At 55.1% G+C, this 41,655-nt stretch carries 34 protein-coding genes and 1 pseudogene; 19 read left to right on the top strand and 16 right to left on the bottom strand.

Annotated features, from left to right (window positions below; genetic code table 11):
* Nucleotides 1-233, top strand: a pseudogene (locus tag TH5_RS21635) (aldehyde dehydrogenase (NADP(+))); the annotation flags it as partial.
* A gap of 482 nt (nucleotides 234-715) precedes the next feature.
* Here the strand turns inward: TH5_RS21635 and TH5_RS21640 are convergent.
* From TH5_RS21640 to TH5_RS21665, 6 genes are all read right to left on the bottom strand, one after another.
* Entirely contained in the window at nucleotides 716-1,555 is an 840-nt protein-coding gene (locus TH5_RS21640) for a fumarylacetoacetate hydrolase family protein (protein WP_167443621.1), read from the bottom strand.
* Between the two features lie 40 nt (nucleotides 1,556-1,595).
* A complete protein-coding gene (locus TH5_RS21645) occupies nucleotides 1,596-3,203 on the bottom strand; it encodes a GMC family oxidoreductase (protein ID WP_114123619.1) in 1,608 nt (535 codons plus the stop codon).
* Nucleotides 3,204-3,225: 22 nt separating this feature from the next.
* On the bottom strand, nucleotides 3,226-4,554 hold the full coding sequence (locus tag TH5_RS21650; RefSeq protein WP_114123645.1) for a TRAP transporter large permease: 1,329 nt from the start codon (nucleotides 4,552-4,554) through the stop codon (nucleotides 3,226-3,228).
* The gene (locus TH5_RS21655) at nucleotides 4,547-5,146 is read right to left on the bottom strand and encodes a TRAP transporter small permease subunit (protein WP_114123620.1); all 600 of its coding nucleotides are present in this window, start codon (nucleotides 5,144-5,146) and stop codon (nucleotides 4,547-4,549) included. Before TH5_RS21655 ends, TH5_RS21650 begins: the two co-directional genes overlap by 8 nt.
* Nucleotides 5,147-5,221: 75 nt before the next feature.
* Entirely contained in the window at nucleotides 5,222-6,238 is a 1,017-nt protein-coding gene (locus TH5_RS21660; RefSeq protein WP_114123621.1) for a TRAP transporter substrate-binding protein, read from the bottom strand.
* A gap of 86 nt (nucleotides 6,239-6,324) precedes the next feature.
* Entirely contained in the window at nucleotides 6,325-7,362 is a 1,038-nt protein-coding gene (locus TH5_RS21665) for a C-terminal binding protein (protein ID WP_244205000.1), read from the bottom strand.
* A 176-nt stretch (nucleotides 7,363-7,538) separates the two neighbouring features.
* On the opposite strand from TH5_RS21665, the gene TH5_RS21670 reads away from it, so the two are divergent.
* From TH5_RS21670 to TH5_RS21700, 7 genes are all read left to right on the top strand, one after another.
* Nucleotides 7,539-8,234 carry a GntR family transcriptional regulator gene (locus tag TH5_RS21670; protein ID WP_167443622.1) on the top strand — a complete coding sequence of 232 codons (696 nt, stop codon included), beginning with the start codon at nucleotides 7,539-7,541 and terminating at the stop codon, nucleotides 8,232-8,234.
* Nucleotides 8,235-8,518: 284 nt separating this feature from the next.
* On the top strand, nucleotides 8,519-9,049 hold the full coding sequence (locus tag TH5_RS21675) for a sigma-70 family RNA polymerase sigma factor (protein ID WP_114123623.1): 531 nt from the start codon (nucleotides 8,519-8,521) through the stop codon (nucleotides 9,047-9,049).
* Between the two features lie 156 nt (nucleotides 9,050-9,205).
* Complete coding sequence (locus tag TH5_RS21680; RefSeq protein WP_167443623.1) at nucleotides 9,206-10,249, top strand: FecR family protein; 1,044 nt, start codon at nucleotides 9,206-9,208, stop codon at nucleotides 10,247-10,249.
* 174 nt (nucleotides 10,250-10,423) lie between these two features.
* Nucleotides 10,424-12,721 carry a TonB-dependent receptor gene (locus tag TH5_RS21685; RefSeq protein WP_114123625.1) on the top strand — a complete coding sequence of 766 codons (2,298 nt, stop codon included), beginning with the start codon at nucleotides 10,424-10,426 and terminating at the stop codon, nucleotides 12,719-12,721.
* A 78-nt stretch (nucleotides 12,722-12,799) separates the two neighbouring features.
* Nucleotides 12,800-13,945, top strand: a complete 1,146-nt coding sequence (locus TH5_RS21690) for an ABC transporter substrate-binding protein (RefSeq protein WP_114123626.1) — start codon at nucleotides 12,800-12,802, stop codon at nucleotides 13,943-13,945.
* Nucleotides 13,932-14,981: a FecCD family ABC transporter permease gene (locus TH5_RS21695; protein ID WP_114123627.1), complete on the top strand. Its 1,050-nt coding sequence runs from the start codon at nucleotides 13,932-13,934 to the stop codon at nucleotides 14,979-14,981. The genes TH5_RS21690 and TH5_RS21695 overlap by 14 nt, the downstream gene beginning before the upstream one ends.
* Entirely contained in the window at nucleotides 14,978-15,775 is a 798-nt protein-coding gene (locus tag TH5_RS21700) for an ABC transporter ATP-binding protein (RefSeq protein WP_114123628.1), read from the top strand. Before TH5_RS21695 ends, TH5_RS21700 begins: the two co-directional genes overlap by 4 nt.
* A gap of 56 nt (nucleotides 15,776-15,831) precedes the next feature.
* Here the strand turns inward: TH5_RS21700 and TH5_RS21705 are convergent, their stop codons facing one another.
* Together TH5_RS21705 and TH5_RS21710 are read right to left on the bottom strand one after the other, a co-directional pair.
* Complete coding sequence (locus TH5_RS21705; protein ID WP_114123629.1) at nucleotides 15,832-17,577, bottom strand: ABC transporter ATP-binding protein; 1,746 nt, start codon at nucleotides 17,575-17,577, stop codon at nucleotides 15,832-15,834.
* A 192-nt stretch (nucleotides 17,578-17,769) separates the two neighbouring features.
* Nucleotides 17,770-18,684, bottom strand: coding sequence for a LysR family transcriptional regulator (locus TH5_RS21710; RefSeq protein WP_114123630.1), 915 nt, complete (start codon nucleotides 18,682-18,684; stop codon nucleotides 17,770-17,772).
* A gap of 581 nt (nucleotides 18,685-19,265) precedes the next feature.
* On the opposite strand from TH5_RS21710, the gene TH5_RS21715 reads away from it, so the two are divergent.
* Genes TH5_RS21715 through TH5_RS21735 form a run of 5 tightly spaced genes read left to right on the top strand, consistent with a single transcriptional unit; the run spans nucleotide 19,266 to nucleotide 25,882 of the window.
* Nucleotides 19,266-20,213 (top strand): tripartite tricarboxylate transporter substrate binding protein, encoded by a 948-nt coding sequence (locus tag TH5_RS21715; RefSeq protein ID WP_114123631.1) that lies wholly within the window; start codon nucleotides 19,266-19,268, stop codon nucleotides 20,211-20,213.
* Nucleotides 20,214-20,247: 34 nt separating this feature from the next.
* Nucleotides 20,248-22,317, top strand: a complete 2,070-nt coding sequence (locus TH5_RS21720; protein WP_114123632.1) for a tripartite tricarboxylate transporter permease — start codon at nucleotides 20,248-20,250, stop codon at nucleotides 22,315-22,317.
* A 51-nt stretch (nucleotides 22,318-22,368) separates the two neighbouring features.
* Entirely contained in the window at nucleotides 22,369-23,445 is a 1,077-nt protein-coding gene (locus TH5_RS21725; RefSeq protein ID WP_114123633.1) for a tartrate dehydrogenase, read from the top strand.
* A 13-nt stretch (nucleotides 23,446-23,458) separates the two neighbouring features.
* Complete coding sequence (locus TH5_RS21730; protein WP_244205001.1) at nucleotides 23,459-24,781, top strand: glycerate kinase type-2 family protein; 1,323 nt, start codon at nucleotides 23,459-23,461, stop codon at nucleotides 24,779-24,781.
* Between the two features lie 21 nt (nucleotides 24,782-24,802).
* A complete protein-coding gene (locus TH5_RS21735) occupies nucleotides 24,803-25,882 on the top strand; it encodes a tartrate dehydrogenase (RefSeq protein WP_114123648.1) in 1,080 nt (359 codons plus the stop codon).
* 51 nt (nucleotides 25,883-25,933) lie between these two features.
* Here TH5_RS21735 and TH5_RS21740 read toward each other — a convergent pair whose 3' ends face one another.
* The gene (locus tag TH5_RS21740) at nucleotides 25,934-26,848 is read right to left on the bottom strand and encodes a LysR family transcriptional regulator (RefSeq protein ID WP_114123634.1); all 915 of its coding nucleotides are present in this window, start codon (nucleotides 26,846-26,848) and stop codon (nucleotides 25,934-25,936) included.
* A 117-nt stretch (nucleotides 26,849-26,965) separates the two neighbouring features.
* Here TH5_RS21740 and TH5_RS21745 point away from each other — a divergent pair, with 117 nt between their 5' ends.
* Together TH5_RS21745 and TH5_RS21750 are read left to right on the top strand one after the other, a co-directional pair.
* Entirely contained in the window at nucleotides 26,966-28,132 is a 1,167-nt protein-coding gene (locus TH5_RS21745; protein ID WP_114123649.1) for a mandelate racemase/muconate lactonizing enzyme family protein, read from the top strand.
* 126 nt (nucleotides 28,133-28,258) lie between these two features.
* The gene (locus TH5_RS21750) at nucleotides 28,259-28,993 is read left to right on the top strand and encodes a thioesterase II family protein (RefSeq protein WP_167443624.1); all 735 of its coding nucleotides are present in this window, start codon (nucleotides 28,259-28,261) and stop codon (nucleotides 28,991-28,993) included.
* Between the two features lie 4 nt (nucleotides 28,994-28,997).
* On the opposite strand, the gene TH5_RS21755 is transcribed toward TH5_RS21750, so the two are convergent.
* Genes TH5_RS21755 through TH5_RS21765 form a run of 3 tightly spaced genes read right to left on the bottom strand, consistent with a single transcriptional unit; the run spans nucleotide 28,998 to nucleotide 33,519 of the window.
* Nucleotides 28,998-30,671, bottom strand: a complete 1,674-nt coding sequence (locus tag TH5_RS21755; protein WP_114123636.1) for a cyclic peptide export ABC transporter — start codon at nucleotides 30,669-30,671, stop codon at nucleotides 28,998-29,000.
* 2 nt (nucleotides 30,672-30,673) lie between these two features.
* The gene (locus TH5_RS21760; RefSeq protein ID WP_114123637.1) at nucleotides 30,674-32,407 is read right to left on the bottom strand and encodes a cyclic peptide export ABC transporter; all 1,734 of its coding nucleotides are present in this window, start codon (nucleotides 32,405-32,407) and stop codon (nucleotides 30,674-30,676) included.
* Nucleotides 32,320-33,519, bottom strand: a complete 1,200-nt coding sequence (locus TH5_RS21765; RefSeq protein ID WP_114123638.1) for a diaminopropionate ammonia-lyase — start codon at nucleotides 33,517-33,519, stop codon at nucleotides 32,320-32,322. The genes TH5_RS21760 and TH5_RS21765 overlap by 88 nt, the downstream gene beginning before the upstream one ends.
* Nucleotides 33,520-33,793: 274 nt before the next feature.
* Here TH5_RS21765 and TH5_RS21770 point away from each other — a divergent pair, with 274 nt between their 5' ends.
* On the top strand, nucleotides 33,794-35,059 hold the full coding sequence (locus tag TH5_RS21770; RefSeq protein WP_114123639.1) for a TAXI family TRAP transporter solute-binding subunit: 1,266 nt from the start codon (nucleotides 33,794-33,796) through the stop codon (nucleotides 35,057-35,059).
* A gap of 9 nt (nucleotides 35,060-35,068) precedes the next feature.
* Here the strand turns inward: TH5_RS21770 and TH5_RS21775 are convergent, their stop codons facing one another.
* Genes TH5_RS21775 through TH5_RS21790 form a run of 4 tightly spaced genes read right to left on the bottom strand, consistent with a single transcriptional unit; the run spans nucleotide 35,069 to nucleotide 39,535 of the window.
* Nucleotides 35,069-35,740, bottom strand: coding sequence for a GNAT family N-acetyltransferase (locus TH5_RS21775; protein ID WP_114123640.1), 672 nt, complete (start codon nucleotides 35,738-35,740; stop codon nucleotides 35,069-35,071).
* Nucleotides 35,737-36,753, bottom strand: coding sequence for an ABC transporter substrate-binding protein (locus tag TH5_RS21780; RefSeq protein WP_114123641.1), 1,017 nt, complete (start codon nucleotides 36,751-36,753; stop codon nucleotides 35,737-35,739). The genes TH5_RS21775 and TH5_RS21780 overlap by 4 nt, the downstream gene beginning before the upstream one ends.
* Nucleotides 36,750-38,756 carry an MFS transporter gene (locus tag TH5_RS21785; RefSeq protein ID WP_114123642.1) on the bottom strand — a complete coding sequence of 669 codons (2,007 nt, stop codon included), beginning with the start codon at nucleotides 38,754-38,756 and terminating at the stop codon, nucleotides 36,750-36,752. Before TH5_RS21785 ends, TH5_RS21780 begins: the two co-directional genes overlap by 4 nt.
* The gene (locus TH5_RS21790; protein ID WP_114123643.1) at nucleotides 38,753-39,535 is read right to left on the bottom strand and encodes a hypothetical protein; all 783 of its coding nucleotides are present in this window, start codon (nucleotides 39,533-39,535) and stop codon (nucleotides 38,753-38,755) included. Before TH5_RS21790 ends, TH5_RS21785 begins: the two co-directional genes overlap by 4 nt.
* Before the next feature lie 206 nt (nucleotides 39,536-39,741).
* On the opposite strand from TH5_RS21790, the gene TH5_RS21795 reads away from it, so the two are divergent.
* The 3 genes from TH5_RS21795 to TH5_RS21805 all read left to right on the top strand — a co-directional run.
* Complete coding sequence (locus TH5_RS21795) at nucleotides 39,742-40,248, top strand: YcjF family protein (RefSeq protein WP_062959061.1); 507 nt, start codon at nucleotides 39,742-39,744, stop codon at nucleotides 40,246-40,248.
* A 44-nt stretch (nucleotides 40,249-40,292) separates the two neighbouring features.
* Entirely contained in the window at nucleotides 40,293-40,490 is a 198-nt protein-coding gene (locus TH5_RS21800) for a hypothetical protein (RefSeq protein ID WP_062953552.1), read from the top strand.
* Between the two features lie 58 nt (nucleotides 40,491-40,548).
* A partial coding sequence (locus TH5_RS21805; protein WP_147250160.1) for a prohibitin family protein occupies nucleotides 40,549-41,655 on the top strand: 1,107 nt, incomplete at its 3' end.

Genomic DNA, 41,655 nt, shown 5'->3' on the forward strand with positions numbered 1-41,655 from the left:
CGGCAGATGCGCGTTCACTTATGCCGATCCTGGAACGCAAGGCGGGCCGTATTCTGGTCAACGGTTTCCCGACCGGGGTCGAGGTTTCCGACACCATGGTGCATGGCGGGCCATACCCGGCATCGACCAATTTCGGGGCGACGTCGGTTGGCACCATGTCGATCCGTCGCTTCCTGCGTCCGGTTTGCTATCAGAACATCCCCACAGATGTCCTGCCGGCTGATTTGGCCTGATCGTATCTCATCTTAGCTAGAGTTGCTCACTATTTGGTTGCGTGACTAGCAAAAGGATGTTGGCAGGTGGTGTGAGGAAAAATGCGTTTAGAGGTTTGTTCGAGTAAGAGAGCGTAGTTAATTGCATGCCCCTGCAACCACCTTTGTCAGAACTCTATGTTTTGCTAGATATGAGACAGATTTAGATCAAAACACCCCGTTCTGCTTTTGCTGAACGGGGTGTTTGAATTTAAAGACAATTTGCCAGACAACTTTTGATCAGTTCAATTGGACCAATGTGGCGTTATCGGAACCATCATGATCCAATAGATTATTCGCATTGGTCAACGCTCAGTTCATACCATTTCATGAAATCTCCACTGGACTGATCAAGCCAGTCCAGTGAATAAAAATTCACAAAGCTTAAGAATCCCCACTATCAGATCAAATGTCGATTGGCCTTGGTGTCTGCATCATTGTATGACGGAAATCATCACCGCACCTTAATTGATAACCGTCTGGCGCTGTGTGCCGAGCCCTTCGACCGAGAGTTCGACGACATCGCCAGCATTCAGGAAGCGCTGCGGCGTCAGGCCCATACCGACACCTTCTGGTGTGCCTGTTGCGATAATATCGCCTGGCATCAGACGCATGAAACCGGACATATAGGATATGATTTCGGCCACAGGGAAAATCATGTCGGCGGTAGAGCTGTTTTGGACAGTCTCGCCGTTAACAGAAAGCTTCAAGGTCAGGTTTTGAGGGGCGCCTGCCTCGTCGGGTGTTACCAGCCACGGACCAATCGGGCCGAAATTTGGTGCTGATTTTCCTTTTATCCATTGTCCGCCGCGCTCGATTTGATAGGCGCGTTCGCTGACATCGTTGATCGTGCAAAAACCGGCGACATAATCAAGCGCCTCGTCCTTGGTCACATAGCTGCATGGGCGGCCGATGATGATGCCGAGTTCAACTTCCCAGTCTGTTTTAACCGAGCCGCGTGGCAAGATAATGGGATCGTTTGGTCCGCAGATGCACGATGTAGATTTTGAAAACAGTACCGGTTCTTTGGGTTCGGGGTTGTTGGTTTCGCGGGCATGACGTGCATAGTTCAACCCCACCGCATAAAAGTTGCGCGCGGCACCAACGCACGGACCGATCCGTGTGCCGGGATCAACAATCGGCAAATCAGACAGGTCGCGAGCAGCCAGGGCCGCCAGTTGTTCGCAATTCACGGTTTCCGGCGTAAAATCGGTAATCAAACGACTAAGGTCACGGATGTTTCCTTCCTGATCAAGGTATCCGGGCTTTTCGCCACCAATCGGTCCGTAGCGGAGAAACTTCATAATCCAATCCTTTTCAAAGAATGTTCTGTCGAATGTGCTGTCAGGTTGAGCGCAAGATCATGTCAGCGGCTTTTTCCGCAATCATCACCACTGGCGTCGCGGTGTTTCCCGATACAATCCGCGGCATGATGGAAGCATCAATCACTCGCAAACCTTCCACACCGCGTACCCGCAATTGCGGGTCAACCACCGCACTGTCATCAACGCCCATGCGGCAGGTTCCGACGGGATGGAAAATGGTTGTGCCGATGTCCCCGGCGGCACGGGCCAGACTGGCATCGTCTGTTTTGTCCACACCGGGCAGATTTTCTGACGGGGCATACTTTTTCAAAGCAGGCATGGTCATTAAGTGCCGTGCCTGACGCAGTGCGCGCACAGCGACATTAACGTCACTGTCTGTGGTTAGATAGCGTGGTGAAATGTCGGGATGCGCGCACGGGCCCGCGTTCGATATGTGGGTGGAGCCCCGACTGTCCGGGCGCAGGTTGCAGACCGATACCGTCACAGCCGGATAGGGATGCAGCGGTTCTCCCAGCTTGTCGGTTGACAGCGGTTGAATGTGATATTCAAGGTCCGGCGTTGCTATCTCGGGACTGCTTTTGGTAAAAATTCCGAACTGACTGGGGGCCATGGACAAGGGGCCGGAGCGGTTCCACAAATAGCTTGCTGCCATGCCGATCTTTCCCGACCAGGAATTGGCGATCTGATTAAGCGTGCGGGCATTCTCAACGCGGAAAACCATCCTTAGCTGAAGATGATCCTGAAGGTTTTCCCCGACATCTTGCAAATCCCGATACACATCGATACCCGCATCTTTAAGGCGTTCGCCCTGACCAATACCCGATGCTTCAAGCAGTAAGGGCGAATGGATTGCACCGGCGGCAAGAAGAATCTCTGCCTTGGTCGAGGCATGAAGAACTACGCCGCCATGCAAGATTTTCACAGCCTTTGCACGGCCATCCTCGAACGTGATTTTTTGAACATGGGCATGGGTTAACAGGCGCACATTGGGGCGTTTGAGAGCCGGTTCAAGAAAAGCCCGTGCGGCACTCCAGCGGCGACCGCCATTCTGGTTGACCTCGAAATAGCCGGCACCTTCGTTATTTCCACCGTTAAAGTCATCAGTGGGGGGGATTCCCATTTCCTGGGCTGCGCGTTGGAAATCATCGAGCAAATCCCATTTAAGACGCTGGCGCGCGACTTTCCATTCGCCGCCTTGCCCGTGGATCTGACCATCACCACCGGGGCGATCCTGAGAACGGATGAAATAGGGAAGCACGTCATCCCAGCCCCAGCCGCTATTACCCATCTGCGCCCAGCCGTCATAGTCTGCAGCCTGACCGCGCATGTAAATCATGCCGTTGATCGAGCTGCATCCCCCCAGAACCTTGCCGCGCGGATAGGCCAGTTGGCGACCGTTCAAGCCTGCTTCGCTGGTGGTTTTCATCATCCAGTCGGTGCGCGGATTGCCCATGCAGTATAGATAGCCAACCGGAATATGGATCCATGGATAGGTGTCTTTGCCGCCCGCCTCGATGAGAAGAACACGGTTGGCGGGATTATCGCTGAGTCGGTTTGCAAGCACACATCCGGCCGTCCCGGCGCCAATGATGATATAGTCGTACTCGCCGTCTAAATTGCGTGTCATGTCGGTACCTGGAAATATTGTGCTAGTAAATTGCGATTGCCGGGAAGAGGACCAGCAGACCAACGGCCAGAACCTGCAGGCAAATGAATGGCACAAGTGATCTGAATATCTCGCCAAGGGTGATGTCGGGCGGGGTCACGCTTTTTAGGTAAAACGCGGCGGGCCCGAAAGGCGGCGTCAGGAAAGAGACCTGCATATTCATGGCAAACAGCACACCAAACCAGACCGGGTCGTAACCAAGATGAAGAATGATCGGCACGAAAATGGGCATCGTCAAAAGTGCGATACCAACCCAGTCCAGAAACATTCCGAGAATGAACAGAATCAGCATCATGAACAGGATAATCACCATCGGCTCCTCCGAAATGCCGGTGATCATCTGTGATATGAAGCGGATGCCGCCCATCAGGTTATAAACACCGACCAGTGCGCTTGCGCCGATGCCGATCCACATGATCATACCGACTGTTGCCAATGTATGCAGGGCCGCATCAAGCAACATGCCAAAGGAGAATTCCCGGCGCAAAATCGTAGACAGGATGACACCAGCAACGCCGATGGCAGAAGCCTCTGTGACCGAAGCGATGCCGCCATAAATTGATCCTAGTACGGAAAACACGACCAAAAACGGCAGAACAAGACCACGAAGCAGCGGCAAGTTATCGCGGAGTGAGACACGTTCGACAGGTGTCGGCGGGGCGGCGTTCGGATCAAGATAGGAGCGCAGCAGAATGTAGGCGATATAGAGCCCGGCCAGCATGAAGCCCGGCAGGAAAGCCGCGGTAAAAAGATCCCCGACCGAGACATTCGCGGTCAAACCGTAAATGATCAAGACGATCGAAGGAGGCACCATTGTGCCAAGTGATCCGCCAGCGCACACAACACCGATGGCCAAGCGCCGGTTATAGCCAAGGCGCAGCATCTGAGGCAGGGCGACAAGACCAAGCAACACGATTTCACCACCGATAATACCGCTCATTGCGGCAAGGATGACGGCGACGAAAATCGTTTGTACGGCGACCCCGCCGCGCAGGCGGCCACCCATAAGCTTCATTGCATCAAACAGGTCGCGGGCAATACCAGACCGGTCAAGTATGGCTGCCATCATTACGAACATCGGTACCGAGACAAACACAAAGGATGACACGAAACTGTATACGCGACTGGTGATCAAAGGCACCGAGCTTGGCCCAAACCAGCCCACCGCAAAGACAAGGGCAACAAGCAGGGTCACCATTGCAAGCGGAGCGCCGGTCAAAAGCAGCGCAACCAGAAGGGCGAACATCAGCAATGTTCCCCAGCCGATCCCCAGCGCCTTGAGGTTCAATCCAAGATCAAGAAGGTCAAACATCGTCATGCCCTTGCGGCGCTTTGCTGCCACGTGCGTAATTGAAAGTGAGGATGAGGAACTGGACACTCATGACAACGAGCACGCAGAACATGAATATTTTCAAGACTGCGGGCGCGGGTGAGTTCCAGGCACTGCCGGTGGTTTCGAGAAAGAAACTGCCATCGGGGCGAAACATTGCCTTTTTCACCATCAGCCACGAGGCCCATGCGAAAAACAGACTGACACCGAGGCAAGCAATTGAAATGACCACATCAAGCGCGCAGCGTGAAGATGATCTGACGACATCATAGATCAGGACAACGCGGATATGGGTGTTGCGTGCAACACAGTACAGGCCACCAAAGATAAAGGTGACGGCACTTAAAAATATCGATGTCTCGTGCGCCCACACGGTCGGACGGTTGAAAACGTAGCGCAGGAAAACCTCCATCACGAGGATTGCCATGGCTGCGATGATACAAATCGCAAAGGGACGTGCGGCAAGGGTGATGGCGCGTCCAAGCCAACCGGCTTGTGGCAGATATTCCAATTGGGGTGTGACGGATTGGGGGGTATCGGGCACGGCAGGGGTATGATCGGGGGGCACTGACATGGCGGACCAATCGTTTCAAGCGGAGTGATGATCGGGAAAGATCCGGGCGCATTAACTGCGCCCGGAGGCATCCAGTCAGTTCAACAGACCTTGGGATTTCAGATATTCGGTCAGCAAGTCATAGACCTTTTGTGCATTTTCAGAGCTTGCTGCGACTTTTGACCACTGGCCCATGGCGATGGCGCGGAATTTTGCGCGTTCTTCTGCTGGCCAGTTGTGCACGGTGATCGAAGGATCTGCTTTCGCTTCTGCCACTGCTTTCAGGTCATTGATTGAAAGTCTGGCAACTGCATCCTGGGCAAAGTCGCGTACAGAAACAGTCATGATTTCCTGCAGGTCTTCGGGCATCGAGTTCCATTTATCAAGGTTCATGGCAACCTCGACCAGAGGCATGGAATGGAAGCCCGGATAGACAGGATGAACCGCGACCTTATGAAGGCCCTGCTGGTGGTTGGTCGAAAATACCGTGGAATCCGCAGCATCAATCACGCCTTTATCGAGCGATGTGTAAACTTCAGAATAAGGCAGGTTTACCGGTACTGCGCCCGCCGCAGCAAAGACTTCCTGAATGAGGCCTTCCGGCGCGCGGACTTTCAGACCTTTAAGATCGGCAACGCCGTCAAGCGGGCGATCAGAAACAAAGCCTTCAAGGCCGGTTGTTGTCGCGCCGACAAAACGCAGGCCATAGGGCCCTTCAAGCTCGTTCATCAATTCGTACCCGCCACCGTAATTGATGAAGCGGAACATTTCATCGGGTGATGCCCATGCACCAATCGGGTTGGCGATCAGACCGAATGCCGGGTCCTTGCCGGAAAAATAGCTTACATCGGTAATGTGACCATCCAGAATACCGGAACCGACAGCTTCCTGAGTTTCGTTGTATTCCACGACCGAACCAACTGGCAGAAGTTCGATGGCAATGCGCCCGCCCGACATTTTATGAACGCGTTCGGTCCATTCTTTTTGAATGGCGAAGTTGGGGTTTCCGGCCGGATCAACCGACTGGAACGTAAGATCAAATTCCTGTGCAGTGGCGGTTGTGCCACTCAGCATCAAGACAGCAACAGCGACTTTTAGATATGTGCGTTTCATTATGTTTTCCTCCCTATTTGCAGCATGTTTTGGTGATCCCATGCCTTTGGACCATGTCGTAAGCCAGATACAGGCCTGCCTCGACGTCAGGCAGCGCCACTTAAACGTCTTTGCGCCGGTGCGTTAACAAGATTACGCAGCGATCCGTCGCACAGATATTGCATCGCGGTTTCGACCGAAAGGCGGCGGGCATCGGCCACGCTTTCCGGGCTCGACCATGCAGCATGAGGGGTTAAAAACAGACGTTCACCGACAATCGGATCCTTGCCATTGGCGTAGGCCAAGGCAATGGCGTCTTCGGGTGCAGGCGGTTCTGCGGGCAGGACGTCAATCCCAGCACCGGCAATCGTGCCGTTACGCAAGGCATCGAGCAAAGCATCAATGTCGATAATCGCGCCGCGTGCGGTGTTAATCAGAAGCGCATGGGGCTGCATCATCGCCAGTCGTTCTGCGTTGATCATTTTGTGACTTTCGGTCGTGAGCGGACAATGCAAACTGACCACATCACTTTGGGAAAGAAGTTCTTCAAGCCGGTCACAGCGGTCGACACCGACGGCAATTTCCGTGCCTCGGGACACGAGCGGATCGTAGGCCAGAACACGCATGCCAAATGCCTTTGCTCGCAAGGCGGCGGCAATGCCAATGCGGCCTAGCCCGACAACCCCGAATGTTTTCCCGCGAAGGCGGGCTAACAGCGGGGCGCGGGCATGGTCAAAACCGGCGCGTGGGGAGTCCATCAGGTTCCGGTGATAGGAATTGATGCCGCGACGCATGGTCAGCATCAAGGCGATGGCATGGTCGGCGACCTCGCTTGTGCCGTAATCCGGTGTGTTGCAGACAGGAATGCCCGCCTCGGCAGCGGCATCAAGATCAATGTGATCAAACCCCACACCGGCACGGACGATGATGCGGCAACGATCAAGCTTTGCGATCACCGCACGGGTGACCGGCATTTCATGCCACACCACCATCGCATCACACTTGCCTAGCACATCGGCCGGAATGTTTTCAGGCGAACGTTCCCGGTAAATATCCCAGTCGACCTGGTCGCCGGATGTGCGACGCTCGATCTGCGCATCGTCCGGATATTGGGCATCGGGTGTGAGTAGGCGAAAGCGAGACATATGGACCTCTTTGGGGTTCGTCGACATCGGATATCGTTGATTTGTCATTCTAGAATTCTAGAATTTTAATTCCTTGTCAATATTGTTTTTTTGGTGTTTGATGGGCGCACAAAATCATGGGATTGATGGCAAATGGTGCCATCACGGAACTGATCAGAATTTCGAAGGAGACTGCTGTGTCGCTCACTCAAGAAGCTTGTGAACGACTTCGCGATGCGATCGTGTCGGGCAAATTTGAATTTGGCGAACGACTGTCCGAGGAGCAGATTGCCCGTGCGCTTGGCATGAGCAAAGCGCCGGTACGTGCGGCATTCACCGACCTGCGCGATATGGGATTAGTCAGCATTGTACCCCAGGCCGGGACATATGTGTTCACGCCAACACCACAGGAAGTCAAAGAAATGAGCCACTTCCGTGCGATGCTGGAACGCGAGGCGCTTGGCAGTGCGCTGGCGCGCGACCCCGAAGGCCTTGTGCAGGGGCTTTCGGCGGCTATCGTGCAAATGAAGCACGCCATTGATGTTGATGAATTCACGCTTTATAGCCGCGCGGATAGTGCCTATCACCGGGTGATTCTACAACATGCAGGCAATCGTTATCTGGAAAAGGCCTATGACCTGACCGCCACCGCGCTCGAAGCCCTGCGTGCCCATTTGCAATCGGGCGAAGGGGATTTCTGGCAACGGTCCTTTGCCGAGCATACGCAAATGCGCGACATGATGGCAAACCGCCAGTTTGATGATGCCCAGGCGTTGCTGGAAGAACATATTCTGGTGATCAACCGGTCGATATCGCTGCCATCTGCAAACATTAATCAGCGCACCAAAAGCCGCCGTCGCACTGATGAAGAGTATGCAATATTGCTTTCGTAATCACTTTTATCATGTTCTTGGGTGATGAAAGCGATCCACTCCGATGTTTACAGGCATTGGTCGAATACATCTCATCCGGCTGAAAATTTGTTTCTCGTTGCACAAACAGTTTCTCGATCCGTGAAACGGATGGTGAAACACAGGACTTTCCCTTGATTTCGAACAATTCGCACCCGGTTTGTCGTTGATGCCGGGTGGTTGGATGTTTGACAGCATGAAAAATTCAAAGTAAATGCAAACAATTCGCAGTTGCTTTGCTGCGGAATGTGATCTGCTGGGGGCCCATGGTTGCAAGTTGGCGCGACGAGGAATTGCTCGCCCTGTTCGTGACCAGAAGGCGCGAACTGGTCAATTACGCGCGCGCAATCGTCGGCGACCGTGCTGCTGCCGAGGATGTCGTGCAGGATGCCTATTTCCGGCTGGAACGTGCGGGTGCGGTTAAAATGGATGACAGGCTTGATGAGCCGGTTGGCTATATTTTCCGCATCGTTCGCAACCTTGCCATAGATGGCCGTCGCAAGATGGTACGCGAAAGCAATCATGTCGGCATCGATGAAAACAGCATGACCGATGCCGTTCCCGAAGACCGGCCGGACCCCGAAGCTCAGGCCATCGCGCGAAGCGAACTCAGACTGCTTGAGCAGATACTGGCGGAGCTTCCGACCCGGTCGCGCATCGCCCTTGAAATGCACCGGTTTGGCGGCTGCAAATTTTCTGAAATCGCCGCAAGGCTTGATATTTCGGTCGGTACAGCACACACGCTGGTGACCGACGCGATAGAGCATTGCAAGACGCGTTTGGCCAGGGAGAGGTAAGCGTGCGCAAAAAATGCTGAAAAATTGAAAATTCAGCAGACTGCCATCGTTTATTCAGTAAGGAAGCAACGCAATGTGTCAGGACATGAAGAAACCCGCAAACCGGACCGCAAATGCGGCCGATGTCCTGCGAAGCACATGGAGAGATGCGAGGCGATGAGCGATATGACGACGCCAAGGTCGGCAAGCGAGTGGATCGCCTTGCTAAGCGACGATCCCGATAACCGGGATTTGCGAGTGCGCCATGACGCATGGCTCGAAAGCAGTGCGGAAAACCGTGCCGACTGGGACGAGACACTGCGTGTTTGGCAGATGCTTGATATGACTGTGCCGGTCCATGTTGCGGAATGGCAGGACAGGATAGAACAAGTACAACCCATTGTTTCGCGCAAAGATCGTGTCACTGTGATGCCGGGTGCGAATGCCGGTCCTATGGCCTCGGTACGCAGGCGGGGCGGTAGTTCATTCTGGCCGCGGCAGCTTTCGCTTGGTCTGTCGGGATGTGCGCTGGTCGCGTGCCTGCTGGTCTTTGCCTTGCCGGGCTGGATGATTGATCTGAATGCGGACTATCTAAGCCCGACCGGTGAAATGCGCGTGGTCGAGCTGCCGGATGGCAGCATGTTGCATCTGGCCCCAGATAGTGCGGTTGCGCTGGCTTTTGCCGGGGATAAACGACAGATTGAATTGTTGCGAGGTGAAGCGTTTTTCGACGTTGTGCCAATGACGGATCGACCGTTTCGTGTGATTTCCGGTGAAACCGAAACAACGGTTCTCGGGACTGCATTTGATGTCCGCCGTGGTGGATACGGTGTTGATGTCGCTGTCGAACACGGGCGGGTTCGTGTGGAACATAGCCGTGGGAGCCAGTCGGACAATGTATCCGAACTGGGTGCCGGTGACATGGTGCATGTTGACCCGGATGGTTCATTTGTTCGCCAGACAATAGCGCCCGAACTGGTGGCGGCATGGCGTGGCGGGAGACTGATTGCCAAGGATCAGTCGGTTGCCGAGATCATTGAAACTGTTGACCGCTATTTCGATGGCTGGATTTTGATCAGCGATGACGCACTCGCAAGAGAGCCGTTGACCGGGATTTATAACCTTGAAGACCCCAAGGCGGCCCTTGCCGCGATTGCAGATGCGCAAGGTGCTGTACTTCGCGAAATTTCGCCGTGGGTTCTTATGCTGTCACCCGAATAGCGCTTGTCTGAAATCGCCGGGACAACACGGCGAGAAATGATATTGCGAAAAAATCTCAACTTTTTTTGAATATTGCCATCTCTCCCTTCGTTGCTTGGTTAAAGGGTGAACTTAATTCGCATTTGCAAATCACCCATTCTGCAAAAATGTAAAACCAGGCGGAGACTGAACTTGATGACGGGGGTTAATTTGTCGATGGTTTCGGGGAAATGGCGTCGTACCTTTGCGATGTCGACAGCATTATCGGCATTCGCGGTTTCGGGGATCGCATTTTCGGCCGGTGCGATGGAAAATATGGCGCCGATCACGGCGGCCCAAGCCGCAACCGATGAACTGGCACAGGCCAGCCAGCAACACGATTTCGATATTGCCAAACAACCACTTGCCGATGCGCTTGCCCTTTTCGGGCAGCAGGCCGGTCTTCAGATTTCGGCCCATGGTGATCTGGTGCGTGATGTGCAAACCAATGGTGTCGTCGGTCTGATGAATACCGAGGCTGCGTTGCAACGTCTTCTGGCCGGAACCGGGCTTGTGTACCGGATTGCCGATGACGGATCGGTCACGATCACAAGTTCGGCGCAAAGCAGTGACGCATCCGAAACCATGGTCAGCCCGATCCTGATCGAAGCCGCGAGTGTGGCCGATGATCGTCCGGGGGCCGCAGATCGGGCAAACTCGGTCCGTGTTACGCGCGAAGATCTGGATCGCCGGAATCCGCAGGATGTCAAACAGGTTTTTACCGGTGAATCCGGTGTTTCGGTCGGTGGATCGATCCCCTTAAACCAGAAGCTTTATGTGAACGGGATAGAAGAAACCAACCTTGCTGTTTCTATCGATGGTGCACGGCAGAACAACAAGGTATTTCACCATAGTGGAACCAACCTGATTGACCCCAGCCTTCTGAAGGCGGCCCGGGTTGATCCGGGCGTGGCCCCGGCGGATGCCGGGCCGGGCGCGCTTGGTGGTGCGATCGTCTATGAAACCGTCGATGTCGTCGATGTTTTGGAACCGGGCCGTTCACTTGGCGGGTTTGTCAAAGGCAGCTACGACACCGACAGCGAGACCTTCAGCAACGATCTGTCATCCTATGGGCGTGCCGGTGGCTTTGAATTGCTGGGCTATTTCAAATGGGCCAAGGGTGACGATTACAAAGCAGGCAATGGCGAGCAGGTCCCTGGCACCGAAGCTGATATGCGTTCCGGCTTGATCAAGACCGCCTATGAAGCCCAAAGCGGTCACCGTTTCGAATTTTCCGGAGAACAGGTCCGTGACCGGGCGCAGCGTCCATATCGGGCCAACATGACGGATCTTACCAACCGGAACCAACCGGACGAACTTGGTTATGATATGCGTCGTCGCAACTTTGCCTTCAATTACGGGCAGGCCGGAGCAGAAGGATTATGGGACCCAAAGGCAGTTCTGGCCTATAGTGAGACATATCTGTATGCGCCGTTGACTGAAGAAAGCCGTGGCACGACCAGCAGCTTTTCGGGAAAATTTGAAAACGACTTCAATTTGACGGACCGCGATACGGTTACAACTGGTGTCGATTTTTATAATGACGTTGCCGAATACGATGGGCCAGATACGGATGCAGACGAAGAAGCAACCAATTTTGGTGCCTATGCGCAGGCACGCATCCAGCCGCTTGATCCTTTACGTCTGTCGTTCGGTGTGCGTGGCGATACACAGAAATTTACCGGTATTGACGGTACCGAGTTTGAAAATGATGGGCTGAGCGGTAACGTATCTGCGGCGGTTGACGTTACCGATTTCCTGACGGTCAATGCAGGTTATTCCAATGTCTGGGGTGGTATCGCACTGGCCGAAAACTTTATCCTGAATCCGGCTTGGGACTACAGCGATGGTATCAAGCCGGTTCGTTCGGAAAACTACACCACCGGATTTGAAGTTCATCACGAAGGGTTCAGCTTTAATGCCGGTATTTTCCGCAGTGTATTTGACAATGCCCGTGATCCGGGCTGGACACCCGGTCCGTCGGTGGTCGTCGATTTCGAAACACGCGGTTACAATCTTGGCGCAGGTTATAATTGGGGTCCAGGTTTTGTCCGGGTGTCTTATACCGACAGCGAAATCACCGTGAATGGCAATCCGGGTGATTCTGACGGTACCCAATATCTTGGTGCGCCGCTCGGCCGGATCATCGCGCTTGAAGCCGCCCACCGGATAGACACGATCAACCTGACCTTGGGTGGAACGCTTGATGCGGCGTTGAAAAATACCGATACCGCAGATGCTGGTGGATCAGCACAGGAAGCCTATGAGGTCGTCGGGCTTTATGCCGAATATCAACCCGAAGCAGCCGAGTATCTGACGCTTCGCATCGAAGCAAACAACATCTTTGATGAAGAATATGCAGATCGTGCAACCTATGGGCAGGACTTCACCAATGTTGTCCCGCTTTACGAACCGGGCCGGTCTTTCCTGTTGATGGCCAAGGCGCGCTTCTAGGGTTTTAAAAGATTTGAATGTATTGCCTGGGACCGGTTCGCCGGTCCCGGGTTTTTCTGTTAATGGAGGCAAAGTGGCATGCCGTATTGGTTGCGTACACTTTTTCTGATTGGTCTGGGGCTGGTTCCGGGTTTGATGGCAAGCCTTCCTGTGCTGGCTGGGACGATTGAAATAACCGACCTTGCCGGGCGACAGGTGCGCATTGAAACACCGGTCAAACGGTTGGTGATCAGTGAGGGGCGGTACATTCCGCTTCTGGCATTATTGCGGCCAACTAATCCCGTAGGCAGTCTGGTTGGCATGATGACGCCGCTTGGCTGGACACAGCCCGATCTTGAGCAGCAGCTTTTTGCCAGCTTCCCGGATGCAAAAAACATCCCCTTATTTGGCGGGCGCAGCGAGGATAGTGTTTCGGTCGAAAAGATTATCGATCTTGCGCCGCAATTGGCGATTTTCGGGCTGAATGACCACGGCCCGGGGGCAAAAAATGCCGAAATGATTGATCAACTGGCCGCCGCAGGTACGCAAATCATCTTTATCGATTTTCGGGCTGATCCATTGAACAACACCCTGCCTTCTATCGAAATTCTCGGTCGTGTACTGGGGGCAGAGGACCGGGCAGGCGACTATATTGCCTTTTACCAAAGCCGGTTTGAGACCATTCGCCAACGGGTAGCGGATGTTGACGTCCGTCCGACGGTATTTTTGCAGGCCCATCCCGGTCGTTTCGAATGTTGCTGGGGCATGGCAGAGGGCATGCTGGGCCCGTTTATCGGAGAGGCGGGCGGCCTTAACATCGCCGATGCCGTGGCCCCCGGACCAACGGCCCAGCATACGGCTGAGTTTCTGTTGACGGAAAATCCGGATGTCTGGATCGGGACAGCATCGGGTACGGTCAAGGAATATCGAGACGGGGCTTTGCCGGTTGCGCTGGGGGAAGGTATGACGGCCGAAATGGCAGCCGACAGTCTCGCACGCTATCTCGCCGCGCCGGAATTTGCGGCCCTTGATGCCGTTCGAAACGGTCGGGCCCACAGCATCTGGCACAATTTCTATAACTCGCCTTTTAACATCGTGGTGCTCGAAGCCTTTGCAACATGGATCCATCCCGACCGGTTTGCCGATCTTCATCCGGAAAAGACCATGCAATATATCTACGACACCTGGTTACCGTTCGACCTTCATGGTGTTTATAGCGCGACGGTACATCATGGCGCCCGCTGATCTTTCGCTTCATGACCGGTTCGGTGCGATCCATCGTCGCAGGTTGATGATCATATCCGCAATGGTTCTGGCGCTTTTTCTCAGCCTTGGTCTTGATCTGGCGGCGGGGCCGGCAGGGATTGATATCGGCGATATTGTCGGGGGTATTCTTGATCCGCAATCGCTGGCGCTTCGGTATCGGATCATTCTTTGGGAAGTCCGGTTGCCTGATGCACTGATTGCGCTTGCGGTTGGGGCGGCGTTGGGATTGGCTGGGATTGAAACCCAGACCATTCTTGATAATCCGCTTGCCAGCCCCTTTACGCTTGGTGTGTCTTCGGCGGCGGTTCTCGGGGCCAGCCTTGCAATCGTGCTTGTTCCGGTTCTGCCCTTCCTGCCCGAAGCCGCGATCTTGCCGGTGATGGCACTGCTTTTCGCGCTGGGATCGGGGATATTGATCCTGTTGATTGTGCGTTGGAGCGGCGGAGCACGCGAGACCGTTGTTCTGTTCGGGATTGCATTGGTGTTCCTTTGCAATGCCCTGACCGCCGGGTTGCAATATCTGGCCAGTGCCGAAGCGGTTCAGCAGATCGTATTCTGGACCATCGGTAATCTGACCCGTGCCGGATGGCTTGAGGTCGGGCTCGTGACAGCGTGCTTCATGATTATTCTTCCCTTTTCCCTGCGACAGGTCTGGATCATGACCCTTCTGCGCGGCGGGGAAGCTCATGCGCGCAGCATGGGGATTAATGTTGCCCGGCTTCGCATGTGGGTCATTCTGCGCATTTCTGTTCTAGCGGCCTTTGCTGTTTGCTTTGTCGGGGCGATCGGTTTTATCGGGTTGGTCGGGCCGCATATTGCCCGCCTGCTTCTGGGCGAGGATCATCGTTTGCTGGTCCCGGGATCGGCAATTTGCGGGGCATTGATCCTGTCGCTGGCGTCTTTCCTGTCCAAGGCGCTTGTGCCGGGCGTTATTATTCCGGTTGGCATTCTGACTGCTGTTGTTGGCGTGCCGGTCTTTCTGGGGCTTCTTGCCGGACGGAGGAAAACGATATGACGATCTTTTCCGCCACCGGTATTTCTGCATCCTATGGCCGGACCCGGATATTGCATGATGTTGATCTGCCCGAATTGCATGATGACGAGGTGTTGGGGCTTCTTGGCCCGAATGCATCGGGTAAATCGACCCTGATGCGGTGTCTGACTGGTGAGAAGACCCATCATGGCCGGATCGTTCTGGATGGCAGTGACCGGGACGAAATGGATGTCAGTGCGTGGCATCGTCGGGTGGCAACCATGCCGCAAACACCACCCAATCCCAGCGTCCTGATGCCAACCGAACTGATGTGGAGTACGGCGCGCGCCCTTGATCTTGATTTTTCGGATCGTGAACTGGCGGATCGGATCGAGGATATCTTTAACCGGCTTGGGCTGGATGAATTTGCCCTGTCGCCGCTGCATGTTCTGTCGGGTGGCAAGCGGCAACTGGTCGGGCTTGCGCTGGCACTGCTTCGGGACCCGGATGTTTTGCTGCTTGATGAACCAACATCGGCACTTGATCTGCATTGGCGAATGGTGGTGCTCGATCTTGTGCGCGAACGATTGACTGAGCGCGGCGGAGTTGTGATTGCCGCCCTGCATGATCTTGATCTGGCGGCACGTTATTGCGACCGGATTGTGTTGCTCGAAGCCGGCCAAATCGTTGCGTCCGGCACCCCTGGCGAGGTGTTGACCCCCGATAATCTGGCACGGGTCTATCATGTCGAAACATCGGTTTCGCGCGATGAACAAGGTCAGCCTGTGGTGCAGGTGATCCGGCCCATTCGTTCCGGCAAACAGGTTGCCCGATAACGGCAAACATAAAACGGCCCGGCTTTGTAATAGCCGGGCCGTTTTCTTTTTACGTCTCAGGCGCAGTCCGACTTGTTATCGGTTCTGATGCCAAGTGATTGTGCTTCGTGCAGGCGGCGATAGGCGCCACCGGCTGCAATCAGGGCATCGTGGGTGCCTTCCTCGGCAATGCCGTCCTGTGTGATTACGACGATCCGGTCGGCATTGCGGATGGTGGCCAGACGATGCGCAATCACCAGGGTCGTGCGGCCTTTGGCCAGTTCATCAAGCGATTGCTGAATGGCGCGTTCGGTTTCGGTATCGAGGGCTGATGTCGCCTCGTCGAGAATAAGGATTGGCGGGTTTTTTAGGAAAATACGGGCGATTGCGACACGCTGTTTTTGTCCACCCGAAAGTTTGACCCCGCGTTCGCCGATTACGGTATCAAGCCCGTCAGGCATGTCGGCGATCAGTTCCCGCAAACGGGCGCGATGGGCGGCGTCAATGATTTCATCCTCGGTGGCGTCAAGGCGGCCATAGGCAATATTGTCGCGCAATGTGCCAGCAAACAGGAAAACATCCTGCTGGACGATGCCGATCTGACGGCGAAGCGATTTCATTTTGATGTCGCGAATATCGATCCCGTCGATTGTGATTCTGCCCGCTGTCACATCATAAAATCTTGGCACCAGCGAACAAAGTGTTGTTTTGCCCGCCCCGGACGGGCCAACAAAGGCAACCGTTTCACCGGATTTGATCGAAAGATTGATGCCATTGAGTACAATGCGTTCCGGGCTGTATCCAAAGCCGACCTGGTCAAATGCAACATTGCCGGAGAGGTTTTCGATATCACGCGCACCATCGCGGTCGACAATATCGGGTTCGGTTGCCAGCAATGCCTGATAGTTTTTGAAGCCCGCGATGCCCTTGGGATAGGTTTCGACAACAGCGGCGATCTTTTCGAGCGGTTGATAGAACACATTGACCAGCAGCAGGAAGCCGACAAACCCGCCGACCGTCAGTCCGCCGGTTACAACGAAATAGGTCCCCGTCACCAGAATGACGACCTGGACAATCCGCATGCCGAGGTAATTGATCGCAAGGCTGATCGCCATGATGCCATAGGCCTGCAATTTCACATGGCGATAAAGTTCGTTATCCTTGTGAAACAGCGCGCGTTCGTGATCCTCGTTGGCAAAGGCACGCACAACACGAACGCCGCCGACATTTTCCTCGATCCGCGCATTGAAGGCGCCGACACGGCCAAACTGACTTTGCCAGTTGCGCGTCATTTCTCCGCCAAACCGGACGACCAGCCACATCACCAGTGGCGCAATTGTCATTGCAATTAGCGCCAGTTCGGTATGCACGGTAAACATCAGGATGAGCGCCCCGATAAAGGTCATGATCGCGACAAACAGGTCTTCGGGGCCGTGGTGGGCGACCTCGCCGATTTCTTCCAAATCCTTGGTGATACGTGCCACCAGATGGCCGGTTTTCTGGTTGTCGTAAAAGCGGAAGGAAAGCTTTTGCAAATGGTCGAATGCGCGTTTGCGCATTTCGGTTTCGATCGTTATACCCAGAACATGGCCCCAATAGGTGACGACGGCCATCAAGCCGGTATTGGCAAGATAGACCAGAAGCAGCCCGACGGCAGCCATTCCGATCAGCAGCCAGTCCTGTTTGGGCAACAGCACATCGACAAACCCGGCAACCGCAACCGGAAAGCCAAGGGACAAAATACCCGACAGGACAGCCGACCCGAAATCGAGCATGAAGAGCCGTTTATGGGGCAGATAGTAGGAAAAGAATTCTTTGAGCATGGGGCGGATCCGGTGGCAAAGGGTCGATCACAGCGTCAGAGCAGCTACGAACACATGAAATAGCGAAATTGATTACTATTAGCAATTGGTGCGATGCGAATTTCAACTGTTATCGTGCAGGGTTGCCGGATGATCGTGATATCGGGGCAGTTATTTTGATTGGGATGATCAAAGTCCGGGATGGGTAACATTTCAGGTTTGAACAAAGCCGACGGTTGACCCTTCGAGCAATTTCCGGTGCAGGAAGTCGATAAATATCCTGACTTTTGCAGAAAGATTGTGGCGTTCGGGGTAGACAGCATAGATGTCCGCATCAATTTGCGCGTATTGAGGGAGTACAAGTCGCAGCCTGTCAGCTTTGACATGCCGGGCGATATCCCATTCGGAACGCATCATGATGCCATGGCCGGCAAGGACCCAGTTTAGGGCGATTTCGCCGTCATTGCTGCTGAGCGTGCCATGAACCCTGATGGTTTCTGATTCCTGCCCGCGTTGTAGCTTCCACAAATCATAGCTTTCGTTGTATTGGCGCAGGATAATGCAGTTATGGGCTGATAGGTCCGAGAGGCGCTTGGGCGTACCATATCGATCAAGATAGTCGGGGGCCGCACATAAAAATCGTCTGTTGCGGAGCAGTTTGCGCGCTCGTAGCCGGGAATTGGGCATTCCCCCGAACCGGATTGTCAGATCAAGACCTTCTTCGACCATGTTCAGTGGGGTGTCACTCAGCACCAGCTGAACTTCCACTTCGGGATAGAGGTGGGAGAATTCGGATATTACCGGTGCTACATATTCACGCCCGAAGCCAAAAGTTGCATTGATGCGCAAGAGGCCGCTGGGCGTTTCGCGCGCATCCGAAACGCGTTGTTCCAGTTCTTCGATATCGCGCATGATCCTTATTGCACTTTGGAAATAGGCCTCGCCTTCGCTGGTCAGGCTGATCCGGCGTGTCGTCCGGTTCATCAACCGTACACCGAGCCTGTCCTCGAGCTTGGCAAGACGTTTGCTGACTGCCGGTGGGGACAGGTTCAGTTCAAGGGCAGCCGCGGACAGATTTCCTTTGCGCGCCAGCAGGACGAAAAATCCCAGATCGCTATCGGTTGTCATTATTAACCTCCGCGACATAATGAAATGAGAAATCAGAAATTATACTGATTGGATAAAAAATCTACACTTCATATGTCTACCGGGTAATTCATCGAACAACAAAATGGCTTGCGTCCTACCGTAAGCATTGCAACCGCCCGGTTCAGACATCAGAGAAAGTTACCGGAATGCTGACAGGAAGCTTCCTGTTTTGCCTTTCGGGTACCGGTTCAGAGAAAAGCCGGTGATCCAAACCATACGGGAGGAATACCAATGCGTGAGTTTGCTCTTGCGGTTTCTGCGTTTTTTGGGCCATCGGCAAATGATACTCAAGCCGGCAGAATACCATCTCGTAATGCCATTTTGGTATAACCAAAGGCCAGATTGGCATTAGTCACGTTTAATAAAAAATCTACACTTCATGTGTCTAGCGGGCAATTTATCGAACAACAAATCAGCTTGCGTCCTACAGCAAGTATGGCAACGCCCGGTTCAGATATCAGGGAAAATGACCGGAATGCTGACAGGGAACTTCCTGTTTTGCCTTTCGGGCACCGGTTCAGAGAAAAGTCGGTGATCCAAACCATACGGGAGGAATATCAATGCGTAAGTTTGCTATTGCGGCTGCGGTTGCTGCGTCATTCTTTGCCACCCCGGCCTTTGCAGAATATCCGGAAAAAACGATCAACTATATCATTGCGTTCAATGCGGGCGGCGAGTCCGACATTTCCGCGCGTTTTCAGCAACCTTTCTTTGAAAAACTGACCGGTCAGCAGGCCGTAATCCAGTATCTGGCCGGTGCTGGCGGTGCGCAGGCCTGGTCGCAGCTTAACGGTATGGAAGGCGACGGCTACACGATCATGGGCACCAACCTGCCGCACACGATCCTGCAGCCCATGGAAAAGGATGTCGGATACGAAACCGACGACCTGACTCATGTCTATTTCTTCCATTACACGCCGGATGCGATTTTTGTTCCGGCTGACAGCGAGTTCCAGGATCTTCAGCAACTGATCGAGCATGCCAAGGCCAATCCGGGAGTTGTGACATTCTCCGGTTCGGGTTCGAATTCCTCGAATCACATTGCGAAGGAACAGTTCGACGAACTGGCTGGCGTAACCACCACCTATGTTCCGTTCAGCGGTACCGGCCCGGCCGTGACGGCGATCCTGGGAAGCCAGACGACCGCTGGTTTCAACTATGTCACGTCTGGCGTGAACAATAGCGAGGGCATGCGCATGCTTGCTGTTGCTGCGGACGAACGTGTGAAGGCATTCCCGGATGTTCCGACTTTCAAGGAACTCGGTATTGATCTTGTGGGCGGTGCTTATCGCGGTATTGCTGTTCCTGCCTCGACCCCGGAAGATATTCGCCAGAAACTTTCCGATATTATCGGCGAGATCAACGCAGACCCGGCATTCATCAAACAGATGGAAGATGCCGGTTTCGTGCTGACCGATATTTCCTATGAGGACATGCCGGAATTCATGGCCGAGAAGAAGGCCGAATACCGTGCAATTGGCGAAAAGCTTGGTATTGCCAATCGCTAATCCGTAGCCGGAAGGGAAAGGAAGGTCCATCGCCATGGAATTGCTTGGCTATTTTCTCAGCGCGTTGACGCCGCTTAATATCCTGATGGCGCTTGGCGGCGTTGTTCTTGGTACCATTATTGGTGCCCTGCCGGGATTGTCGGCAACCATGGCGGTGGCCGTTCTGGTCCCGTTTACTTTCACAATGGACCCGGCGACCGGGTTGATTGCGCTCGGTGCGATCTATACCGGTGCCATCTATGGCGGTGCCTTCGCCGCGATTCTGGTCAATACACCGGGCACCCCGTCTGCGATTGCAACAACCTTTGACGGCTTCCCAATGGCCAAACGCGGCGATGGTAACCTTGCCATAACTCTTGCCACGCTTGCCTCGGTTTTCGGTGGTCTGGTTGGCGGGATATTCCTGCTGTTGCTGTCGCCGCCATTGGCAAAGGTGGCGCTGGCGTTCGGCCCGCCGGAATATTTCTGGCTGGCAATATTTGGCCTGACCCTGATTTCGGCATTATCGGTCGGTAATACGCTTAAAGGGCTTATCGGCGGCTGTATCGGTCTGATGTTGGCCATGGTTGGCGTGGCTGTTGTCGGGGGTGATATCCGCTTTACGATGGATACCCAGATGCTTTTGGGCGGGTTCGATATCGTTTCCGCACTGATCGGCCTGTATTGCATTCCGGTTCTGATTGATCTGGTGGCGACACCCGATCCGCATCTGAAAGTGGAGCAAGGGAACCGTGGCATTCGTTTGTTCGAAGCGTTCGGCATTGCCTGGAAAAGCAAGTTCAACGTCATTCGCAGTTCCGTTATCGGAACCATCATCGGTATCTTGCCGGGTGCCGGTGGATCGATAGCAGGGCTGGTTTCCTATTCCGAGGCGCGCCGTTCGTCGAAAACGCCGGAAGAATTCGGTAACGGTGCGCCAGACGGGATTATCGCGACTGAATCGGCAAACAACGCCACAGTGGGCGGCGGGTTTATTCCGACACTGGTGCTGGGTATCCCCGGTACGCCACCCGATGCGGTGATCCTTGGTGCATTGCTGGTACAGGGTATCAAGATCGGCCCGACCCTTTTCGCGCAGCAGGGCGAGATTGTTTACACCTTTATCTTTGGGCTGCTGATTGCAACCGCACTGATGTTGCCTGCGGGGCTTTTGATCGGGCGTTATGCCTATAAGTCGATTGCCTCGATCCCCAAGACCGTTCTGGTTCCGACCATTGCCTTCCTGACGGTCGTTGGCAGCTTTGCCATCCACAGCAACCTGCATGATGTTCAAATGATGCTGGTGCTGGGTGTGATTGGTTGGATTTTGAACCGGTACGGTTTTGCACCTTCGCCCATCGTGTTGGGCCTTGTGCTGGGACAGATTGCCGAACAGGGGTTTGTTCAGTCCTATCTGATCGGGAATGCGACCAGCAATATTGTCGGCATGTTCTTTGGCCGTCCGATCAGCCTTGCCATCGTTGCATTGGCTGCTTTCACGCTGCTTTATCCGGTACTGTTTGGCAACCGCAAGGAAAAAGCCCGCAAGCGTGCGGTTGCTGCGGCAAAGAATTATGCCGAAACGGACGGTGAGACGGCAAAAGCCGATGAAGCGACCCTGTCGGAGCCTGTGATCAATCCGATGGCACACCTGAAAGGTGTCATCGCAAAGCCACGCGATACCGCAGGTATGGGGATTGTTGTTTTGCTGGTGCTGATGGCTGTTTGGGCCATCACGCAGACATCGGAAATGTCCCCGTTGGGGTCAGTATTTCCGATAACTATCTGTGCCACGCTGATTGTGTTTTCGATTGTCCTTTTTGCCATGAACCTGTTGCGTAAACCCGCAGGTGCAAAGAGCGGCGATCAGACAAGTGAATCGGTTTCGCGGCGTATTGCCCTGATTGTTGTGATGGGCTTCTGGGTCCTGGCTATTCCGCTGACCGGTTTCTGGGTTGCGGCCATTTTGGCCTTCCTGTCGCTGGCCAGGGTGTCCTGTTACGAAGTCATGCCTGCCAAACGCATTATCGTCGAAACACTCGCGGGATTTGCAATCGTGACCGGCTTGTATTGGCTGATGGCGGATGTATTGCTGATCCGCATGCCATCGGGATTGCTGTTCTAGGGGCATACGAGCCTGAATTTTCAAAGTTAACTGCTAACCAAGAGACTGATCATGAAGACTTATCGTATTGCTGCCATCCCGGGTGACGGGATCGGTAAAGAGGTTGTTGCAGCTGGTATCAAAGTCCTTGACGTGCTGGCAAAGCGCGATGGCGGATTCAACATGACGTTCGATAACTTCGATTGGGGCTCGGACTATTACAAGAAACATGGTGTCATGATGCCTGCTGACGGGCGTGAGCAGATCCGGAACCATGATGCCATATATTTCGGTGCTGTCGGGGCACCGGATGTGCCGGACCATGTCACCCTTTGGGGGTTGCGACTTGCGATTTGTCAGCCGTTTGACCAATACGCCAATGTCCGTCCGACCCGCATTCTGCCGGGGATCGAAAGCCCGCTTCGCAATGTGAAACAAAGCGAGCTTGACTGGGTGATCGTCCGTGAAAATTCCGAAGGCGAATATGCAGGACAGGGGGGGCGTTCGCATGTCGGGTTGCCCGAAGAGGTCGCAACCGAAGTTTCGATTTTCACCCGGGCGGGTGTCACGCGTATCATGCGGTTCGCCTTCGATTTGGCACGGTCACGCAAGCGCAAGCAACTGACCGTGGTGACCAAATCAAATGCACAGCGCAATGGCATGGTCATGTGGGATGAAATCGCAGCCGAAGTTGCCGCAGAATATCCCGATGTCCAATGGGACAAGATGCTGGTCGATGCGATGACCATGCGCATGACCCTGCGCCCCGAAACGATTGATACCATCGTTGCGACCAACCTGCATGCCGATATTCTGTCGGACCTTGCGGCGGCACTGGCCGGGTCGCTTGGCATTGCCCCGACGGCAAACCTTAATCCCGAAGGAAAGTTTCCATCGATGTTTGAGCCGATCCATGGTTCGGCTTTCGATATTACCGGCAAAGGGATTGCCAATCCGGTGGCGACTTTCTGGAGTGCGGTCATGATGCTTGATCATCTGGGCGAGGCGGCGGCATCGGTGCGCCTGATGCGTGCCGTGGAACGCGTTACAGCCGATCCGCTGTTGCACACACCTGATCTTGGCGGCAAGGCGACGACACGTCAGGTGACCGATGCCGTGACTGCGGCCATTCATGGCGACAATCTTTGATCGGGGCATGACAATGGCGGAACGCACAATGTCCGATATTTTCACCGATGCCGGGGCACGTGCACTGCTTCGTGAAATGTTTGATGCGGCCATTCGTGCTGCGGATCCGGATCATTGCGTTCCGCATTTTTTGCCAGCTCCGCCGCAAGATGGGCGCACGATCGTGATTGGTGCAGGCAAGGCCGCTGCCAAAATGGCCCGTGCGGTTGAAGCTCATTGGAGCGGACCGCTTGAAGGTATTGTCGTGACCCGCTATGGCCACACCGTGCCGACGGAAAAAATCACCGTCATCGAAGCTAGCCATCCGGTTCCGGATGCTGCCGGTGTTGATGCGTCAAGGCGTATTCGGAAACTCGTTTCGGGGCTAAGCGAAAAGGATCTGGTGGTCTGCCTGATTTCGGGGGGCGGATCGGCCTTGTTGGTTGACCCGTTATCGCCGGTAACATTGCCGCAGAAGCAGGATATTTCACGTGCGCTTTTGAAATCTGGCGCAAATATCAGCGAAATGAACTGTGTACGTCGCCACCTTTCAGCAATCAAAGGGGGGCGGTTGGCTGCTGCCTGCTATCCCGCCCGTGTGGTGACGCTGGCGATTTCCGACGTGCCGGGGGATGATCCGCTGGATATTGCATCCGGCCCGACTGTCGCCGATCCGACAAGTTGTGCCGATGCCCTAGCGATCCTGAGCCGCTATGGTATCGATATTCCGAGGCATATTCGTGAACTTTTGCAATCGGGTGAAAGCGAAACCGTAAAGCCGGGAGATCCGCGTTTGGCAAGGGCCGAGGCAATACTGGTGGCGACCCCGCAAATGGCCCTGGAGGCCGCAGCACAGGTCGCGCGAGGATATGGTATTGCTGCCCATATTCTAGGGGACGCCATAGAGGGCGAAGCCCGAGATGTCGGGCGAGTGATCGGGGGAATTGCCCGTCAGGTGGTGCGTTACGGGCAACCGTTTACCGTTCCATGCGTGATGTTGTCGGGCGGAGAGACAACCGTGACGGTGCGCGGCAACGGTCGGGGCGGGCGGAATGTGGAATTCCTGCTATCGCTTGCGGCAGTGCTGAATGGTGAAGCATCTGTTCATGCTGTCGCAGGAGATACCGACGGTATTGACGGGATCGAAGAAATTGCCGGTGCCATTATCGCGCCAGATACCCTGTCGCGAGCGAAATCACTGGAGATCAGTGTCACAGAGGCTCTGGCGCAAAATGACGGGCATGGTTTTTTCGAACGACTTGGTGACAGTATCGTCACCGGCCCGACGCTGACCAACGTTAACGATTTCCGTGCGGTTCTTGTAACCGGTTTAACGGGTGAAACTGCTGACAGATAAACGATGACCAAGGAAATGCTTATGTCGAATAAAATACACAAAATTGCAGTCATTCCGGGCGATGGCATCGGGACCGAAGTCATGCCCGAAGGTGTGCGCGTCCTTGAAGCCGCAAGCAAGAAATTCGGGATCGATCTGCATTTCGATCATTTCGATTTTTCCTCCTGCGACTATTACCTCAAGCATGGCCAGATGATGCCAGACAATTGGAAAGAGCAGGTTGGCACTCATGACGCGATCTTTTTTGGGGCTGTTGGCTGGCCCGATACCGTGCCCGACCATATTTCGCTTTGGGGCTCGTTGATCCAGTTTCGCCGTGATTTCGATCAATATGTTAGTTTGCGCCCGGCGCGATTGATGCCCGGTGTTCCCTCGCCTCTGGCCGGGCGAAAGCCTGGAGATATCGATTTCTATGTCGTGCGCGAAAACACCGAAGGCGAGTATTCCTCGATCGGGGGAAAAATGTACCCCGACACGGATCGGGAAATTGTCGTGCAGGAAACGGTCATGTCGCGCATCGGGGTTGATCGTATCCTGAAATATGCCTTCGATCTGGCGCAGAAACGTCCGCGCAAACGACTGACATCGGCGACCAAATCGAACGGTATTTCAATTACCATGCCCTATTGGGATGAACGGGTTGTCGAAATGGCGAAAAACTATCCTGATATCAGTTGGGACAAATACCATATCGATATTCTGACCGCGCATTTTGTCCTGAACCCGGATCGTTTTGATGTGGTGGTGGCATCCAATCTGTTTGGCGACATCCTGTCGGATTTGGGGCCTGCCTGCACCGGGACCATCGGTATTGCGCCGTCAGGTAATATCAACCCGGAACGTAAATTCCCGTCGCTGTTCGAGCCGGTTCATGGTTCCGCCCCCGATATCGCGGGCAAGGGGATTGCCAATCCGATAGGTACAATCTGGGCCGGGGCGATGATGCTTGAACATCTTGGTCACAAGGATGCCCACGACGGGATCATGAGGGCTATCGAAGCAGTTCTGGTTGATGAAAATCTTCGGACCGGGGACCTTAAGGGTAAGGCCGATACTGTTACCTGCGGCAAGGCGATTGCGGATGCTGTCCTGACACTGTAATTCGCCTGACGCCGGTCCAATGACCTGCTTGCGCCTGGGGGTGCAGGCAGGTCATTCCTTTGACGCATTCAGTCCTTTTTCCAAGACATTTTCCCAGAACTTTTCGACCAGGGGCTTTTGCCGTGCTTTCGGGCGGAAAAGGCAAATATCAACCGGGATTTGCAAATCCGGCCCGCCAAACGTTACAAGGCTGCCATCCTCCAGTTCCGATGCGGCAAGCGTTCGGGGCAGCCAGGCGATCCCTGCACCTGCTTTGGCCATCGATAACAAGGTTGCGGCCAGATGTGATGTAAACCCGGCCTTTGATCCGAGTTTTGCATGTTTTGGGGCTTCTTCGGCAGCAACTATGCGACCAAGTCCCGATTGCGTGCTGTAAGCCAGCCAGGGAATGTTGGTATCGTGATCGGGTTGCCATTTGGCTGTGCCATCCGGGGCGGGGGTGGACATCGGGATCAGGATATCCTGCCCGATATTGATACGGACAAAGCCGGTGTCATCAAGCGCGCTTCCCATGGAGGGATGATAATGGCACAGCAGAAATTGCGCATCGCCGCGCAGCATGAATTGTTCGCACCGTTCCAGACTATCCGACACAAGGTTGAATGTTCCCATTGTCAGCATATCGTCAAACCTTCTGACCCAGCCGGGAAAGAAGGTAAAGGACAGCGCGTGGGTGGCGGCAAAAGTCAGTCCGGATTTTGTGCTTTGGCCGATTTCATGTGTGTCGCGACGCAACTGATGGGATTGCCGTGCCAATGCTTCGGCATGAATCCGAAAATATTCTCCTGCCGGAGTTAAGGTAACGACGTGGGTGGTTCTTGAAAATAGTGGCGTGCCAACCCAATCCTCAAGCGCACGTATGCGGCGACTGAAGGCGGGTTGTGTGATGTGACGCATTTCCGACGCCCGCGAAAAGTTCAGTGTTTCGGCGAGCGCCAGATAATCCTCAAGCCAGCGAAGTTCCATTTTGTAATGCCGTTTTGGTATAACCAAAGGCCAGATTGGCATTGGTTCTGCCCGGATGACAAGCCGTAATATGCCGCTATTCAGACAAAACCCAACATCAAAGGGATGAAAGCCGTCATGCGCATTATTGATATACGTGAAAAAACCGCGTCAATCGCGTCGCCGATTGCCAATGCCTATATCGATTTTTCCAAGATGACCTGTTCAGTCGTTGCGGTGGTGACCGATGTCATTCGCGACGGCAAGCCGGTAATCGGTTACGGATTTAATTCCAACGGCCGTTACGGGCAGGGCGCGCTGATGCGCGACCGTTTTATCAACCGTGTGCTCGAAGCTGATCCCGAAAGTCTGATCGACCGGGAAAATGACAATCTTGATCCGTTTGCGATCTGGAAAACGCTGATGACCAACGAAAAGCCGGGCGGTCATGGTGAACGTTCGGTTGCGGTGGGTACCATCGACATGGCGGTTTGGGATGCGGTGGCGAAGATTGCCGGTGTGCCGCTTTGGAAACTGCTGGCGGATCGCTATCGCGGTGGTGTTGCAGACAAGAAGGTCTGGGTCTATGCCGCAGGTGGTTATTACTATCCGGGCAAGGATCACAAACAGCTTCAGGATGAAATGAGAAGCTACCTCGATCGTGGTTACAAGGTCGTGAAAATGAAGATCGGTGCGGCATCCCTTGATGAAGACCTGCGCCGCATTGATGCTGTTCTGGATGTTGTCGGGGATGGTCAATATCTGGCTGTGGATGCCAATGGCCGGTTCGATCTGGAAACTGCGGTGGCCTATGCAAAAGCACTCAGACCCTATGGTTTGTTCTGGTACGAAGAAGCAGGTGATCCGCTGGATTATGCGCTTCAGGCGGAACTGGCCAACCACTACGAACGTCCCATGGCGACGGGTGAAAACCTGTTTTCCCATCAGGATGCACGCAATTTGTTACGCCATGGGGGGATGCGGCCGGATCGCGATTGGGTGCAGTTTGATTGTGCGCTTTCATACGGGCTTGTTGAATATTTTCGAACACTCGATGTCATGAAAGGCCTTGGCTGGTCATCTCGTCGGGTGGTGCCGCATGGCGGACATCAGATGTCATTGAATATTGCAGCCGGGCTGCATCTGGGCGGGAATGAAAGCTATCCCGATGTATTCCAGCCTTTCGGCGGTTTTGCCGATGGTATTGCGGTCGAAGATGGGTATGTCGGGTTGCCCGAAATTCCCGGTGTTGGTTTTGAAGAAAAATCCGCGCTGATCAAGGTTATGCGGGAAGTTGCTGCTTAGGGTTGAAAGCTCTCTTGAGGTAATTTGCCGGATTTTCTGGAAGTTGCACATTATTCATTCGCCCCGTAACCTGCATCGGTCGGGAAGCCGGCATCTGTTTGAGATGGCTGAATATCGGGAAATATTGTGCGAAACGTTTGGGTCAATGATCATGCAACCGCGGGTGCCCGGTTGCGGTTGTTCTGTTTTCCGTTTGCCGGGGGCGGGGCGTTGGCGTATCGGCCGTGGTTAACCCGGTTTCCCGGTGACATTGATGTGGTGCCGGTCAATCTGCCGGGACGCGAACAGCGGTTTGGCGATCCGGTGATTGATGATCTTTCGGCGATGGTTGCGGCGGTGGCCGATGGGTTAAAGCCGGTTATGGATCGGCCATTTGCGTTTTTCGGTTATTCGATGGGGGCGCTGATTTCCCATCATCTGGCGTGTCATCTGCAACAGGCGGGGATGGCAGTGCCGGTTCATCTGTTTGTTGCCGCACGGCGCGGGCCGAATGTGGCCGGGCATCGGGCGCCGTTGCACCATCTGTCATCAGATGAGTTCTGGCGGGGGATTGCCAATTATGGCGGGACGCCCGCCGAAATTCTGGAAAATGCGGAATATCGCGCCTTGTTCGAGCCCAGCCTTAGAGCGGATTTCAGATTGTCGGAAACCGCGGTTTCGACCGGATTGCCCAAACTGCCCTGCCCGGTTACCGCCTTTGGCGGGGCGGATGATCCGAACCCGGTGCCGGATGAACTGGATGACTGGGCGGCGGCAACCACGGGCGACTTTGCCAAGCATGTTTTGCCCGGCGGGCATTTTTTCCTGCGTGATGCCGGGGACGACATCATGCGCGTGGTGAAGGATGCGCTGATTGCGTGATGGATCAGGCTTGGGTGGTTTGACGCCCGTCGACAAATTCGCCGTCGCGGACGTGATAGATCGTATCGGCGGTATCAAACCAGCGATCATCATGGGTCACACAGATGATGATCTTGCCCTGTTTGCGTAAGGAGGGCAGGATTTTTTCATAGAAGACCGAGCGGAAATGCGGGTCCTGATCGGCGGCCCATTCATCAAGCACAAGAACCGGCTTTTCTTCGAGCAGGGCCGCAATCAGGGCAAGGCGTTTGCGTTGCCCCTGTGACAGCGAGGTCGTTGAAAAGGCGTTGTTATCCAGTTCGACCTTGTCGTCGATTTCCATCTGTTTGAGCAGCGTTTCGACCCGTTTCGGGTCGATATCATCAATGCCGTAGAGTTCGCGAAACAGGTGATAGTCCGACAGCACGGTCGCGAAATGATCGCGATAAAGCTGCAGGGCGTCGGTCGGCACTGGGCAATCATTGACCATGATCGAACCGCCTGCCGCCGGGCGAAGGCCGGTCAGAACCGCGATGATGGTTGATTTGCCTGCGCCATTGCCGCCGGTGATGAAGGTGATTTCGCCCTTTTTGAAGGTGGCATTGATCGGACCGACGGCAAAGCCGGGGCTATCCGTCGTGCCAGGATAGGCGAAACGAACGTCGCGCAGGCTGATTTCGGCAATATTGCCAAGCGCACCGCGCAATTTTTCAAGGGTTTCGGGCGATGATGTGCCGTTCGTGGCCTCGTTCGCATGTTGGGCGTCAAGGGCGTCTTCGAGCTGGTGATCGATATCGTTGATCTTGCGGAGCGCCACATCGGAATCGCTAAAGCTGGGAACAGAGGCAACCACAGCCCCGATCGGGCCGATCATGAACAGGGCCGCCGTCGTGGTTTGCACGGCAACGTCGTGATAATCCGATGTGAAGATCGGAACGATGAATACCATGGCTGCCATCATGCCGTAGAAAGCTAGCTGGATCAGGGCGAATTCGCGCGACCATTGGGCCTTGACCACGGATTTGGTATCGCGTGCCCGGAAGGAGCGGTCATTCAGTGCGCCGAGTAGCGCGTCGCGACGCCGACTGTTCATTTTGACTTCCTTGAAGCCATGCAACAGATCGGTCAGGCCGCCAAAAAGCAGGTTTTCATCGTCAATCGCGTCACGGGTGGCGGCGTTGATTTTGCGCATACGTTGCAGATGGATGGTTGAAACCACAACGGCCAGAACGGAAATCATCACGAAGGCGAAGGTCGACAGCCATGCGAGATAGGCCGCAACACAGATGATCAGGACCACCTGCTGCACACCATTCAGCATCAGGGGCAGGGCGGCCGATACGGTTTGCATTTCCTGGGTGAGTGCGGTTTGAACCGCACCCTGTCCGACCTTGGCCAGCGTATCGGGGGCGGCTTTTCGCACGCGATCAAACAGGCTGAGGCGAAGTTGATGGAGGATGTGTTCGACCTCGGCGGCGATCATGTCGCTGGATTTTTTCTGGGCCCAGATATAGCCGATCAGCGACAGAGCCATCATGCCGAGATAGCGCATGCTGGCCACACCGTCTTCGGCCTGTTCGGCGGCCAAATTGACGATGATCAGCACCATGGTGGTGGCAATTGATGCCAGTGACAGCAGGCCCACGGCATGGCGCAGATCGATGCGGGTTCGGGATCGCAGCAGATCAATAAGCAGCATGATCAGATCCTTCCACGCGGGTCGTTGCGGTCAAGTTCGTGCAGGGTGCCGGCTTCGAGATGCAGGCGGCGGTCGGCAGCATCGAAATAATGATCATCATGGGTGACGGCGATGATGGTCGTGCCGCGTGCTTTGATCTGTGGCAGGATTTCGTAATAGAATTTTTTCCGGAAATAGGGGTCCTGATCGGCTGCCCATTCATCGAGAACAAGGATCGGGCGATGTTCGAGAATGGCGGTGATCAGGCCCAGCCGTTTGCGTTGCCCGGCCGAAAGGGCGATGGAAACGAATTTGCCGTCGCGAATGCCCGTCACATGGGACAGTTCAAACAGGTTCAGCCAGTGGGTGGCTTCGTCGGGGTCAATTTCGGCCGATCCGTGCAATTCTGAAAACAGATGAAAATCGGAAAATACGGTGGCGATTTTATCGCGGAAGGAGGCGATGTTCTGTGCGCCAAGCTGTATATTGTCAAACCGGATGGCCCCCGATACCGGGCGATAAAGGGCGGTCAGAAGCTTGATCAGGGTGGATTTTCCCGCCCCGTTGCCGCCGGTAATGAAAATCAGTTCGCCTTTTTTAACCGAAAGGCTGATCGGTCCAAGAACAAAGCCGTGGCGCGGGTCGCGGTTGGGATAGGTAAAGCAGACATCATCAAACGCGATGTTCGAAAATGTATCGGGCAGCTTTGTGCCGTTTTCGTCAATCGGTTCGGCAATCTCGCTCAGATCTTCCGACAAGGTGATCATGCGCTGTGCGGCCTGTTCGGCAGCCCCCAGAACCGCCATTGCCTGCACCACGGTGCTGATCGGGCCGATCATGAACAGGACGGCGGTGCTGACCTTGGAGACCGTGGAGCCGAAATTATCGGTATAGACCGGCACGATAAAGACGATCACCGCAAGCAGGACATAAAAGGCGGTCATGCCCATGATCATCTGACGGAACATCAGGCTGTGGGTTTCCGCCGTGATCTGTTCCTTTGTCAGCGAGTTTTCCGAAAAGGCATTGAAAAGGGTGTTGCTGCGCGATGACCACATGCGGACTTCGCGGATGCCCGAAAACAGATCGGCGACCTTGCCAAACAGGGCATTTTCGGCGTGATGGAGTTTGCCAAACCACATGCCGAGCTCTTTGCCCATGCGCAGGTAAATGACGATCCCGGCCCCGATCACCAGCACGATCAGGAAAAAGGCCAGCGTGGAGAGCCAGAAAACATAACACATCACCGCAACGACCAGCAGAAGGGATCGGAACGACATGCCGATCATGTGCGAGTTTTGCGAAATGACCTGTGTGCTTTGGGTAATGCTGTCAAACAGGCGCGCCTGACCAAAGGTTTCAAGCTGGGCGAAGTCGGCATGCGCAATCTGATCGAGCAGTTTGCGACGCACCTTGTCGATGCCCTGTTCGATCTGGGTCGAGATATTGGCAAGCAGGAAAACTTCGGCCAGGAAATAGACCACGGCAAGGGCGATGAAGCCGCCTGCCAGAAGCCAGTCAACCCGGTCCACGCCGTTATCGGCGATGCCTTCGGCGGCGGTATTGACGAGCCCCAGCAGGACCGCACTGCCCGCACCCGATAGCGCACCGGCAAAGGCAAGCCGGGCCATCAGTCTGTTATCTCCCCAAGACAACAGTTCGAGCAATTTCATCTGTTTGCAGTCCCCATAGAACCCGACGCGGGTGTTTGTCCGCGACTGTACCGGTGCCCGGCAGGGCTGTCCAGTCGGTGGCATAACGGAAAGCCTTTTTCGCGTCGAAAGAATTCAGATGTTCGTGCGGTAGGCAGTGGAATAGGACCTTCGCTGTTGATCACAAGCACGTTGCTTTGAGCATTCAGGCCAAAACGGGCACGAAGATCGTTGTTTTTTGCCACATGCCAAAGCCCGGCAATTCCGGCAATGCCGGTATCCCATGTTTCAAGCGGGGCGTCGCCATTGATCCCGGCGGAGAGCGCGTTCTGAACCAGAAGGGCAACATCATCATCAATCGCGATGCTTTGGGTGGAGACTTCGCGCAGGATTTCAAATGCCGGAAGACTCGGTTTGCCGCACGATAGCCCGATCATGCGGGTCAGGAGTTTGCCCGGAACCGACGTCAGTTCACCGGTTGCGAGGCTTGCCTGAATGCAGGCGGCGTTTGTTGCCTCGACCGTGCAGACATTCGGCTTCTGGCCGCTTTCATGCCAGAGCCCGATGGCGCAACCGGCCGCCATGCCGCCGACCCCGCATTGCAGGAAAACATGATCGGGGGTGATGTTTTCATCCCGAAGCTGCCGGGCGCATTCGATCCCCAGAACCGCGTAACCCGCCATGATGTCGCGGGTGACGTCGAGTTCGTGACCATAGTCGGTATCGGTGATCAGAAGGATATCGGGCGATTGCGCGGCATGTTCGGCGGCAAGGACCGCATCGTCATAGGTGCCGTCGATCCGGACGATTTCAGCCCCGTTATCGATGATGCGCGTGATGCGGGCCTGATCGACTTCGGATCCGACATAAATCCGCGCGTGACAGCCGAATTTCCGGGCCGCCCATGCAACGGCAAGGCCGTGATTGCCATCGGTTGCGGCAACGGCGGTGTAATCCGCGCATTGGGGGCTTCCGGGTGTCAGGCCGCGTTTTAAAAGCTGCTGTTTGAGGCCATAGGGGGCGCCAAGTGCCTTGACCCCGCCCAGACCGAACCGTTTGCTTTCATCCTTGATCCAGACGGTGCCAAGACCCAGTTCGCGGGCAAGGCCGGTGGCGCGGATCAGCGGGCTTTGGCGATATTCCGGCCAGGAAGATATCAGGTCGAACGCCTGATAAATATCGTTGCGCCCGGGATCAAGGGCGATGATGGACGTCATCGATTTCTCCGAAATCTGGCCGTGGTCCGGTTTTCTGTTATATGTTCTTCTGGTTTATGAGGGGCGTATGATGTTGCGTCAAACACAATCTGAATATCAACGGTCGTACAGGATCGTCGTGAAGATGATTGTGTTAAATCGCTGAGAATAGGGATATTAATTCATCTTCGCTCTCGACGGGTTTCCCGATGATCCATTAGGATATGGGCCATTGGGATGCGGGAATTGATTCATCACTAACGATGAGTGCACGGTTTTGCGTTTTGAGCTCGGCATGAGAATGATTGCGACCGGTATGCTGGCGATGCTGTTGTCAGCGGGGGCCGTGGGTGCCCATGCGCAGGGAAGCGGTACCGTTGCCGAGGATGCAAGTGCCGATATGTCACCGGTTGATGTCCTGCCTGATATCGATGTCGATACTTATGACGATGCCATCATCGACCCGGCAAAAACCAATCCCGATCTGATCGACGGCCTGATTTACAAGCCCGATGCCATTCCGCTGTCGCAGTATCGCCGGCGCGCAACCGACCCGGAAAGTCTGGCGGCGTTAAGCAATGTCGATGTGATTGCCGGTGATGGCCAGACGGAGCGATCCTATTACGCGGCGATTTACAGCGGCAGTACGAGTGGCGTGTATTTCAAGGTTGCCGCCCAGATTTGCGACATGATGAGCCGGACCTTTGAACGCCATCGCGTGCATTGCGTGCCGTTGCGATCCCAAGGGGTTGGCAGCAATATCCGCCTGATGAAAGAAGGGCGGGTGCAGCTTGCCATCGTGCAGTCGAACAATAACTGGGAAGCGCAGAAAGGCATTGCGCCGATCCCCGGTGCGCGGTCGGTGATGTCGTTGCATGACGAAATGGGATTGCTGGTCGTGCGCAATGATTCCGATATTGAATCGATCGCCGATCTGCGCGGCAAACGCATCAATATCGGACCGGAAGGATCGGCATCGCGGGAATTGTGGCTTGAACTTCTGTCGCGATACAAATTGACGCTGGACGATCTTGATACGGTTTACGGCGTTGCGCAGGATTATAACGAGCTTGGCATCTGCGAGAATTATATCGATGCGTTCGGTCTTTGGATCGGGCATCCGGCGTCGCTGATCGAAGATACGCTTGGCTGCGGGGCGCGGGTTGTTGGCATGGGAGGGCCTTTGACCGATGAAATGGTCAAGGCAAACCAGTATTTCTTTAATCAGGTACTGCCTGCAAAAACATATAGCGCACAGGAAGAAGCGATTTCATCCTATGGCTTCAAGGCGTCGCTGATTGCCTATGAACCGGCTGATCCGTATGTGGTGTACTGGATCACGCGGATCGTGCATGAAAATATCGACCGGATGAAGGAAATGTATCCGACATTCCGGAGTGTCGTTGCTGACGACATGTTCAAAAAGGGCAATTTCCTGCCGTTCCATAAGGGGGCAGCGTGTTATTGGGAAACCGATGCGCATGCCTGCGACTGGCAGCCCTACTATCAGCAGGCCGACCCGAAAGGGCAGCGCAAATGGAATTATACCTATCAGCAATAAGCCGCGATATTAAGCGGACATAAGCGGCGCCCAGCCGATGCTCGGGGCGGTTCCGCGGCCCGATGACTGGCAAAACTGGCCGATAAATCCGTCATCAAGCAATTTCCGACAGGTCGCAAGATCGTCGCTGGCGCACCAGATGGCGGTATCAGGGGCGCGGGAGGATTTTGCATCCTGATCGGGGCCGATATCCCGTCGCAGCAAGAACCGGTTTCCGCCAAATTTTGCGATCAAGCCATGAATGGCAAGGCCGGTTGATACGGTGCTGATCAGGCTTGGAAAATTGGTCGGGGCGACGGTGCTGAGCGCGATGGTGCGCCCGCATTTTCGCGCGATTTCGATGCGGTGTTCGACCATCCGGCGTTGCCACCCCTGTCCGCGCCATTTTGGATCAACGGCGACCCCGTCGATATGGGCGACCTTGCCCAGCAGATCGGGCGGCAAGTGATGGTCGGTGCCGAAATTGGGATCACCATCACGCGGCAATCCCAGCACGCAATAGGCCATCAGACGATCATCGTTAAAGACGCCAAAGATTTGTCCGCAGGCATCGAGGTGATCGGCAAAGAACTGATCGGTTTCGGTCGCGGCATTGCCCGGAGGCAGATCGGCGATCACCCTGTGATGCAGGGTGATGATGGCCGGAAGGTGGGATGGATCAAGCCGGGTCAGGGTGCTCATTCGATGACTTCCGCGTAATCAAGCAGCGACAGCGGCGGATAGAGTTTAAGCTTCCGCGCCGATGACAGCCGGATCAGATAGGAAAACCGGTCAAGCGTCTCGACCGGGATATCAGCCGGTGATATGCCATCGATCAGGATCTGTTCGACCTTGCTGGCGGCAAGGCGGCCGACAAGTTCATAGCGGCTGACAAGGCCCAGCATGGCGTGGCCGTCGCGGACTTCAAGTTCGGTCGCGCTAAAGGCGGCAAGCCCGTTGGCAAAACCGGCATCGGTCAGGGTATCGCGATAATTGCCGATGAAATTGTCCGGTCCGATATACAGGATGTCGGCCCCCTTGCGGGCGAGTTCGGCAACGGCAGGGGGAATGTCATCCTGTGAGGGTTCGCCATCGCTGCCGAGCGGGGCAGCCAGAACTTCGAAGCCCATTTCGCGGCCCAGTTCGGTCAGATCGGCAACGTTGGAAACGGAATTGTCTTCGCGGCTGTTATAGACCACACCAAGTTTGTCCATCGGGCGATAGGCGCGGATGGCATTGATCTGGGCGGCAAGCGGGGCGATGTGGGTTGCCCCGGTGACATTGGGGCGGCTTTGGCCCGCAGGGGCGGCAATGCCGGTTTTCCATGGCGATGAAACCATCACATAAACCACCGGAAGGTCGGTAATGTTTTGCGCCGGATCGACGGCATCATATTTACCGACCACGGCCGACGTGATTCCGGTGCCCCATGTGTAAACCAGATCGGGTGGGTCTTTGCGGATCTGATCAATGATGGCAGGCACGCGCGACAGATCGCGCGCAGTGTCATAAATGGTCAGGTCGACGGGAATGCTGTTTTCATCGAAATAGGCGCGAAATCCCTGTTCGACATTGGTTTCGCCGCGCCACAGAACCATGGCGATTTTAAGCGGGTCCGGTTGCGATTGTGCATATGCCGCAGGAGCAAAGATTGAGACGGCGATGGCCACAAGAATGCCCAAAAGACGAAAAACGGGGAGAAGGGAAAAGGTCATTTCGTTCCTCCCTCGTTTTTCTGTTCTGCGGGCACATGGCCGATCAGAAGTTCAAAGCACAGAACCGAAACAGCAGCAAAGGCCCCGAAGATCAGAACCGCGTGCGTTGTTCCGACCAGAAGGGTCAGACCGGCGGCAAGCAACGGACCCGCAGCCCCGCCCAGCCGTTCGGCAAGACGCAGGACGGCAAGGACCGGTCCGGTGCCGTGATCCTTGGTGAAATCCTTGCTGAGTTTAAGGCTGGCGGAAAGCTGTGCGGGGATTGAGGTCGCCTGCGCCAGACCGAGCAGGGCGACGGCAACCGCAAACAGGGCATATTCCGGAAGCCAGCCCGCCAGCAATAACCCGGCAGCGGTCAGCCCGCCGCCAATGCCGACCGCGCGGGTTTCGTTCTGGTTCTTGTCTGTCCATTTTGCCGCGGCCCAGCCGGTCAGGATCGCGACCAGCCCATAAAGCATGATCACCCGCCCGGTTTCGGCCGTGGTCGCACCCGATTGCAGCAGGATCATCGGGGTCAGGTAATACAAAAAGCCGCTGAGGATCAGTTTGGCTGGAATGGCGGCGAAAAGGATCAGGACCTGCAAACGGCGATTGCCGAGCATGGCGCGAAGGGCGGCACGTGTCGGGATCGGTGGCGGGGTTTTGCCGCGCACCATGTTATCCATCAGGAAGAAGGCCAGAAGGACGGCGAGAAACGCAATGGTCGCACCGGCGATAAACGTCATGTCCGGGCCGAAATGACCGGCAACAATCCCGCCAATCGCCGGGCCACAGATATCGGCCAGCATGATGCCGCTGACCATCATGGCAGTCCCCTGTGTCCGGTTGCTGTCATTGGTGGCATCAAGGACATAGGACTGACAGGCGACAAAGGTGGTGGCGTAACCGATGCCCGACAATGCCCGCCACAGGACAAGATCCCATATACCCCCGGCAAAGGCGGTACCGATCAGGCCAAGTGTCGCCAGAAACGCGCCACAGAGATACATGCGCAATGATCCGACCTGTTCCTGAAACAGGCTGCAGATCGGCATGGCAAGGGCAACCATCAGAAGATGCACCGCCATGACCACACCCGCGCCAAGCTGTCCATCGAGACTGTGGGATGTGACCTGGCTAAAGAAGGCGGGCATGATTGGCCGGGCCAGTTCTTCGGCAAGGACAAACATGAAGGCCAGCATGCGAACACCGATCAGCTTTACCTCGCGTTCGCGCTGGGGATGGGTTCCGACCTTTTTGGCGGTGGTGTTGATCAGGGAATTGATGCGTTCCATGAACTGGCCGATTTCGTCATGGGTGCTTTGGCCATGCAGGAGGGTGAATTTGCGGTCGCGCACATTGTCCAGAACCTTGCGCGCGACCCTTACTGGCAGGGCGACATTGACGGTTAACACCAGCAACATCAGCTCGAACGACAGGGCGAGCGTGATGATGAAAATGATCGCAATGTCATAAAGATTATCCGTCACCGGGCGCATCAGGGCCGCACGGGCATGCCCAAGGACGACTTCGATATCGTCCTGTCCCTCGGCGCGGGGCAGGTCCAGACGGGTGACGATATAGGCGGTATCATTGCCCGAAGGCGCCGTAAGGGCGGTGGCGATTTCATCCGATGACAGACCGCCTGCATGCAGGATGTCGCCAGCCTTGTCGGTGATGGCAGCAAAAACCAGATCGGGATCGCCATTGCGAAGCTGATAGACCACGGTTTCAAAACCGACAATTTCGCGCAGCGGAATGCCAAGCCGCAGGGCGTTTTCGATCTTCTCGCCAAGAACCCGGGCTTCGATCCCGGCCTTTTCACGGATTTCGGTTTGCAGATCGGCACGTGCCAGTTCGGCGGCGCGCCACGAAATCCCGACCAATGCGATGCAAAGCGAGATTGTACTGAACAGCAGCAGAATCCAGATCGTGCCCTTGGGGAACAGGCGGTTTCGGATATTGCCGCCATGAGGGGATGTCGCAGTGTCAGGCTTGGTATCGGTATTGGCAGAGAGGGTCATTTCAGCGGCTCCGCCTGGGTTTCCGATTGGCGTTTGGTGCCGCCCTTTTTTGTTTCGTGCGGCAACTGATCGCGGATTTCGCGGTACAGGGAAATCAGTTCGATTTCGCTTTGGGTCAGGACGTCACCATCATGGGGGCGGATATTGGGGGCCTTGCCCGCAACCGCACGCGCCAGATCTTCGTGCAGTTCTTCGAAAACGCGATGGCGGCGACGCATCAGAATGAACAGAACGCCAAGAATGGGGATAATCATGCCCATGCCCAAGGCCGCCGATTTCCACATTTCGGAGAAGGCATTGGCAAGTTTGGCTTCGGAGGTTTCGGCGCTTGCCGTAATGACGACCTGCCCGGCGCATTGGCCGAGGCTGTCGCGCAGGACCTGTCCGGCGGTGGCGATGCCCGGTGTGAAATCGATCCACTGATCGCGGGCCTGTTGGGGGATTGCCGCGCCAGAGAGCGCCTGGTCATCGGGGGATCTGGCGGCGTTGCTGATGATGGTGCCGTCACAATCAAGAACGGCGACATTGCGGATATCGTTGGACATATCCAGACGCCGGTTCAGGATTGGTTGCAGGTTTTCCATGTTTTCCAGCCGCAAACCCAGATCGATACCGGCCACGATATCCTGACTGGTTTCATTGAGGATCACGGTCATGCGCTGGGCCAGAAGGGTGTGAAGGGTCTGGTCGAATCGCAGATAGTTCAGGACCGTGGTCATGCTTAGGGCGCTTGCAAGCACAAGGAAAAGGGCCAGCCCGATCTTGGTAGACAGCTTCAAAACGTGTCTCCGGCGACATATATTTTCAGAATATTTTCAAAACACGGTCCTGTTAAGCCGGTTATATCCTCAGAAACCAGCTTTCACAAACCATATGGTTGATTGCATCGGGGGTTGGGTCAAGGCTGTATAAAACCTTGTTTCGGTTTGCAGTGCCGATAGTTAGCGATTATGATTTGTCGCGGGACAATAAACCGGGGGACGTTATGGGGGCTGAAACGCTTGAAGTGCTGAAACGGCGCAAACAGCACCGTCTTGCAAGCGGTGTTGTGCAACGCAATACCCTTTGGGCGGCTACGACCGGTTTTGTTCCGATCCCTGTTGTCGATTCTGCGGCCACGGTTGCCGTGCAGCTTAAAATGCTGGCGGAACTGAGCGATGTTTACGGTGTTGCGTTCAACAAAAGCAGCGGCAAATCCGTGATCGCGGCCTTAACGGCGTGCATTACCAGTGGCGTTTTGGGGCGGGCTCTTTTGGGGACGGGGATATTTGCCAATCTTGCCAAGGTGATGCCGGTTGTCGGATCGGCACTGAGCATCGTGACCATGCCGGGTTTCAATGCCGCATTTACCTATGCGCTTGGCCGGGTTTTTCAGCAGCATTACGCCGCAGGCGGGACGATGGCGGATTTTGACGCCAAAAAGGCGGAGGCCGAGTTCCGCCAGAAATTCAAGGATGGCCTGAAATTCGATCAGGACGGGAAAACGGCGTGAAGAACGCGTAATCGCGCAATAACAGGAATTCGGGTGGCGAAACGATGCATTTGATTTTGATTGTAATTTATCTATTGGCCTGCATTGTTTGCGGCATGCTGGGACGCCGGACATCGTTCGGGTTTCTGGGGCATTTCCTGCTGGCGATTGTGATTACCCCGATTGGCGATTTTCTGGTTCAGATCGTTGCGCGCCCGTCGCGGGAGCTTCGTGAAAAGCTTAAAGACCTTGATTATGATTAAGATGATGACTGACGGGCGATCAGCATGCGTCACGATACACCCGACGACGAGATGATGAATGGTTGATAGCGCGACAGTCGCACCCGGTGCACCAGACGAAAACGGAACCGCCCGCAAAAGAGGGCGATGGTCGATCTTTTGGCGGCGCTTTTTCATCAGCGCGGGCGTACGCCTGCGGCGGTTGCGCACGGCTTTTCTGATCGGTCTTCTGTTCCTGCTGGTCGCGATTTTCGCGTTGGCGCCGCAGATTTTCATTACCGTGCCCGCCGGGCATGTTGCGGTAATGTGGTACCGGTTCTTTGGCGGGACGGTCGTTGATAAAAGCTACGGCGAAGGTATTCACATGATCTTCCCGTGGGATGAAATGTATATCTATGACGCCCGCCTGCAGAATCAGGCGCGCGTTTATGACACGATTTCATCGAACGGCCTGTCGATGGAAGTCGACATCGCGGTGCGCTATCGCATCAACCGCGAAGCGGTCGGGATGCTTCACAAGCTGGTCGGGCCGAATTATGCCGAAGTCCTTGTATATCCGGAAATCGGATCGCACGCGCGTGAACTGATTTCGCGTTACACCCCTGAACAGCTTTATACCGAAACCCGTGCCTTCATTCAGGCGGAAATCCTTGAGCGCATGGTCAACGAACTTGGATCGTCGCTGGTCAATCAAAGCTTCCAAGGGCGGCTGGTGACGGTTGAAGACGTTCTGATCCGGTCCGTGACACTGCCGGAACGCGTGGCGGATGCGATTGAACGCAAGGCCGAACAGTATCAGGCGATGCTGGAATATGATTTCCGTCTGGCGCGCGAGGAAAAGGAAAAGCAGCGCAAGAAGATCGAGGCGGAAGGTATTCGTGAATTCCAGGATATCGTCGCCAAAACGATCACCGAGGAATATCTGCGCCTGCGCGGTATCGAAGCGACCATGACGCTTGCGACATCGAAAAACAGCAAGACGATCATCATTGGCGGCAAGGATGGCCTGCCCGTGATCCTGAATACTGCGGATGCACCGACGGCCAGTAGTGCGGATTCCGGTTCGGGGGCGGAGCTTGTGAACGATACGGCCGAAAGCCTGCCGAATGCCGGGGCGCTTAATGCGCGGTCGCAGGAAATCGCGCCGCAAAACGCGATTTCGCCCGGCGTTCGCGAACCTGCTGAT

The organism is Thalassospira xianhensis MCCC 1A02616, assembly GCF_003326475.1.
GTDB classification, from domain to species: Bacteria; Pseudomonadota; Alphaproteobacteria; order Rhodospirillales; family Thalassospiraceae; genus Thalassospira; species Thalassospira xianhensis.

Excerpts from the sequence above, each read along its gene's own strand:
- TH5_RS21640 (WP_167443621.1), bottom strand. The coding sequence starts at position 1,555 with ATGAAGTTTCTCCGCTACGGACCGATTGGTGGCGAAAAGCCCGGATAC.
- TH5_RS21645 (WP_114123619.1), bottom strand. The coding sequence starts at position 3,203 with ATGACACGCAATTTAGACGGCGAGTACGACTATATCATCATTGGCGCC.
- TH5_RS21650 (WP_114123645.1), bottom strand. The coding sequence starts at position 4,554 with ATGTTTGACCTTCTTGATCTTGGATTGAACCTCAAGGCGCTGGGGATC.
- TH5_RS21655 (WP_114123620.1), bottom strand. The coding sequence starts at position 5,146 with ATGTCAGTGCCCCCCGATCATACCCCTGCCGTGCCCGATACCCCCCAA.
- TH5_RS21660 (WP_114123621.1), bottom strand. The coding sequence starts at position 6,238 with ATGAAACGCACATATCTAAAAGTCGCTGTTGCTGTCTTGATGCTGAGT.
- TH5_RS21665 (WP_244205000.1), bottom strand. The coding sequence starts at position 7,362 with ATGTCTCGCTTTCGCCTACTCACACCCGATGCCCAATATCCGGACGAT.
- TH5_RS21675 (WP_114123623.1), top strand. The coding sequence starts at position 8,519 with ATGGTTGCAAGTTGGCGCGACGAGGAATTGCTCGCCCTGTTCGTGACC.
- TH5_RS21680 (WP_167443623.1), top strand. The coding sequence starts at position 9,206 with ATGAGCGATATGACGACGCCAAGGTCGGCAAGCGAGTGGATCGCCTTG.
- TH5_RS21685 (WP_114123625.1), top strand. The coding sequence starts at position 10,424 with ATGACGGGGGTTAATTTGTCGATGGTTTCGGGGAAATGGCGTCGTACC.
- TH5_RS21690 (WP_114123626.1), top strand. The coding sequence starts at position 12,800 with ATGCCGTATTGGTTGCGTACACTTTTTCTGATTGGTCTGGGGCTGGTT.
- TH5_RS21695 (WP_114123627.1), top strand. The coding sequence starts at position 13,932 with ATGGCGCCCGCTGATCTTTCGCTTCATGACCGGTTCGGTGCGATCCAT.
- TH5_RS21700 (WP_114123628.1), top strand. The coding sequence starts at position 14,978 with ATGACGATCTTTTCCGCCACCGGTATTTCTGCATCCTATGGCCGGACC.
- TH5_RS21705 (WP_114123629.1), bottom strand. The coding sequence starts at position 17,577 with ATGCTCAAAGAATTCTTTTCCTACTATCTGCCCCATAAACGGCTCTTC.
- TH5_RS21710 (WP_114123630.1), bottom strand. The coding sequence starts at position 18,684 with ATGACAACCGATAGCGATCTGGGATTTTTCGTCCTGCTGGCGCGCAAA.
- TH5_RS21715 (WP_114123631.1), top strand. The coding sequence starts at position 19,266 with ATGCGTAAGTTTGCTATTGCGGCTGCGGTTGCTGCGTCATTCTTTGCC.
- TH5_RS21720 (WP_114123632.1), top strand. The coding sequence starts at position 20,248 with ATGGAATTGCTTGGCTATTTTCTCAGCGCGTTGACGCCGCTTAATATC.
- TH5_RS21725 (WP_114123633.1), top strand. The coding sequence starts at position 22,369 with ATGAAGACTTATCGTATTGCTGCCATCCCGGGTGACGGGATCGGTAAA.
- TH5_RS21730 (WP_244205001.1), top strand. The coding sequence starts at position 23,459 with ATGGCGGAACGCACAATGTCCGATATTTTCACCGATGCCGGGGCACGT.
- TH5_RS21735 (WP_114123648.1), top strand. The coding sequence starts at position 24,803 with ATGTCGAATAAAATACACAAAATTGCAGTCATTCCGGGCGATGGCATC.
- TH5_RS21740 (WP_114123634.1), bottom strand. The coding sequence starts at position 26,848 with ATGGAACTTCGCTGGCTTGAGGATTATCTGGCGCTCGCCGAAACACTG.
- TH5_RS21745 (WP_114123649.1), top strand. The coding sequence starts at position 26,966 with ATGCGCATTATTGATATACGTGAAAAAACCGCGTCAATCGCGTCGCCG.
- TH5_RS21755 (WP_114123636.1), bottom strand. The coding sequence starts at position 30,671 with ATGCTGCTTATTGATCTGCTGCGATCCCGAACCCGCATCGATCTGCGC.
- TH5_RS21760 (WP_114123637.1), bottom strand. The coding sequence starts at position 32,407 with ATGCCACCGACTGGACAGCCCTGCCGGGCACCGGTACAGTCGCGGACA.
- TH5_RS21765 (WP_114123638.1), bottom strand. The coding sequence starts at position 33,519 with ATGACGTCCATCATCGCCCTTGATCCCGGGCGCAACGATATTTATCAG.
- TH5_RS21770 (WP_114123639.1), top strand. The coding sequence starts at position 33,794 with ATGAGAATGATTGCGACCGGTATGCTGGCGATGCTGTTGTCAGCGGGG.
- TH5_RS21775 (WP_114123640.1), bottom strand. The coding sequence starts at position 35,740 with ATGAGCACCCTGACCCGGCTTGATCCATCCCACCTTCCGGCCATCATC.
- TH5_RS21780 (WP_114123641.1), bottom strand. The coding sequence starts at position 36,753 with ATGACCTTTTCCCTTCTCCCCGTTTTTCGTCTTTTGGGCATTCTTGTG.
- TH5_RS21785 (WP_114123642.1), bottom strand. The coding sequence starts at position 38,756 with ATGACCCTCTCTGCCAATACCGATACCAAGCCTGACACTGCGACATCC.
- TH5_RS21795 (WP_062959061.1), top strand. The coding sequence starts at position 39,742 with ATGGGGGCTGAAACGCTTGAAGTGCTGAAACGGCGCAAACAGCACCGT.
- TH5_RS21800 (WP_062953552.1), top strand. The coding sequence starts at position 40,293 with ATGCATTTGATTTTGATTGTAATTTATCTATTGGCCTGCATTGTTTGC.